Source organism: Microvirga sp. BSC39 (assembly GCF_000739015.1).
In the GTDB taxonomy this organism is placed as follows: domain Bacteria; phylum Pseudomonadota; class Alphaproteobacteria; order Rhizobiales; family Beijerinckiaceae; genus Microvirga.
The window spans coordinates 1-42,561 of the sequence record NZ_JPUG01000005.1; the positions used below are offsets into that span (position 1 = coordinate 1).

Below are 42,561 nucleotides of genomic sequence, written 5' to 3' on the forward strand. Positions count from 1 at the left end.
CGCAGCAGCCGGCGTTGAGCCAGCGCTGGGTCTGCTGGTAGACCTCAGCCCAGGGCGGCAGGTCGTTGGGCATCCAGCGCCAGGGCGCTCCCGTCTTGATGATGTAGCGAAGGCCGTTGAACACCTCACGCAAGGAGTGTTCACGCTGACCTGCCTCTTCAGGCAAAAGCGTCAGATAGGGCGCCACCAGCGCCCATTCTTCATCGGAGACATCGGAGGGGTAAGGCTTGCGAGGTGAGGTCATCTCACCCCAACGGCAATGACCTCAAGCCGGGTCCATAACAGTCTCTAGGCCTTCCGAGGGCACAAGATCCACCAAATCGACGCTTAGGGGTGGAGACTCAACAGAGCCGTCCAAGCCGGATAATGCGGCACGGCTCCCCAGCCATAGCTGCCGGTGCATGAGGCGGCCGGACCAGCAGGGCGTCGGATCGCTCCAGAATGCTCAGCATGGATGAATCCTGCAGCAGATGCGGTGTCGCAACGGGCAGCATCAGCCGCACCGGGCCTTGAGCGAGGCTCAAGGGCACATCCCGAAGCGCAAGCGATGCACGCATATAATCCTGCCGCTCCTTGTTGGGCGGCAAATCCGCTCCCAGGATGGCGTCCTCCGCCGGATCCTCCGCGGCTCGCTGGTCGCCTAGCAGAGCACGGATTGCTGGTACGAGGAACAGAACGGCGCAGACGAGGGATGACACGGGATTGCCCGGGAGGCCCAGGAGCAAGGTCGATCCCAGGCGTCCGTGCATCAGGGGCTTGCCAGGTCGCAAGGCCACACGCCAGAAGCCGAGATCCATGCCCTGGCGGCTCAGGGCCTTCTGCACGAGATCATGCTCGCCTACCGAGGCTCCGCCAAGCGTCACAAGGATGTCGGCCTGGGCGTCCCGCGCTGCTCTGATGTGCTCCTCGAGCGACTGAAGACTGTCGCGAGCAATTCCGAGATCGATGGCCTCCGCCCCAGCCTTTTCCACCATCATGATCGCGGCCGGGAGGCTCGAGGCGGTGATCTGGTCGGGGCCGACGGGCTCGCCCGCCCGCACCAGCTCGTCGCCGGTCGCAAGAATGGCAACTTTGGGCTTGCGGTGGACGGGCAGCGTTCCGTAGCCCATCGCGGCCGCAAGGGCGATATGGCGGGAATCGAGGCGCAGACCTGCCTGCAGAAGGATGTCGCCGGCACCGAAGTCCAAACCCACCCGGCGGATATGGCGACTGGGCTGGGCTGCCTCCTTCACCACCACCTGGTCTCCAGAGCGCTCCGTATCCTCCTGCAGCACCACTGCGTCGGCACCGTCCGGCACGGGAGCGCCCGTAAAAATCCGAACGGCCTCCATCGGGCCGACAGCTCCCGTGAAGCGAGCTCCGGCGGCGCTCGTGCCGATCACCTGGAGGTTTACAGGAACCTGGGCGCAATCGGCACTACGCACCGCATAGCCGTCCATGGCAGAGGCCGGGAAGGGTGGCTGATCCCGCAGGGCGCTGAGATCCTCGGCGAGGGTGCGCCCGGCGCAGGAGGCGAGGGGGACATGCTCGGTTTCGAGCGGTTTGCCTACACTCGCCAATACCCGCGACAGGGCATCCTCGACCGAAATCAGGCTCATGGCGCCTCGTAATCTCCCGATCGTCCGCCGCTCTTGCGGCGCAGGCGGATGTTCCCGATTCGCATGCCCTTATCGGCGGCTTTCACCATGTCGTAGATCGTCAGGCAGGCAACGGAGACCGCCGTCAGAGCCTCCATCTCGACGCCGGTCTGGCCAGACACCTTCACCTCCGCGCTCACCCGCACGCCGGGAAGGCTCTCGTCGAGAGTGCAATCCACCTTCACTTTCGAAATCAGGAGAGGGTGGCAGAGGGGAATGAGCTCGTGCGTGCGCTTGGAGGCCATGATACCGGCAAGCCGCGCGGTCCCCAGCACGTCGCCCTTCTTGGCATCGCCCTGGCGGATCAGGGCCACCGTCTCGGGCAGCATGATCACGCAACCCTCTGCGATTGCAGTGCGGCTCGTAACGTCCTTGTCCGAGACGTCGACCATGTTGGCCTCGCCAGCCGCATCGAGATGCGTGAGCTTCGTCATGCGGCTTTCTCGCCGAACAGGAGCCTGCGGGTGGCGGCCGCTACATCCGGCTGCCGCATCAGGCTCTCGCCCACCAGATAGGTGCGGATGTCGACCTTCGTCAGGCGCTCGATATCCTGGAGCGTGAAGATGCCGCTCTCGCCCACGACGATGCGGTTGGACGGGATCAGGGGTGCCAGTTCCTCGCTGGCCCCGAGCGAAACCTCGAAGGTGCGCAGGCTCCGGTTGTTGATGCCGACCAGCTTCGTGCCGAGGGGCAGGGCGCGCTCCAGCTCCGCCCGGTCATGCACCTCGACCAGCACATCCATGCCGAGATCATGGGCGGTGCCGATCAGGGTGCGGGCCTCATCGTCGGTGACGCTCGCCATGATCACGAGGATGCAGTCGGCGCCCCAGGCGCGGGCCTCGTAGACCTGATAGGGCTCGAACAGGAAGTCCTTGCGAAGGGCCGGGAGGCCGGAAGCGTCTCGCGCTTGGGCCAGGTATTCGGGCTTGCCCTGGAAGGAGGGCTCGTCGGTGAGCACGGACAGGCAGGTGGCGCCGCCCTCGGCATAGGCGCGGGCGAGGCTTGGCGGGTCGAAATCGGCGCGGATCAGACCCTTGGAAGGACTTGCCTTCTTCACCTCGGCGATCAGCGCAGGCCGTCCCTCGGCAAGATGGCGCTCGATGGCCTTGGCAAAGCCGCGCGGCGGCGAGGCCTCACGGGCCCGGCGCTCGATCTCGGCCTGGGGCACGGCGGCCTTCGCGGCTGCGATCTCCCGGCGCTTATAGGCTTCAATCCGACTGAGAACGTCGCTCATGGCTCGCCCGCTCAACCGTTGGAGATTTGGACGAGGCGCTCGAGGGTAGCCCTGGAGGCGCCACTGTCGAGAGCCCGCGAGGCGCGCTCAAGACCATCGCGCAGGTTGGCAGCCTCATCGGCCACCACAAGAGAGGCGGCGGCGTTGAGCAGAGCGACGTCGCGATAAGGCGTGCGGGCGCCATCGAGAACAGCGCGGAGCTGGGATGCATTGTGCTCCGGATCACCGCCGCGCAGATCATCCAGGGATGCGGTCGGCAGGCCGACTTCCTCTGGCGTGACGGTGAAGCGGCGGATCGCGCCGTTCTCCAGCGCCACCACGAAGGTCGGGCCCGTGGTGGTCATCTCGTCGAGCCCGTCGGAGCCGTGCACGGTCCAGACCTTGTGTGAGCCGAGCTCCTTCAGAACCTGGGTGAGAGGCTCAAGCCAAGCCTCCGAGAAAACACCGAGAAGCTGGCGCTTGGCACCGGCCGGGTTGGCGAGAGGGCCAAGCAGATTGAAGATCGTGCGCGTGCCAAGCTCCACGCGCGTCGGCGCCACGTGGCGCATGGCGGCGTGGTGGGTCTGCGCGAACATGAAGCAGAGCTTGGTCTCGGACAGGCAACGCTCAAGGCCTTCGGGGGCGAGCCCGAGCTTCACGCCAAGCGCCGAGAGCACGTCTGCCGTGCCCGACTTGGACGAGGCTGCCCGGTTGCCGTGCTTGGCAACGGGAACGCCGCAGGAGGCCACGATGATCGAGGCCAGCGTCGAGATGTTATAGCTGCCCTTGTGGTCGCCACCGGTGCCGACGATGTCGACGGCGTTCTCGGGGGCAGTGACCCGCAGCATGCGTCCGCGCATGGCGGTCACGGCGCCGATGATCTCATCGAGCGCTTCTCCCCGAACCCTCAGGGCCATGAGGAAGGCGCCGCCTTGCGCCGGCGTCACCTCGCCGGAGAGCAGGTCGTCGAAGGCATCCCGTGCCTCGTCCCGCGTCAGCGACGCGCCGGTGGCCACCTTGGCGAGGTAGGATTTAAAGGATTCCATCGGTTCACTGTCCTGCTGGCGCGGCAGTGCCGCCGGTCGCGCGGTGCTTGGCGTTCCAATCCGCCGCGAGTTCGAAGAAATTGCGCATGATCGTCACCCCATGCTCCGACAGGATGCTCTCGGGGTGGAACTGCACGCCGTGGACCGGCAAGGAGCGATGGGACAGGCCCATCACGAGGCCGTCTGCCGTCTCTGCCGTGACGAGGAGGTCGTCCGGGCAGGTCTCCCGATCCACGATAAGGGAGTGATAGCGGGTGGCCTTGAAGGGGCCGTTGATGCCTCGGAACACCGCCTGCCCGTTATGCTCCACTTCCGACACCTTGCCGTGCATCGGCAGCGGTGCCCGCGAGACGGTGCCGCCGAAGACCTGTCCGATGGTCTGAAGACCCAAACACACGCCGAAGGTCGGGATCTCGGACGAGGCGCGCGTCACGAGATCGAGGCAAACCCCCGCCTCGTTCGGAGTGCAGGGCCCGGGAGACAGCACGATGGCATCCGGCCGATGGCTGAGCACCTCGTCGGCCGTGATGGCGTCGTTGCGCACCACGTCGACGGACGTGGCGAGAGGACCGAGCAGATGCACCAGATTCCAGGTGAAGCTGTCGTAATTGTCGATGACGAGAACGCGGGTCATGGCGCGCCGACGTTCGCGTATGCGACGCCCCCGGTCAAGGGACGCATTGGGCGGAGCTCATTGCCCGACCCTCGCCTGGCTGGCGAAGCGCACGGCTTCTTCGGCGGCCCGGAACAAGGCTTTCGACTTGTTGATGCATTCCTGCTGCTCGGAGGCCGGATCGGAGTCATAGACGATGCCGGCGCCCGCCTGGACGGCCATGCGGCCATCCTTCACCACGGCCGTGCGAAGCACGATGCAGGTGTCCATCTCGCCGTTGGCGCCGAAATAGCCGATGCAGCCGGCATAGGGGCCGCGCTTGTCCTTTTCCAGCTCGTCGATGATCTGCATGGCGCGCACCTTCGGCGCGCCGGAGACCGTGCCGGCCGGGAAGCCGGCGATGAGCGCATCGAGGGCGTCGAAGCTCGGGTCGAGGCGACCTTCCACGTTCGACACGATGTGCATCACTTGGCTGTAATATTCGAGGAAGAAGGAATCCGTGACCTGCACGGAGCCCATCTCGGCAACGCGACCCACATCGTTGCGGCCGAGATCGAGCAGCATCAGGTGCTCGGCGCGCTCCTTCTGGTCGGCCAGCAGGCTCTCCGCATGGGCTTGATCCTCGGCGGCCGTGGCTCCGCGCGGACGGGTGCCGGCGATAGGGCGGATCGTGACCTTGCCGTCGCGGACCCGCACCAGGATCTCCGGGCTTGAGCAGACGATCTGAAAATCCTCGAAATCCAGGTAGCACAGGAACGGCGCCGGATTGACCCGGCGCAAGGAACGGTAGAGCGCGAAGGCGGGGAGCGGGAAGGCCGACTCGAATCGCTGGGACAGCACCACCTGGAAGATGTCGCCGGCGCGGATGTAGTCCTTCGCCCTGACCACCATGGCCTCGAATTCTTCCGGCGTGGTGTTGGAAACCGGCGGCTCGAAGGGAATGTGCGTCGGGTCGGTGCGGTCGTCCATAGGCAGCGGACGCTCCAGCGCCGCCGTCACCTCGTCGAGGCGCGTCAGCGCCGTTTCATAAGCGGCTTTCGCGGAGGTGCCCGACTGAGGGCGCACAGGCGTGATCAGCGAGATCTCGTCCCGCACCCCATCGAACACCACCATCACGGTGGGGCGGATCAGGATGGCGTCCGGCACTTTCAGCACATCCGGGTTTGGCTCGGGAAGACGCTCCATGAGCCGGACCATGTCGTAGCCCAGATAGCCGAAGAGCCCGGCCGCCATGGGCGGCAGGTCGTCGGAGAGGGGCAGGGCGCTTTCCCTGATCAGAGCCCGCAGGCTTTCCAGAGGCGGACGCTCCTCCACCCGGAACTCCTGCATCCGGCTCAGCGCCTGACGGTCGATGGACGCGACGCCGTCCTGGCAGCGCCAGACGAGATCCGGATCGAGCCCGATCATGGAAAAGCGGCCGCGGGTTGCGCCGCCTTCGACCGATTCCAGCAGGAAGGCCGAGCCCTTGCGCCCGTGCCGCAGCTTCAGGAAGGCTGCGACCGGGGTCAGCAGATCGCCCACAAGGGTAGCGCGCAGGACGCCCGCCTCGCCGGCTTCATAGGCCGCGGCGAACGTGTCAAAGTCGGGCGTGAGCGTCATGACTTACAGTTCGCCGCCCGTGGCCTGACGCAACGCCTGCTGGTTGATGGTGACGCCGAGATCCTGCCGGACCTGGGCGATGTACTGGTTGATCAGGTCGTCGCTGGTAGCGGTGCGAAGCTGGTTCTCGGTGTTCTGTGCCTGCTGGGTGGAGGTGACCAGGGGCGGCACCGTGGCGGAGGTGACCTTGAACACGGCCCGTGCATCCGGTCCGTTGGCTGCATGGCCCGCCTTGCCGACAGGAACGGCGAAGATGCGGTTCACCGCCTCGGCGGTCAGATCGTCCTTGGCGGCATTTCGGGCAAGGTCAGTGGCGGTTTTCACCGTCGTGCCGGCCTCCTGGGCCACGGCCTCGATGGCCTCGCCCTTCTCCAGGCGCTCCGTCAGCCCGCGTGCTCTCTCGGTTAGACGCTGGGCGATCTGGTCCTCGCGCCATTGGGCCGCGACCTGATCGCGGACTTCGTCGAGGGCCTTCTCGCGAGAGGCCTCGATGCCGGTCACGTCATACCAGACATAGCCGGTGCCTGTGCCCAGGGCCTCGTTATCGACGCCGATGTCCGACGCGAAGGCTGCCTTCACGACGGCATCCTTCGCAGGAATGTCGACCGGGTTGCCGGCCTTGTCGAGGCCGTTGGCGTCGACCGCCGGAGCTTGAACCAGGGTCAGGCCCTTCTCCTTGGCAATGTCCGTCAGAGGCTTGGCGCCGGCGCGCAGATCCTCGATCTGGTCATGGATCCGCTCGATCTGCCCCTGGGCCCGCTCCGTTGCGACCTCCTGCCGGAGTTCCGCGGCGACCTCTTCGAACGGCCGCACGGCTTCGGGCTGGATCTGCGTCACCCTCAGGAGCACGGGGCCGAAGCGGCCCGCGACCGGAGCGCTTGCCGCACCCTGCTCCAGGCTGAAGGCGGCGTCCGCCACAGCCTGATCGAGCATCTCGGCCTTGGTGAAAGTGCCGAGTTCCAGATCCTGTGGGGAGACGTTGCGTTCCGCCGCGATGGACTCGAAAGTTGCGCCTTCCTTGATCTTGGTGGCGGCGGCCTCGGCTTCGCCCTGTGATGGGAAGGTGATCTGCTGGATCGTCCGACGCTCGGGGCTGCCGTATTTCGCCTTCTGCTGCTCGTAGCGTGCGCGGGCATCCGCCTCCGACACAGCATCGGGCTTGGCCAGGGCGGCGGCATCGAGGGCCATCGCCGTCACGGCGCGGTACTCAGGAGCCCGGAACGTGCTTTTGCGCTCGTTGAAAAAGCTCTGGAGCTGTTCAGCCGTGGGAGCCGGGATATCGCCCGCCATCGCGGCCGTCAGGAGAAGGTAGGCGCTCGCGCGGCGCTCGCTGGCGTAGCGATGCAGAGCCTCCTTGGCGGCCAAGGGCACATTGATATCCCCGGCGATGGCCTCGGCGAGGTGGAGGCGCGCCATGGCGGAGCGCTGCTCCTGCACGAAGCCGGCTTCCGAGAGATTGATGTTGCGAAGCGCCTGATCGAAGAGGGCCCGGTTGAACTGGCCGTCCGCCCCCTTGAAGGCAGGATTGTTGACGATCGAGGCGGCCACGAGCTGGTCGGAGACCGACAGCCCCATGTCCCTGGCCTTCTCGGCCAGCACGGCATCGGTCACAAGGTTGTTGATCACCTGCTGGTCGAGGCCGAAGGCACGGGCCTGCTCGGGGCTGATGACCGTCCGGAACTGGCGTCCGAGCCGCTGCAGTTCGTTGGTATAGGCATTGCGCGTCTGGTCGACCGTGATGGTAGTGTTGCCGACCTCGGCCACCGTGGAAGCGGGCGTTGCACGGAAGATGTCGCCGATGCCCCAGATGGCGAAGCTGAGGATGAGAGCGCCGAAAAAGATGGTGGCGATGACTTTGCCGACGATTGTCTGCCCAGCCTTGCGCATGTTCCGAAGCATCGTGAACCCGTTTCCCAAAAACTCGTTAATCCTGCCGATAAACGATCAGGGGCTCCACGAAAAGGGCAAGTCTGGTTGAAAGAGGGTCTAAGCCTCTGCTAGTGCCAAGTTATCAAGCGCGACAGGAGTGCCTTACATGAGCGTCGATAGGCCGCGCCCGCTGGTTGCGGGCAACTGGAAGATGAACGGGTTGAGGACCTCGGCCAGAGTGCTGGAGGAGATCCACGCGGGCTATACACCGGGCCTCAAGGCCAAGGTCGAGCTGGCAGTCTGCCCGCCCGCCACCCTGATCGGTCATTGCGCGCAGCTCTCGGTCGGCTCCCGGGTCGCGATCGGCGGGCAGGATTGCCATGCCAAGGAATCGGGCGCCTTCACCGGAGATCTGTCGGCCGAGATGCTGGCCGATGCCGGTGCGACTTACGTGATCGTCGGTCATTCGGAGCGCCGCCAGTATCACAGAGAAAAGGACCAGGATGTCTGCGCCAAGGCAGTGGCGGCACACCGGGCCGGCCTCACGGCCATTGTTTGCGTCGGTGAAACCCGGGAAGAGCGCGAGGCCGGCAAAGCCCTCGCGGTGGTCAAGAAGCAGTTGCGCGGCTCGATCCCGGTCGATTCGAACAGCCAGAACCTTGTCGTCGCTTACGAGCCCGTCTGGGCCATCGGCACGGGCCTGACACCGACGGCTGCCGACGTGGCAGAGGTCCATGCCGCCGTCCGTGACGAGCTGCGCCGACTCGTGGGCAAAGCGGATGCGCCCAGGGTCCGCATCCTTTATGGCGGCTCCGTGAAGCCCTCCAATGCTGCCGAGCTGATGGCGGTGGAGAACGTCAACGGCGCCCTGGTCGGCGGGGCCAGCCTCGTGGCGGCCGATTTCCTGGGCATTGCAGGGGCTTATCTGGGGTAAGTGCGAAAAGGCGGGTTGCGGGCCTTTGATCCTGAGCCCACCTATGCTACAGGCCGCCGCAACGAACGGATTGCGAGCGGCTGTCGCCCTGTGCGCAGCCGCTTGAGGTTTTTGAAAACGATGCAAACAGTTCTCATCATCATCCACCTGATCATCGTGCTCGCCCTGATCGGCGTGGTTCTCCTGCAGCGCTCCGAGGGCGGCGGCATGGGTCTCGGCGGTGGCGGCGGTGGCGGCGGTGTGTCTGGTTTCATGACCGGCCGCGGCCAGGCCAATGCGCTCACCCGTGCGACGGCGATTCTGGCAGGCTTGTTCTTCGTGACGAGCATTGCGCTCACCGTCATGGCGACCTCGACTCGGGCTCCGCGCTCGATTCTCGACGGCGCCGCGCCGGCGGCTCCGGGCCAGCAGGCTCCGGCCGGGCAGGGCGGCGGCAACGTGCTCGAGCAATTGCAGCGTCTCCAGGGCGATCAGCCGGCGGCACCGGGCGCTCCGGCGCCGGCGCCCGCAGCGCCTCAGCAGTAAACGAACCCAGGGCCGGTGCTTCCGGCCCTCTCTTTTTGTGGATGGCTTTCAGGTGGTCCGGTTCGCGATTGCGAATCGGCGCCTGATGTTTATGGATAGGGGTCCATGACGCGGTACGTATTCATCACCGGCGGCGTGGTGTCTTCGCTCGGCAAAGGGCTGGCTTCGGCGGCTCTGGGAGCGCTTCTCCAAGCACGCGGTTACAAGGTCCGGCTTCGCAAGCTCGACCCATATCTCAACGTCGATCCGGGGACGATGAGTCCCTACCAGCACGGCGAGGTCTTCGTGACCGACGACGGCGCTGAGACCGACCTGGATCTCGGCCATTACGAGCGATTCACCGGCGTGCCGGCCACGAAGGCCGACAACATCACGACCGGGCGCATCTACCTCGACATCATCACCAAGGAGCGCCGCGGCGATTATCTCGGCGCGACCATCCAGGTCATTCCGCACGTCACCAACGCTATCAAGGACTTCGTGCTCACCGGCAACGAAGGCTTCGACTTCGTGCTCGTCGAGATCGGCGGCACGGTGGGCGATATCGAGGGTCTGCCGTTCTTCGAGGCCATCCGCCAGCTCGGCAACGATCTGCCGCGAGGCCAGGCGATCTATGTCCACCTGACCCTGCTGCCTTTCATCCCGTCCGCCGGCGAGCTGAAGACCAAGCCGACCCAGCACTCGGTGGCGGAGCTGCGCTCCATCGGCATCCAGCCCGACATCCTCCTGTGCCGCACCGACCGCGAGATTCCGAAGGACGAGCGCCGCAAGCTCGCCCTGTTCTGCAACGTGCGCGAGACCGCCGTCATCGAGGCGCGGGACGCCCGTTCCATCTACGACGTGCCCTTGGCCTATCACGAGGCGGGGCTCGACAGCGAGGTTCTGGCGGCTTTCGGTCTCGACACGGCCAAGACCCCGAACCTGTCCCGGTGGACCACCATCTCCGAGCGCGTCCACAATCCGGAGGGCGAGGTCACCATTGCGGTCGTGGGCAAGTACACCGGCCTTAAGGATGCCTACAAGTCGCTGATCGAGGCGCTTCACCATGGCGGAATCGCCAACCAGGTGAAGGTGAATCTCGAGTGGATCGAGAGCGAGGTCTTCGAGAGCGAAGATCCAGCCCCCTTCCTTGAGGGCATCCACGGCATCATGGTGCCCGGCGGCTTCGGACAGCGCGGCGCCGAGGGCAAGATCCGGGCGGCCCGCTTCGCCCGCGAGCGCAAGGTGCCGTATTTCGGCATCTGCTTCGGGATGCAGATGGCCGTCATCGAGGCGGCCCGCTCTCTGGCGGGCATCCAGGACGCCAGCTCCACGGAGTTCGGCCCCACCGCCCAGCCGGTCGTCGGCCTCATGACCGAGTGGCTGCGCGGCAACGAGCTCGAAAAGCGCACGGCCAGCGGCGATCTGGGCGGCACCATGCGGCTCGGCGCCTATCAGGCCTCTCTCAAGCCGGGCAGCAAGGTGGCGGAGATCTATGGCGGCACGGAAATCTCCGAGCGCCACCGGCACCGCTACGAAGTGAACATGTCCTATCGCGACCAGCTCGAGACGAAGGGGCTGCGCTTCTCGGGCGTCTCGCCGGACGGAATCCTGCCCGAGATCGTCGAGTACGAGGACCATCCCTGGTTCATCGGCGTGCAGTACCACCCCGAGCTGAAGTCGCGCCCGTTCGAGCCGCACCCGCTCTTCAAGAGCTTCATCCACGCGGCCGTGGAGCAAAGCCGGCTGGTTTGATGTTAACCTGAACCGTCGCGCCCGAACGTCTCACGGGCGCGACCAGCAGGAAAGAGCATGATGACCCGCCGGATCGACCACCTCGTTGTTGCCGTCCAGGACCTTGATCAAGCCGGACTTTTCTATCAGCGCCTGGGATTTCAGGTCGGTTCCCGCAACCGGCACCCCTGGGGCACCGCGAACCGGATCATTCAGTTCCCCGGCTCCTTCATCGAGCTGATTACCGTAGGCGAAGGCGCCGCCATCGCGCCCCACCGGGCGAGCGCCTTCAGCTTCGGCGCCTTCGTGCAGGATTACCTGCAGGCCCGCGAGGGCCTGGCCATGCTGGTCCTCGACAGTCAGGACGCCAAGGCCGATGCTGCTCTTTTCTCAGAGAATGGGATCGGCTCCTTCGAACCCTTCCACTTCGAGCGTGCCGGACGCCGGCCGGACGGCAGCGAGACCAGGGTCGCCTTCACGTTGGCTTTCACATCGGCGGAACGCTCTCCCAAGGCAGGCTTCTTCGTCTGTCAGCAGCACTATCCTGAAAATTTCTGGAACCCGGAGTTCCAGCGCCACGACAATCAGGCGACCCGGATCTCGTCCGTCACCCTGGCGGCTCCCGAGCCGGAGCAGCTTCGTGGTTTTCTCAATGCATTTACGGGCGTGCAGCCCGGAAGCCCGGATGGGGACGATCTGTCATTCCGCCTGGACGGGAGCCACATCGACGTGCTGACGCCCGACGATGCCGCGGACATATACGGTTCAATTGAGGCCGAGCTCGATCAGCCGTCCTTCGTGGCCTTCGCCATCCGGGTCGAGGACATTCAGCGGCAGGCGAGATGGCTCGACGCGGCGGAGATTCCGTATCAGCACATCGGCAGCAGGCTCATCGTTCCGGCCAGTGCCGCCTCCGGCGTCGCAATCGCGTTCGAGCCAACGTAATGTTAACCATGTTCCCTTAATCGGTTGAAAGGTAACCAACCGGTGGGGAACTTAAACCCGTGGCTAATTCTCTCGCGGGCTTGCCCGATTTCCTGATCTTCTTCGTGCTCGCCGTCGCTCTGGTGGGGCTTTATCTCGCCATCTACACGCTTGCGACCATGCACAACGAGTTCGCCCTGATCCGCGAGAACGTAATCTCCGCGGCGACAGCACTGGGCTTCAGCCTCGTCGGATTCGCCCTGCCGCTTGCAAGCGCGATCGTTCATGCGCAGACCATCGTCGATTGCCTGGTCTGGGGTCTTGTTGCCCTGTCTGTGCAGATCGTCGTTTATTGGCTCGTGCGGATCGTCATGCCCAACCTCTCGCAGCGCATCGCCGCCGGCGAAATGGCCGCGGCCCTGTTCCTTGGCGCCTCATCGCTGTCGGCCGGGATCATCAACGCCGCCGCAATGACGTTCTAAGGTTCAGCGAGACCGCTCGTGGGGAGGGCCTGTTGCTCAGGCTTCCATCTCCACGAGTCGGGCGAACTGCAGGACTTCGGCCCGCATGGAGGGCGGTACCAGCATCGGGTTCCTGTGACGGACCGCGTAAAGCATCGCGATCCGCTCGATGGCCCTGAGATAGAGATCCGGAATCTCGGCTTCGCCCCACTCGAAGGCCTGATAATCCCGCAGGTTCATGTCGATCTCGTGCGCCATCCTGCTCTGGGTGAAGCCAAGGGCTGTTCGGATCGCAACGAGTTCCTGCATCTTTCCTTGTTCTGACATCAAAGCGCCTCCCAAGCGCCATCGGGTAAATTTTCTCAAGTAAGTGCAGTGACTTCAATACTCTTAGCCAATTAACCTAAGGGAAGGTTACCGATTGTGATGCTGAGGGTAAAAATCGGTGTTTCCGGGTCGAATCGCCATTGTCTCCCCGTGCAACCTCCGCGCTCGGTCGCCTATGGCACATCGCCGCTTTGCCTTTCGGAGCAAAAAGGCTAGTGACAGCCCATGACCGATACCAAACAGCCCCAGAACGCCGTCCAGATCGGCTCCGTCCGCTTCGGAAACCACCTGCCGCTGAGCATCATCGCCGGGCCCTGCGCCATGGAAAGCCGCGACCACGCGCTGGAAATGGCCGCTGCCCTCAGTGAGATGGCCGGGAGGCTCGGCTTGGGGCTTGTCTACAAGTCCTCCTTCGACAAGGCGAACCGGACCTCGATTTCCAGCGCCCGCGGCATCGGGATCGACAAGGCCCTCGCCATCTTCGCCGAGGTCAAGGAGCGATATGGTCTGCCTGTGCTCACCGACGTGCATGAGAACGATCAATGCGCCGCCGTTGCGGAGGTTGTCGATGTTCTCCAGATTCCGGCCTTCCTCTGCCGTCAGACGGATCTCCTGATCGCCGCGGCCAAGACCGGCCGGGTGGTCAACGTGAAGAAGGGCCAGTTCTTGGCTCCGTGGGACATGGCGAATGCCGCCGAGAAGGTGAAGGCGGCGGGCAACCCGAACGTCATGCTCACCGAGCGCGGCGCATCCTTTGGCTACAACACCCTTGTGTCCGACATGCGCAGCCTGCCGATCATGGCCGAGACGGGCGCTCCGGTGATCTTCGATGCCACGCATTCCGTGCAGCAGCCCGGCGGCAAGGGTGCAACCTCGGGCGGTCAGCGGGAATACGTCCCGGTTCTCTCCCGCGCAGCCGTTGCGGTGGGCGTTGCCGGTGTCTTCATCGAGACCCACCAGGATCCGGACAAGGCGCCGTCCGACGGCCCCAACATGGTGCCGCTCAAGGAACTCGAGGCGCTGCTCGCCCAGCTCAAGGCCTTCGACGCGCTGGCGAAGAACCGGCAGGCTTGAGGTCTGATCCGTTCCATGTGCCATGGCGAGGGCAGGTCTGCGTTCCTGCCGCTCGCCTAACTGCGCAGGCGTGATAGGAAGCAAAGGCTTTCTCCACGGTTCCTTCGCCAGGCACTCATGTCGCCCCGCAATCTGATCCTTATTCTCGCCACCAGCGGCTTTGCCAGCACCTTCTCCGGCCGTGCCGTCGAGCCGATGGTTGGGGTCATCGCACGGGACCTGAGCTCCACGCCGCAGACCATCGCGCTCCTCTCGGCCGCCTTCGCGCTGCCTTATGCCTTCATCCAGCCTATCCTGGGGCCGGTCGGTGACGCCCTCGGCAAGGAGCGGGTGATGAAGGTGGCACTTACGGTGCTCTTCCTAGCCCTGGCCTGCTCGATCTTCGCGCCCGATCCTTCGACACTCTTCACCCTTCGCATCATCGCCGGTGCTGCTGCCGGGGGATCCATTCCGCTTTCACTGGCGCTGATCGGCGACCGGGTGGAGCTGGCGCAGCGACAGGTGGCCTTGAGCCGCTACATGGTCGCCGTCATCATCGGCCAACTGGCTGGGTCGTCCCTTGCTGGGCTCCTCGCCGAATTGATCGGCTGGCGCGGCGTTTTCACGCTCTCTACCCTCATGGTGGCTTTGGCCCTTGCCGCCACTGTCGCGGGTTTCAGGGGGGCGCTACCGGGCGGACAGTTCGATCTAAGGAGCGCACTCCTGCGCTACCGGGGTATCCTCTCCAACCCGCGCGCGCTCACCCTGTTTAGCCTAGTTTTCATTGAGGCCATCGCCATCTTCGGCATCTTCCCCTATGTGGCGCCGCTGCTCGAAGAGCGGGGCGGGGGCGGGGCTGCTGAGGCGGGCTTTGCCCTTGGCGGATTCGCCATTGGCGGACTCGTGTTTTCCGTGCTCATAGGCTGGATGCTGAAGCGGCTCGGCATCGGGCGCATTCTCGTGGGCGGCGGTTTTTCCGCAGGCGTCGCTCTGGCCCTGCTTGGACTGGGCGGAGACTGGAAGCTCGACGCCGCCGCCATGCTCTTCCTGGGGCTCGGCTTCTACATGCTGCACAACACCTTCCAGGCCCAGGTGACCGAGGTGGCGCCGGGCGCCCGCGCCTCGGCCGTGGCGCTTCATGCGTTCTCGTTCTTCTGCGGTCAGGCGCTCGGCGTCGTGCTGATGGGCTTCGGCCTGCGCACCATCGGGCTGACCGGGACGACATCCGTTGCCGCCCTGATCATCCTCGGCGTTGGCTTCACCGCCTCCTTCGTCCTGACGCGGCCGGCCGCTCAGCGGGCCCGATAAGGGGCCACGCCCTGGTCGGGCAGCCAGAGGTTCTTCGGCAACTCCCCGGTCTGCCAGAACACGTCGATGGGAATGCCGCCGCGCGGATACCAGTAGCCGCCGATGCGCAGATACCGGGGCTCGAGCAGGTCGGCGAGGCGCTTGCCGATGGCCACGGTGCAATCCTCATGGAAGGCGCCATGGTTGCGGAAGCTGTGCATGTAGAGCTTCAGCGACTTGGACTCGACCAGCCAGGGGCCTGGCGCGTAGTCGATTACGATAATCGCGAAGTCCGGCTGGCCCGTCACCGGGCAGAGCGAGGTGAATTCCGGCACGGTGAACCGCGCCAGGTAGTCGGTATCGGGGTGCGGGTTGGGCACCCGGTCGAGCTGTGCCGCTTCGGCGGAATCGGGGAGGGCGCTCGACTGCCCGAGCTGAAGGGTATTGTCTGTCACGCTATTTCACCTTGGATCAATGACTTGAGGGCTCTTGCCGTCCTTGCCCGTCTGCTCATTTCGGTCAATAAGCCAACCCATGACTTGAGGCCGCACCCGCTCCCCGGGATGCGCCGGCCGCACTTCAGCCAGCAGGAGCCTGCTTTATGACAGCGATCATCGACGTTTTCGCCCGCCAGATCCTCGACAGCCGAGGCAACCCCACCGTCGAGGTGGATGTCACCCTGGAAGACGGCTCCATGGGCCGCGCCGCCGTGCCCTCAGGTGCCTCGACCGGTGCTCATGAGGCGGTGGAGCTGCGCGACGGCGACAAGAAGGTCTATCTCGGCAAAGGCGTGCTCAAGGCCATCGATGCGGTCAACAATGAAATCCTGGACGCCATCGGCGGCATGGACGCCGAAGAGCAGGTCGCCATCGACGAGACGATGATCGAGCTCGACGGCACCCCGAACAAGGCCCGCCTCGGCGCCAATGCCATCCTGGGCGTCTCGCTGGCGGTCGCCAAGGCTGCAGCGGAAGCTTCGACCTTGCCCCTTTACCGTTACGTGGGCGGTACGCAGGCTCGCGTTCTTCCCGTGCCGATGATGAACATCATCAATGGCGGCGCGCATGCGGACAACCCCATCGACTTCCAGGAATTCATGGTCATGCCGGTCGGCGCGCCGACCCTGGCGGAGGCCGTGCGCATGGGCGCCGAGGTGTTCCACACCCTCAAGAGGGCCCTGAAGGATGCCGGGCACAACACCAATGTGGGCGACGAGGGCGGCTTCGCCCCGAACCTGCCCTCCGCGGAAGCCGCCCTCGACTTCATCATGAAGTCCATTGAGCAGGCCGGCTACAAGCCGGGCACCGACATGGTGATCGGCCTCGACTGCGCCGCCACCGAGTTCTTCAAGAGCGGCGCCTACCATTATGAAGGCACCGGCCAGAAGCTCTCCCCGCAGCAGCAGGCCGAATACCTCGCGAAGCTCGTCTCCGCCTATCCCATCGCCACCATCGAGGACGGCATGTCCGAGGACGATTGGGAGGGCTGGAAGGCCGTGACCGACCTGATCGGCAACAAGTGCCAGCTCGTGGGCGACGATCTCTTCGTCACCAACGTGAACCGCCTCTCGCAGGGCATCAAGCAGGGCGTTGCCAACTCGCTCCTGGTGAAGGTGAATCAGATCGGCTCGCTCACCGAGACCCTGGCGGCCGTCGACATGGCCCACCGCGCCGGCTACACCGCCGTCATGTCCCACCGCTCCGGCGAGACGGAGGATTCCACCATCGCGGACCTTGCGGTGGCCACGAATTGCGGACAGATCAAGACCGGCTCGCTGGCCCGATCGGACAGACTGGCGAAGTACAACCAGCTCATCCGCATCGAGGAGGAGCTGGGCTCCCAGGCGCAGTACGCAGGACGTGCGGCGCTCAAGGCGCTGGCCTGATTTCGCGTTGTAACGGTAAGTCGATGAAGCCGCCTTAGGGCGGCTTTTTCTTCGCTATTCTCGCCCGTCATGGCCGGGCTCGTCCCGGCCATCTACGTCTTGGGCCGGGTTGAAGACGTGGATCCCCGGAACAAGTCCGGGGATGACGGCGACGGTCGGTGGGATAACGAGTGTGCAACCTCTAACACCTCCTTAACCATGATGCTGTAAGACTCAGTCCCATGGTAATCCGCAGACGCGCACGACGATTCCTCATCCCGCTGGTGCTTTATAGCATTTCAGCGGCTGTGGCCGGTTACTTCGTGCACCACGCCCATAGCGGTGCGCGCGGCATCGAGGCCCGCCAGAAATATGAAGCTCAGGTGGCTGAACTTTCCAGCGAGCTGACGGGTTTGAAAACTCAGCGTTCCGATTGGGAGCGCCGCATCGCCCTGCTGCGCAGCGATCAGATCGACCGGGATCTCCTCGAAGAACGAGCACGCGTAATGTTAGGACGTGTGCATAAGAACGATCTCGTCATCATCACAGGCCCATGATTAAGCATAGCCCGAAAGTTCTGCTTAACTGAAATTAAGTTAATTTTAAATTCCTTGTATTGCTCAATAGCTTGCGCGTTTCATTGTGCAATGCAAAACGGCTTTTAGCCCACTCGATTTCCCCTTCCGTCTGCGCTACAACTTTCGTCGAGGAAACCCTTCGGAGGACCCGATGGCTGTTGCTGCCCGCAAGGCGGGCCGTGCTGGTGCAGGCGCGGCTAACAAGACCACTTCCACAAAAGGCTCCACACGCGGAGCCGCGTTCAATTCCCCACAATTCGACAAGAACCAGGACCTGTCCGCCTATAACGAGATGCTTCTGATCCGGCGCTTCGAGGAGAAGTCCGGCCAGATGTACGGCATGGGCCTGATCGGCGGTTTCTGCCATCTTTATATCGGCCAGGAAGCTGTCGTCGTCGGCATGCAGATGGCGACGAAAGAGGGCGACCAGGTGATCACCGGCTATCGGGATCACGGTCACATGCTGGCCTGCGGCATGGACGCGAAGGGCGTCATGGCCGAGTTGACGGGACGCCGCGGCGGACTGTCGAAAGGCAAGGGCGGCTCCATGCACATGTTCTCCAAGGAGAAGCATTTCTATGGCGGCCACGGCATCGTCGGCGCGCAGGTGTCGCTCGGCACCGGCATCGCCTTCGCCAATCATTACCGTGAGAACGGCAATGTCTGCCTGACCTATTTCGGCGACGGCGCGGCCAATCAGGGCCAGGTCTACGAGAGCTTCAACATGGCGCAGCTCTGGAAGCTGCCCGTGGTCTACGTGATCGAGAACAACCGCTACGCTATGGGCACGTCGGTGAGCCGCGCCTCGGCTCAGACCGACTTTTCCAAGCGCGGCGTGTCCTTCGGCATCCCGGGCGAGCAGGTGGACGGCATGGACATCCGCGCGGTCTACGCCGCCGGCCAGCGCGCCATCGAGCACGCCCGTTCCGGCAAGGGGCCGTACATCCTCGAGATGCAGACCTACCGCTACCGCGGTCACTCCATGTCCGATCCGGCGAAGTACCGCACGAAGGACGAGGTGACCCGCATGCGCGAGGAGCACGACCCGATCGAGCAGGTGCGCCGCCGTCTCCTGGAGAGCTGGAAGCTGTCCGAGGACGAGCTGAAGGCCATCGACAGCCGGGTGCGCGAGATCGTCAACGAGGCGGCTGAGTTCGCCACGCATGATCCGGAGCCCGATCCGTCCGAGCTCTACACGGACATCCTTCTCTAGAGCATGGGTCAGAAAAGTGGGAACCGGTTTTCTGATCAGCCCATGCTCCATCAAACAAATGGCTTCGATCATCTGATCGAAGCTTAGGCGGCGCGCTCGCGCCGCTCCCCACATCTCGCCGCTGCGACAATCGAAACAGGTCTTTTAATGGCGATCGATATTCTCATGCCTGCCCTCTCGCCCACCATGGAGCAGGGCAAACTGGCCAAGTGGCTGAAAAAAGAGGGCGATCAGGTCAAGCCCGGCGACGTGCTGGCCGAGATCGAGACCGATAAGGCGACCATGGAGGTCGAGGCCATCGACGAGGGCGTCCTGGCCAAGATCCTGGTCTCCGACGGCACCGACAATGTGGCCGTGAACACCCCCATCGCGATCCTCGCGGGCGAGGGTGAGGACGTATCGGCAGCCGCCTCTTCAGCAAAGGCTCCAGCCGCTTCGGCACCGGAGGCCCAGCCCGCACCGACGCCCGACATGCAGGCCGAAGGGCTGACGGACCGCCCGGCTCCGGCAGAGCGTCCGCAGCAGACGGATCTCTCGACCCCGGCGGCTCCGTCGGTGATCACGAACCGCAGCAGCTATAATGCCATGGCGGAAATCCCTGAGGGCACCGAGCTAGTCAACATGACCGTGCGCGAGGCGCTTCGCGACGCCATGGCCGAGGAGATGCGCAAGGACGGCTCCGTTTTCGTCATGGGCGAAGAGGTGGCCGAATACCAGGGCGCCTACAAGGTCACGCAGGGCCTGCTGCAGGAATTCGGCGCCAAGCGCGTCATCGACACCCCGATCACCGAGCACGGCTTTGCCGGCGTCGGCGTCGGCGCGGCTTTCACCGGGCTTCGTCCCATCGTCGAGTTCATGACCTTCAACTTCGCCATGCAGGCGATCGACCACATCATCAACTCGGCGGCCAAGACCCTCTACATGTCCGGCGGCCAGCTCGGCGCTCCCATCGTGTTCCGCGGCCCCAACGGCGCTGCGGCCCGCGTGGGCGCTCAGCACAGCCACGATTACTCGGCATGGTACTCCAACGTGCCGGGTCTCAAGGTCGTCTCTCCCTACACGGCCGCCGACGCGAAGGGCCTTCTCAAGAGCGCCATCCGCGATCCGAACCCGATCATCTTCCTGGAGAACGAGATCCTCTACGGTCAGTCCTTCCCGGTGCCGAAGCTCGACGACTTCACGGTGCCGATCGGCAAGGCGCGCATTCATCGCGAGGGAAAGGACGTAACCATCGTGTCCTTCTCCATCGGCATGACCTATGCGCTCAAGGCGGCTCAGGAACTGGAGAAGGAAGGCATCGACGCGGAGGTCATCGATCTTCGGACGCTCCGTCCGATGGACACCGACACCATCGTCGCCTCGGTCATGAAGACGGGCCGCTGCGTCACGGTGGAAGAGGGCTTCCCGCAATCGGGCATCGGCGCCGAAATCGCCATGCGCATCATGGAGAATGCGTTCGACTACCTCGACGCCCCCGTGGCCCGCGTGACCGGCAAGGACGTGCCCATGCCGTACGCGGCCAACCTCGAGAAGCTCGCGCTGCCGAACGTGGCCGAAGTGGTGCAGGCGGCGAAGGCCGTTTGCTACAGGTGAGCTCATGACTGAACGGAAATTCGAGGCCCTCAACGTTCCGCCTGACGTCCTCGAAAAGGGCGGCGTCGAGATCCTGAGGGCTTCGGTGGTCGATGGCGAGGTGAGCATCGCGCTTCGCCGCGCCTTCGACGATCCGTTCACCTGGGGCGTGCTCCTGGTGGACCTCGCCCGTCACGCTGCGCGCGTCTATGCCATGGAAACGGAGTTCTCCGAGGAGGAGGCTCTGGCCGAGATCGCAGCCGGCATTCAGGCCGAGCTGGACGATCCGAGCGATCCCGGCTCGACGCAGGCGATCAACTAAACCTTTCAAGTCAGGATCCATAAACGCCATGCCCATCAATATCCTGATGCCCGCCCTGTCTCCCACCATGGAAAAGGGCAACCTTGCCAAGTGGCTGAAGAAGGAAGGCGACACGGTGAAATCCGGCGACGTCATCGCTGAGATCGAGACCGACAAGGCCACCATGGAAGTGGAAGCGGTGGATGAAGGCATCCTCGCCAAGATCGTGGTGCCCGAGGGAACGGCTGATGTTCCCGTCAACCAGCTCATCGCGCTGATCGCCGGCGAAGGCGAGGATCCGAAGAGCGTCACGGCTCCCGCATCCGGCGGCGGTGCCGCAGCGCCTGCCCCCAAGGCGGAAGCCGCTCCGGCTCCGGCGGCTCCTGCAGCTGCGCCCCAGCCGCAGGCCAACACCATTCAGGGCGATCCCAACGCCCATATGTCCTACGCCCGCGTCGATCAGGCTCCCGAAGGTCCTGCAACGGCCGCAAAGCCCAACGGGGCAGGGCAGCCGCAGGCATCCGGCAACCGCGTCTTCGCCTCGCCGCTTGCCAAGCGCATCGCCCGCGAAGCCGGGATCGATATCGGATCGGTTCAGGGCTCCGGTCCCCATGGCCGCATCGTCGAGAAAGATGTGCGCGCGGCGCTCCAGGGCGGCGGCACGAAGCCTGCTTCGGCTCCTGCCGCCGCAGCAGCTCCCGCACCGGCTGCCAAGCCGGCAGCGCCCCAGCTCGCCCAGAGCATGGGCGCCGATCAGGTGAAAGCCATGTTCGAGGCCGGCACCTATGAGGAAGTACCTCTCGACGGCATGCGCAAGACTATCGCCAAGCGCCTCGTCGAATCGAAGCAGACGGTGCCGCACTTCTACCTATCGCTGGATTGCGAGCTCGATGCGCTCATGGCCCTGCGCGAGCAGATCAACGCGGCCGCCGGCAAGGACAAGGACGGCAAGCCGGCCTACAAGCTCTCGGTCAACGACTTCGTCATCAAGGCACTGGCCATCGCGCTCCAGCGTGTGCCCGCCGCCAACGCGGTCTGGGCCGAGGACCGCATCCTGAAGATGAAGCATTCGGATGTGGGCGTGGCGGTTGCCATCGAGGGCGGCCTGTTCACGCCGGTGGTGCGCAAGGCTGAACAGAAGACGCTCACGGCCATTTCGGCCGAGGTCAAGGACATGGCAGGCCGCGCGCGCACCCGCCGCCTCAAGCCGGAGGAATACCAGGGCGGCTCCACGGCCGTCTCCAACCTCGGCATGTTCGGCATCAAGAACTTCCAGGCGGTCATCAATCCGCCCCAGGGCACGATTCTGGCGGTCGGCGCCGGCGAGAGCCGGGTTGTGGTGAAGAACGGCGCTCCCGCCGTGGTGCAGGCCATGACGGTGACGCTCTCCTGCGATCACCGGGTCGTGGATGGCGCTCTCGGCGCGGAACTGCTGGCGGCCTTCAAGCAGCTCATCGAGAGCCCGATGGGGATGCTGGTTTAATTGACGTCATGGCCGGGCACGTCCCGGCCATTCACTGTTGGCCGATAGGGAGGCTTCATGCCGCTCATCCGCGTCTCGCTACGAAAGGGAAAGCCATCTGCCTATCGCAAGGCGCTGGCCGACGGAATCTATCTCGCTCTCCGTGAGACTTTCAACGTTCCTGAGGACGATCTCTTCGTCACCATCACCGAGCATGAGGAAGACAACTTCTTCTATGGTGCAAACTACCTCGGCATTGAGCGAAGCGACGATCTCGTCATCGTTCAGATCACCGTCAGCAACACACGGACGGTCGATCAAAAGAAGGCGCTCTTCCAACGGATCACCGAAAGATTGGGCACCGAGCCCGGCCTCCGCCCCGAAGATGTGTTCATCAACCTGATCGAAGTCGAAAAGGAAAACTGGTCCTTCGGTCACGGCATCGCGCAGTACGCGCAAGGGAATTAACACCATGGCAAACCAATACGACATCATCGTCATCGGCGGCGGGCCGGGGGGCTATGTGGCGGCGATCCGCGCGGCGCAACTCGGGTTCAAGACTGCGGTGGTGGAGCGCGAGCATCTGGGCGGCATCTGCCTCAACTGGGGCTGCATCCCGACCAAGGCGCTGCTGCGCTCGGCCGAGATCTACCACTACATGGAGCATGCCAAGGATTATGGCCTCTCCGCGCAGGGCATCGGCTTCGATGCGGCCGCCATCGTCCAGCGCTCGCGCGGCGTCTCGGGCCGTCTCAACGGCGGCGTCGGCATGCTGCTCAAGAAGAACAAGGTCGACGTGATCTGGGGCGAGGCTGCCATCTCCAAGCCCGGCGAGGTCGTGGTCACGGCGCCGAAGAAGCCGGCCATGCAGCCGCAGAACCCGGTGCCCAAGGGCGTGCTGGAGCCCGGCACCTACGCCGCCAAGCACATCATCGTGGCCACCGGTGCGCGCCCGCGCGCACTGCCGGGTATCGAGCCGGACGGCAAGCTGATCTGGACCTATTTCGAGGCCATGGTGCCGCCCGCCATGCCGAAGTCTCTGATCGTCATGGGCTCGGGCGCCATCGGCATCGAGTTCGCCTCCTTCTACCGCACCATGGGCGTGGAGGTGACTGTGGTCGAGGTGATGCCGCAGATCCTGCCCGTCGAGGACGCGGAGATCGCAGCATTGGCCCGCAAGCGCTTCGAAAAGCAGGGGATGAAGATCCTCACCGGTGCCAAGGTCACGAAGGTGGAGAAGGGCGCGAACTCCATCACGGCCACCATCGACGACGGCAAGACCACGCAGACGATCACGGCCGATCGCATGATCTCGGCGGTCGGCGTCGTCGGCAACATCGAGAATCTCGGCCTCGAGAAGCTCGGGGTGAAGATCGAGCGCGGCGTCGTCGTGACCGATGGTCTGGGACGCACGAGCGTGCCCGGCATCTACGCCATCGGCGACGTGGCCGGTCCCCCCATGCTGGCGCACAAGGCCGAGCACGAGGGCGTGATCTGCGTCGAGACCATCAAGGGCATGCACACCCACGCCATGGACAAGGCGAAGATCCCGGGCTGCACCTATTGCAACCCGCAGATTGCGTCGGTGGGCCTCACCGAGGCCAAGGCGAAGGAACAGGGCTTCGACATCCGTGTCGGCCGCTTCCCGTTCATCGGCAACGGCAAGGCGATCGCGCTGGGCGAGCCCGACGGCCTCGTGAAGACGATCTTCGACAAGAAGACCGGCCAGCTGCTCGGGGCGCATATGGTCGGGGCCGAAGTGACCGAGCTGATCCAGGGCTACGTGATCGCCATGAACCTGGAAACCACGGAAGAGGAACTGATCCACGCGGTCTTCCCGCATCCGACTCTGTCCGAGACCATGCACGAGAGCGTCATGGATGCGTATGGACGGGTGATCCACATCTGAAGTCAGATCGGCCCTGACGGCTCATTCTTGCTGGAGCGTTCGGACCACGTCAGCCATGGAGGACGCGATGTCGGATCGGGAGCAGGTACATAATGGCGAGTGCCGGTGCGGGCAGGTGCGATTCCACGTCCGCGGCGCTCCCATTCTCACGATGGCCTGCCACTGCACGGGCTGCCAGCGCATGACCTCCAGTGCGTTCTCGTTGAGCTCCCTGTATGCAAGCGCAGATGTCGAGGTGACACAGGGAGAGCCGGTGATCGGCGGTCTTCACGGCGCCACCCGGCACTTCTTCTGCCCCCATTGCATGAGCTGGCTGTTCACCCGGCCCGAGGGGCTGGACGAGTTCGTGAATGTCCGTGCGACGATGCTCGATAATGCGAGGGACTTCACGCCTTTCATCGAGACCTACACATGCGAGGCGCTGCCCTGGGCCAGGACGCAGGCGGTCCATAGCTTCGAAAAATTTCCCCCGATGGAGCGCTACGCTCAGCTGGTAGAGGACTTTTCGCGGGGCACAGGCTGATCGAGCGCTTCGGCTACGAAGTCAATATTCGGGCACGAGCCGGTGCGTGATCAGAGGCACATGGATCTCGCACTGCAGCCCCGTCGGATCGAAACTCAGATGCGCCGTTGCGTGACACTGGGTCGGCAGAACGCGTTCGAGCAGGAATGACCCGAAGCCGCTGCGCTCCGGCTCCTCGACAGGCGGGCCATTCTGCTCCACCCATCTGAGGTGAAGTTCCCTCTGGCCCTCTGCGACGACCAGCTCCCATTGGACGGCGACGCACCCTTTGCGCACGGACAGGGCACCATACTGCGCCGCATTCGCCGTCAACTCATGAAAAGCCATGCTCAACGGAACGGCAATATCGGCCGAGAGATTCACCTCCGGTCCTTCCAGTCTGAAGCGCTCATGCTTGTTCGCCGAGAACGGCTGAAGCTCGCATTGCAGCATCTCCCTCAAGGGTGCCGTCTGCCAGTAATCCTCCGTCAGGAGGGTCTGCGTCTTGGCAAGGGCGGCAATCCGCGACGAGAAGGACCGGTTGAACTCCCGAGTGCTGGTTGTCGTGCGGGCCGTCGCGCCGGCCAGAGCCTGGACGACCGCAAGGGTGTTGCGCACCCGGTGATGGAGCTCCCGGACCAGCAGCGCCTGACGTTGCTCGGACCGCTTCCTCTCGTCGACATCCTGGATGACCCGCACACTGTATTGAAAGCGACCCTGCTCATCGAAGACCGCCGTCGACGAGACATTCATCCAGAGACTTGAGCCGTCCTTGCGGACCGAGCGCTTCTCGATCGAGTACGTTCTCAGCTCGCCGGCAACCTGCCGTTCGTAGAGCGCCCGCTCGGCTCCGGAATCATCCGAGTGGGTGAGATCGAAGATGCTCAGGTTCAGAAGCTCGCTGCGGGAATAGCCGGTGATGGCGGACAGCCCTCTGTTGACGGTCAGAAAGTGACCGGCTGCATCGGTTTCGGCGATGCCGACTCCGGCATGTTCATGGGTCGCCCAGAGCCGTTCACGACTTTCCCGCTCGGCTCTCGTCTGCACGGCGCTCTCGACGGAGACCGACACGATCTGGGCGAGTTGGACGAGGATGGCTTCATCGTCGGCGGTGAACTCACCGCTCTGCTTGTCCAGCAGCATGAGCACGCCCAGCGTGCCGCCTTGCGGCCCGGTGATCGGAACAGCAAGCACACCCGGCATCGTCGGGGAGGCGCCCTCCCCAACATGGGTATCCTGCAGCTCCGGGTAGGAATTGAGTTCGGTTGCGGTCAACCGAAGCGGGTGCCCGAGTTGAACCACATGGGAGTATAAGCCGGCACTGCTCTGGGCCAGGGAAGCCGCAGGATGGCTGCGGTACTTGTCCGAGACCGAGACGATGACAGGATCGCTCGGCCACAAGGCATAGGGACGGGTGTGGGTCGCGGCCCAATGGGTGCCGATGATGAGGCGCGCCTGCTCCGTGATCTCGTGAAAGATCGCCTCGGGGGCATCCGTCGCGGCTATCCTGGTGGATACGGCCGCCAGGGCCTTCAGCTGCTCCTGGTAGCGATGCCCCTTCGCCAGGAGGCCTTGCCGCTCCTGCTCGATCAATATGCGGTTGGTAATGTCGTTGTGCGCCACGACGGCGTAGGCATGGCCGTCATGGTCCAGGTGGGAAGCACGAAGGTGGAACCACCGCTTCTCTGTCGGGGAATGGCATGGATACTCGAGGGAGAAGGCTGGTTGACCCGCCAGCACGGATCGGATGCCGGCAGCGGCGGCCTTTGCACAGGCCGCTTCGACCCCGACCGTGCGATCACAGATATCGAGGTAGTTCGTTCCCACGTGCCGAACGTCCTTGCCGCTGTTGGCTATGCCGAAATCACGCCAGGCCTGGTTGACGGCAATAATGGTGCCGGACTGGTCGAGCACGGCAATCGGACCAGCCAGAGCATCCAGGACATGTTCAGCAGGCGGAACCTCCACGAATCCGTTCCGCTTCGATGTCCGGTTCATACGCCTTTATCCCAACGCCTTAGGGTGAACAGGCTGGTAACGGGTATCCGGGGCTTCGGTTCAGGCAGAAGCTCAGAAGTTGCAGGTTGCGATGCTCTTCCGGATGCTTGGCGGGCTGGAGGAAACGGAGTTCAGCGGGCAGAACGCCTGGAAGGAAAGCCTGCCCCGCAATCTGAGCATTTGCGGTTGAGCGCTGAAAGCCTTAAATCAGGCCCATGTCAGGAAGGGCAGGATCCCTTCGCCCCAAAGGTTTAGCTTCATGGCTGTCGTTCTCGACCTTCTGAACAAGGATCAGCGCCCTCGTCACCCGGAAAAGGCGCACCGGCCGGACCAGCCGGTTCAGCAGCGCAAGCCCGACTGGATCCGCGTGAAGGCGCCGGGCTCGCCCAAATGGGCCGAGACCAACCGCATCGTGCGCGAGAACAAGCTCGTGACGGTGTGCGAAGAGGCCGGCTGCCCCAATATCGGCGAGTGCTGGGAGAAGAAGCACGCCACCTTCATGATCATGGGGGATACCTGCACCCGGGCCTGCGCCTTCTGCAACGTGAAGACCGGCCTGCCGCAGGCGCTCGATCCCAACGAGCCCGAGAGCGTGGCCAAGGCGGTGGAAAAGCTCGGCCTCGAGCACGTGGTTATCACCTCCGTGGACCGGGACGACTTGGCCGATGGAGGCGCGCAGCATTTCGCCGACGTGATCCATGCCATCCGCGCCCGCTCGCCGAAGACCACCATCGAGATTCTCACCCCCGATTTCCTCAGGAAGCCGGGCGCGCTGGAGATCGTCGTCGCGGCCAAGCCCGACGTGTTCAACCACAACCTCGAAACGGTGCCGTCGAAATACCTGAAGGTCCGCCCCGGCGCCCGCTATTTCCACTCCATCCGCCTGCTGCAGCAGGTCAAGGAACTGGACCCGACCATCTTCACCAAGTCCGGCATCATGGTGGGTCTTGGGGAGGAGCGGAACGAAGTGCTCCAGCTCATGGACGACCTGCGCTCGGCCGAGGTGGATTTCATGACCATCGGCCAGTACCTCCAGCCGACGAAGAAGCACCACCCGGTGATCCGCTTCGTCACGCCGGACGAGTTCAAGGCCTATGAAACCACAGCCTATGCCAAGGGTTTCCTCCTAGTCTCCTCCACCCCGCTGACGCGTTCCTCGCATCACGCAGGCGAGGATTTTGCCAAGCTCAAGGCGGCCCGTCTCGCGAAGCTCGGCTAACGAACCGGACGAGGCATGCAGCGCATTCTGGTCATCGGCAGCCCGGGCGCGGGCAAGAGCACCCTGGCGAGCCGCCTCGCTGAACGTTTGGGGCTGCCGCTGATCCATCTCGACCGGGAATACTTTGGCCCTGGCTGGACCACGCCGACCAAGCCCGGATGGCGCGAGCACGTGAAGGCGCTCGTCGCTCGCCCGGCTTGGGTCATGGAGGGAAATTACGCCAGCACCTTCGACATCCGGGTGCCCCGCGCGACAGTGATCGTCTGGCTCGACCTGCCCCGTTGGCAGTGCCTGGGCAGCGCCCTGTGGCGGGTCGCCAGGAACTACGGGCGCACACGGCCGGACCTGGGGCCCGGCTGCATCGAGCGCTTCGACTTCTCCTTCATGCGCTGGATCTGGTCCTATCCCGGCAAGATGCGACCGAAGACCGCCCGCATGCTGGAGCGCCTGCGCCCGGACCAGCGCGTTTATATCCTGCGCTCCCGATCCGACATCCCGGCCCTGGAGGCCGAGCTAGCAACATTTAGTGAGGCCGCCTGAGCCATGCCGACCTTCCGCACCATCCGGACCGTGAAGCATACGCCCGCTCAGATGTTCGCCCTCGTGGCCGATGTGGAGCGCTATCCGGAGTTCCTGCCCCTGTGCGAGGACCTGCGGATCATGCGGCGGGTCCAGAGCGGGGAGGGCATCGAGACCCTCGTGGCCACCATGTCGGTGGGTTACAAGGCCATCAAGGAGAGCTTCACCACCCGCGTGACCCTGGACGATCCCCGCCGGAAGATCACGGTCGAGTATGTGGACGGGCCGTTCAAGTATCTGGAGAACCGCTGGACCTTCCGCGATGCTCCCGGCGGCTCCGAAGTCGAGTTCTACATCAACTACGAGTTCAAGAGCTTCGCCCTCGGGCTCCTCATGGGCAGCGTCTTCGACAAGGCCTTCCGCAAATTCACCGAGGCCTTCGAGGAACGGGCGGACGAGATCTACGGCGTGCCCTCCCGGGCACAGGCCTGATCAGCCGATCGCCTGCTCCAGAAGCGAGAGCGCATCCTCTACGGCCCGGCGGCGCACGTTCTCCCGCCCGAGATCGCCATAGCGGCGCTCCAGGTGGATCGTCGGAGCCCCTTTGCGGGCGAAGCCGAAATGGACGAGACCGACGGGCTTCGTGGCCGTTCCGCCGGTCGGGCCCGCAACGCCCGTGATCCCCACCGCCACATCGGCCCGCGAACGAGCGAGCGCCCCCTCGGCCATGGCACGGGCCACTGGCTCGCTCACCGCCCCATGGGCGGTGATCAGGTCGGCAGGCACGCCGATCAACTCGGTCTTGGCCTCGTTGGAGTAGGTGACGAAGCCGCGCTCCACCACGGCCGAGGAACCGGAAATCTCGGTCAGCAGGGCAGCGACCAGCCCTCCGGTGCAGGATTCGGCCGTGGCGATCTTCAGCCCTTTCTCGCGATAGGCGTTGAGAAGGGCGGCGGCACGGTCTCTCAAGTCCGGGATCATGGATTCACCTCCGGCAGGCGGATGGTGGCTGCCGCCTGGGCGGCGATGCCCTCGCTGCGGCCGGTGAACCCGAGCTTCTCGGTGGTGGTCGCCTTGAGCGAGACCTGTTCGAGGCGAAGCCCAGCGATCTCGGCGATGCGCTGGCGCATGGCCTCGCGGTGCGGGCCAAGTCGCGGCTTCTCGCAGAGGAGGGTGGTGTCGAGATGATCGACGAGGCCGCCGCGCTCCCGCACCAGGCCGACCGCATGAGCGAGGAACCGGTCTGAGGAGGCGCCGCGCCATTGCGGATCGCTCGGCGGAAAGTGCGTGCCGATGTCTCCGTCGGCAAGAGCGCCCAGGATGGCGTCGGTGAGGGCATGCAGGATCACGTCGCCGTCCGAGTGAGCGATCACGCCCCGGTCGTGGGGAACCTTGATTCCACCGAGCCAGATATGGTCTCCATCCCCAAAGGCATGGACGTCGAACCCTGTGCCAAGTTTAGTGACAAGAGCTACCAATGAACCTCCAATTCGCCGCTCGGCCTCCAAGAAATCGGCCGGGTGTGTGAGTTTGATGTTGCCGCTCTCACCCTCGAACACATGAACCGGCAATCCGGCCCATTCGGCAAGAGCGCCGTCATCGGTAAAGGCATGGATCCCCGCGTCTGCTGCCTTGCGGTGTGCGTCGAGCAGCGTTGGGAACCGGAAGGCCTGGGGGGTTTGCACGGCCCTGAGGCGGGCCCTGTCAGGAGTCGAGACAACCTCCGACTGGCTGCCGATCACCTTGATGGTGTCTGTCACTGAGGTTCCGGGAACGGCCGCATCCCAGCGTCGGGCTGCCTCAATTGCTCTGTCGATGAGTTCCGGGCTCGCAAGGGGGCGAGCTGCGTCATGGACGAGGACGATCTCGGGGGCTGAACAGGCCAGAGCCTCCAAACCGTTCCGCACCGAATCCTGCCGCGTGTCACCACCATGAACGCATGGCAGAAGTGCCGATTGGAGGGGTGCAAGGGCCGCGATGCTTGCCTCATAGAGGTCCCGGTCGTCGGGGTGAATCACAACAAGGGTACGGCCGATTCCGGGATGCTTGAGGAAGCGGGTGAGGGTCCGCGTCAGGACCTGTTGCCCGCTGAGGTCTCGATACTGCTTCGGGATCCCTTCTCCCGCTCGTGATCCACGTCCTGCGGCAACGATGAGGGCGGCAACTGACATATCGAGAAGGCTCTCCGCAACAGGCGATCTCCTTACAGCGCCGGCGGAAGAAGGCAAATCCCGGCGAGTAAGAGCTTGCGCCACGAACTAAAATGGCTATCAATTAGGCACAATGGAATGTGATCAAAAAATAGGCGGATCGGTCTTCAGCATCGGACCCTTGCAGGTTGCGTGCGGAGCCGTCCTGGCCCCGCTGTCCGGCGTGACCGATGTTGCCTTCCGCCGCATCGCCAAGCGTCTTGGGGCCGGTCTCGTCGTGTCCGAGATGGTGGCCTCCGATGAGCTGGTTCAAGGCTCCGAGGAGGCGCAGTTGCGCGCCGAGGGCGCGGGGATCGAGCCGCACGTCGTCCAGCTCGCCGGTTGCGAACCCCGCTGGATGGCGGAAGCTGCTCGCGTGGCCGAAGGGGCAGGGGCCCGCATCATCGACATCAACATGGGCTGCCCGGCCAAGCGGGTCATCGGCGGCTTTGCAGGGTCCGCGCTCATGCGCGACCTCGATCACGCGGCTCGTCTGATCGAGGCTACGGTGCAGGCGGCCAGCGTTCCGGTGACTGTGAAGATGCGACTCGGCTGGGACCACCAGAGCATTAACGCGCCGGACCTCGCCCGCAGGGCCGAAGCCCTCGGCGTGAAAGCGGTGACGGTCCACGGCCGCACTCGCCAGCAATTCTACAAGGGTCAGGCCGAGTGGAGCGCCATAGCACCCGTCGTGGAGGCGGTGAGCATTCCGGTGATCGCCAACGGCGATGTCGGTTCCTTGGAGGAGGCACGGCGTTGTCTGGCCGCTTCCGGAGCCGCCGCCGTCATGATCGGGCGTTCGGCCGTGGGACGGCCTTGGCTCGTCGGCCAGATCGGCGCAGCCCTGCAGGGCCGCACCATTTCCGACCCGTCGCCGGAAGAGATGACCGCCATCGCCGTCGAGCATTACGAAGGGCTGCTCTCCCTATACGGGGAAAGGACCGGCATTCGCCATGCCCGCAAGCACCTGGCGGCCTACGCGGATGTGGCGATGGCCTCCGGGTTCCAGGTGGCTCCAGACGTCCGCATGGGGCTCGTCACGTCGGAGGAGCCGAGAGCCGTGATCGCGACGCTGCGCTCGCTTTACAGTCACCTGGAGCGAGAGGCTGCATGACGGCTCTTCCCATCAACGACCTGATCATGAATGCCCTGCCGATCCCGGTCCTCACGGTGGGGCCGGAGCATCGGATTGCGCACGCCAATGCGGCGGCCGAGTCGTTCTTCGAGATGAGCCTGCGCATGATGCAGCGCCAGAAGCTCAGCGACCTGCTGCCCTTCGGCTCGCCCGTGATGGCGTTGGTCGAGGATGTTCGGCAGAGGGGCTCCAGCGTCAGCGAGCACCGGGTCGATATCGGCAGCCCGCGCCTGGGCGCCGAGCGCATCGTGGATGTCTCCGCATGCCCCCTTGGTGACGACAGCGACAGCGTGATCGTCATGCTCCAGGAGCGAACGATCGCCGACAAGATGAACCGCCAGCTCACACATCGCGGCGCCGCCCGGTCCATCACGGCTCTGGGTGCCCTGTTGGCCCACGAGATCAAGAACCCGCTCTCCGGCATCCGCGGCGCCGCCCAGCTTCTCGAGCAATCGGCGAACGAGGACGACCGGTTGCTGACACGGCTCATCTGCGACGAAACCGACCGCATCGTGAAACTCGTGGAGCGCATGGAGGTGTTCGGCGAGGAGCGGCCCGTGGAGCGGGGACCCGTCAACATCCACGGGGTCCTCGATCACGTGAAGCGTCTGGCGCAGTCGGGGTTTGCCCGGCACATCCGCTTTTCTGAAAACTATGATCCGTCGCTCCCACCCGTGCTCGGCAACCGGGACCAGCTGGTTCAGGTCATCCTGAACCTCGTCAAGAACGCCGCCGAGGCCATCGGCATCGACGCGTCCGATGGAGAGATTATTCTCTCAACGGCGTTCCGCACCGGGGTCAGGCTCCAGGTGCCCGGCTCGCAGGAGCGGGTGAGCCTGCCGATCGAGCTCAGCGTCATGGACAACGGTCCCGGCATTCCACCCGAACTGATGAGCGATCTCTTCGACCCCTTCGTGACCACCAAGGTCCAGGGCAGCGGCCTTGGACTTGCGCTCGTCGCCAAGATCGTGGGTGACCACGGCGGCATCGTCGAATGCGAGCCGGCGCCCCGGCGGACCACCTTCCGGGTTCTCCTCCCCATGCACCGCGCCGGAGACGGTCGCGGGGCCGATTCATAAGGCCGACCTATGCCGAGCGGACAGATTCTCCTCGCCGATGACGATGCAGCCATCCGGACCGTCCTGAACCAGGCACTCTCGCGGGCAGGCTACGAGGTCCGTTCGTCGAGCAATGCCGCCACCCTCTGGCGCTGGGTGTCTCAAGGGGAGGGCGACCTCGTCATCACCGACGTCATGATGCCCGACGAGAACGCCTTCGATCTCCTGCCTCGCATCAAGAAGATACGGCCGGAGCTTCCGATCATCGTCATGAGCGCCCAGAACACGTTCATGACGGCCATCAAGGCCTCGGAGCGCGGCGCCTACGAGTATCTGCCCAAGCCCTTCGATCTCAAGGAACTGGTGGCAGTCGTAGGACGGGCGCTCTCCCGTCCGCGCAGCGCGCCCACGGGGGCTCATCCGGCGCCGGAAAACGAGGACATTCCGCTCGTCGGACGCTCCCAGGCGATGCAGGAGATCTACCGGGCGCTCGCCCGCCTCATGCCCACGGATCTCACCGTGATGATCACGGGCGAGTCCGGCACAGGCAAGGAGCTGGTTGCCAAGGCGCTCCACGATTACGGCAAGCGCCGGCAGGGTCCTTTCGTGGCCGTGAACATGGCGGCGATCCCGCGCGAGCTCATCGAGTCCGAATTGTTCGGCCATGAGAAGGGAGCCTTCACCGGTGCGACGGCCCGCAGCACGGGCCGCTTCGAGCAGGCCGAGGGCGGAACGCTCTTCCTCGACGAGATCGGCGACATGCCCATGGAGGCGCAGACCCGCCTTCTACGCGTCCTTCAGCAGGGTGAGTACACCACCGTCGGTGGCCGCGTGCCGATCAAGACCAATGTCCGCATCGTGGCTGCCACGAATAAGGATCTGCGCGTCTTGATCCAGCAGGGTCTCTTCCGCGAGGACCTGTACTTCCGGCTGAACGTGGTTCCGCTGCGGCTTCCGCCCCTTCGCGAACGTGTGGAGGACATCCCGGATCTCGTTCGCCACTTCTTCGTGCTCGTGGAGAAGGAGGGACTCGGCCGCAAGCAGCTGGACGTGGAGGCGATGGACCGGCTGAAGCGCTATCGCTGGCCGGGAAACGTCCGCGAGTTGGAGAACTTGGTGCGGCGCTTGGCTGCACTCTACCCCCAGGACACGATCACGGGCGCCATCGTCGATGCGGAGCTCGACTCCCAGCCGCTCCTGCCGCCGCAGCCTGCCGGAAAATCCGGCCAGCCTGTGCTGCAAGCCTCGGAAGGCTTGTCGGATGCCGTCGAGAGGCACCTGAGCGAATACTTCTCCGGTTTCAGGGACACGCTTCCGCCTCCAGGGCTCTACCATCGGGTCCTGCGCGAGATCGAGGGACCGCTGATCGGAGCTGCTCTGGCAGCAACCCGGGGCAATCAGATCCGGGCGGCGGAACTCCTCGGGGTCAATCGCAACACCCTGCGCAAGAAGGTGCGGGACCTGGACCTCATGGTTGTACGCTCGAACAGAGGCTGATCGGCCTGGGCTGTAATAATTTGACCACAGTGTTGTGTTGGTGCATCACCCACGACAGGGTGCTGTTCCCAGGGCACCCGATCTCGCGGGGCTTCAGTCTTGATCAACCAGGACACCATTGCACAGCGTCAGGTGGCTGAGCCGTCCCAGACCGGCCTCGGCTGGCTAGGCTACGGAGCCGTTCTGTCGGCTCTGGCGTCGGCTCTCGCCACGTTCCTGATCCTTGCAGGCGCCACGCCCATCCTGCCGACCCACAATGTGGTCGTGTGGGTGTTCACGCTCAACGGCGTTCTGATTGCCGTGCTCCTTGGGATCGTGGCTTTGCAGACCCGAAAGCTGGTGCGGGAGCGCAGGGCAGGGGCCGCGGCCGCGGGCCTGCATGTGCGAATCGTCGGGCTCTTCAGCCTGGTCGCCGTCCTGCCTGCCATCCTCGTCGCCGGTGTTGCCACGGTTACGCTGGAGCGCGGTCTTGATCCCTGGTTCACCGGGGCGCTCAAGGACCTCATGAACAACACGGTGTCCATCGCCCGCGCCTATCGGGAGATGCAGTGCCGGACGCTGGCGCGAGAAACCCAGCTGATGGCGGCTGATCTCAATCGCGCGAAGGTGCTCTTCGACGCCGACCGCAATCTGTTCCGGGAGTTCATGAACTCTCGCGCGGTCTTCCTCGGTCTCCCGCTGGCCATGATCGTCGATATGGACGGCACGGTCGTCGAGCGGATCGAGGTGAAGAAGGTCGACAACATTCCTCAGCCCTCTCAGGCGGATCTTCAGGAGGCGAGTTCCCAGGAGGCCCTCTGCCTTTTCACCCGAGGGACCGGCAGTATTTTCCGGTCCGCCTTGAAGCTCGATGCCCATGGCGGGCGCGTCCTCTACGTGGCGCGCGAAGTGGATCCCCGCGCCATCGAGTTCCCCCAGGTGGCCGAGACCGGAGTGGCTTTTTATGAGGCGCTCGACCAGAAGAAGGCAGGCATTCAGATCGCCTTCGCGTCCATGTTCACGCTTATCGCCTTGATCGTTCTGCTCTCCGCAGTCTGGTTCGGGCTGAACTTCGCAAACCGCCTCGTGGCGCCGATCAGGCGCCTCATCCATGCGACGGATCAGGTGGCTACGGGAAACTTCTATGTGCAGGTTCCCGTCAAGCGCGGCGAGGGGGATCTCGGCCATCTGGGCGAGACCTTCAACAAGATGACCTCGGAGCTGCGCCGCCAGCATGACGGCCTCACCACGGCCAGCGAGCTCATGGATCGTCGACGCCGGTTCACCGAAGCGGTTCTCGCCGGTGTTTCGGCCGGCGTGATCGGCGTGAATGCCCGCGGTGTCATCACCATCGTCAATCCGTCGACGGAGGCCCTGCTCGGGGCCTCACGGGAGGAGCTGCTCGGCAAGCCGATCACCATGATGCTGCCGGAGGTCACTGCGCTGGTGGAAGAGATGAGCCATGGCCGCCAGCGGCTGATGCAGCAGCAGATCCATATCGCGCGCGGGGGCAAGGAGCGCACGATCAATGTGCGCGTCACCAGCGAGCAGACCCGTAGTGAAAAGCGGGATCTCGTGATCACCCTCGACGACATCACGGATCTCGTCCTGGCGCAGCGGACCTCCGCCTGGGCGGACGTGGCGCGTCGGATCGCCCACGAGATCAAGAATCCCCTGACGCCGATTCAGCTCTCGGCCGAGCGCATCCGCCGGAAATACGGCAAGGTGATCACCACCGACAGGGAGGTGTTCGACCAATGCACGGACACCATCGTGCGGCAGGTCGATGATATCAAACGCATGGTGGACGAGTTCGCATCCTTCGCCCGCATGCCCAAGCCGACCATCGGCAACGAGGATCTCGCTGAGACGATTCGGCAGGTGGTCTTCATGATGAAGATCGCCCATCCCGATATCGAGTTTGTCGATCAGCTGCCGCAAGGCCCTCTCGTGGCGCCGTTCGACCGCCGGCTCGTGTCTCAGGCTGTGACCAACATCGTCAAGAACGCGACGGAAGCCGTTGCGGCAGTGCCGGACCCAGAAAGAGGGCAGGGGCGGATCGCCGTCCTGCTGGACGACACGCATCCGGACTATCTGATCCTGGCCGTCACCGACAACGGCAAGGGCTTCCCGGTCGAAGGGCGGCAGCGCCTTCTGGAGCCCTACATGACGACCCGCGAGGGTGGAACCGGCCTGGGGCTGCCGATCGTCGCAAAGATTTTGGAAGACCATGGGGGTGGCATGGAACTGGCCGACAATCCCGCCGGACGGGGTGGGCAGGTCCGCATGTGGATCCCGAAGACGAAACAGATTTCATCGGAAGAGACATCTGCCGCTTCCAGCCGAAACGACTCTCGCAGGGCAAGCTTATGAGCGCTGACATTCTCGTTGTCGACGACGAAGTCGACATCCGCGAACTCGTGGCCGGCATCCTTGAGGATGAGGGCCACCGCACACGCACGGCAGGGACGTCCGACGACGCCCTGGCGGCCATCGAGACGCGGCGTCCCCACCTCGTCTTCCTGGACATCTGGCTGCAGGGAAGCCGGCTCGACGGTCTCCAGGTGCTCGAGATCATCAAGAGCCAGCATCCGGACCTGCCCGTGGTGATGATCTCGGGCCACGGCAACATCGAGACCGCAGTCTCGGCCATCAAGGCTGGCGCTTACGATTTCATCGAGAAGCCGTTCAAGGCGGACCGGCTTGTGCTGGTCGCCGAGCGAGCCCTCGAGGCATCGCGGTTGAAGCGCGAGGTGCGCGACCTGCGCTCCCGTTCGGTTCAGGCGAGCCGCATCGCCGGCAAATCCATCGTAATCAACCAGTTGCGCCAAGCGGTCGAGCGGGCGGCTCCGACGAATGCCCGCATCCTGATCACCGGCGCGCCAGGGTCCGGCAAGGAACTGACCGCCAGGACTCTTCACGGCCTCTCCACCCGCACCAACGGGCCCTTCGTGGTGCTCTCGGCCGCGACCATCACGCCGGACACCATGGAGGCCGAACTCTTCGGCACGGAAGGCGGCACGGGCGGGGGGCGTCGCGTCGGCGCGCTCGAAGAGGCCCATGGCGGCACCCTGTATATCGATGAGATCGCCGATATGCCGCGGGAGACGCAGAACCGGATTCTGCGCGTGCTCGTGGACCAGAACTTCCAGCGCGTCGGTGGAACGACGCGGGTGCATGTGGACGTCCGCATCGTCTCCTCGTCGAGCCGCGATCTGCCGGCGGAAATCGCTGCCGGCCGGTTCCGCGAAGATCTGTTCCACCGCCTTGGGGTGATTCCGATCCGGGTGCCGTCCCTGGCCGAGCGCCGCGAGGATGTGCCGGAGCTCATCGAGTTCTTCATGGAGCAGATCTCATCGACCACGGGCCTGCCGAAGCGCCGTATCGCCGACGACGCCATGGCGGTGCTGCAGTCGCACGACTGGCCCGGCAACGTGCGTCAGCTGAGGAACAACGTCGAGCGCCTGATGATCCTCACCTCCGGTGATCCCGACGCGGAGGTCACGGCCGACATGCTGCCGTCCGAGATCGGCGCCCTCGTTCCGAGCACGCCAGGCGGGGCAGGGGGCGAAAAGCTCATGAGCCTGCCGCTCCGCGACGCCCGCGAAATCTTCGAACGGGAATATCTCCTGGCGCAGATTGCCCGCTTTAGCGGCAACATCTCCAGGACGGCGGAGTTCATCGGCATGGAGCGTTCGGCCCTGCACCGGAAGCTGAAATCCTTAGGGATCGGCGGCTGACGATTCTCCGCGACGTTCCGTTGGGCTAGGTGAAGTCGCGGACTCCGGAACTAAAACCTACAAATCCACGGGAAAATGCGCTCCGATGGGGTAGAACCGTTGCGTCCCCCTTGCCGAACGCGGCTGTTCGCCCTGTAATAAGCAGGCCGGTCACCGACCGCACGAAAGCGGACAATCATATTCAGGCGGCCCCATAGCCAAGACCGGCGGCGATGGGCTGGCGAGGCAACTTCAATGGCGGGCGATCGCGCGCAGAACCTTCAGGACACGTTCCTCAACTACGTCCGGAAGCAGAAAATACCCTTGACGATCTTTCTCGTGAATGGAGTGAAACTCCAAGGGGTCGTTACGTGGTTCGACAATTTCTGCGTCCTGTTGCGCAGGGATGGTCACTCTCAGCTGGTTTACAAACACGCCATTTCCACCATCATGCCGGGACAGCCCGTTCAGTTGTTCGACCAGATCGACGAGGCTGGTGAGAAGGCTTGAGGTGACGGAACCACGTACGCCGGGGGAAGAACGTCTCTTACAGCTTGCCGAACCTGAGAAAGAGGTTGCGGCGGGAACAAGGACGCTCGTTGTCGGACCATACCTGACGCGTAAGCGGCGCGTTTCCGCGGATGCCGAAGGCGAGGGGGCCAATCCTCGCCCTCCGGAGGCACGCCTCGACGAGATCACGGGTTTGTCCCTCGCCATCGACCTGACCATCGTCCGCTCGCTCACCGCCCCCCTGTCCTCGCCCCGGCCCGCCACCTTTATCGGGAGCGGCAAGGTTGAGGAATTGGCGGGAATGGTCCGGGCCGAGGAGATCGGGCTCGTCGTGATGGACTGTGCCCTGAGTCCCGTGCAGCAGCGCAATCTGGAAAAGGCATGGGGTGCCAAGGTCATCGACCGGACCGGCCTGATCCTTGAGATCTTCGGCCGTCGTGCCCGGACCAAGGAGGGCACCCTCCAGGTCGAGCTGGCTCATCTGTCCTATCAGAAGGGCCGTCTGGTCCGCTCCTGGACCCACCTCGAGCGTCAGCGCGGCGGCTTCGGCTTCCTGGGTGGTCCGGGCGAGACGCAGATCGAAGCCGACCGGCGCATGATCCAGGAACGGATGAACCGGATCGAGCGGGATCTCGAGAGTGTCGTGAAGACCCGTTCCCTGCATCGGACGAGCCGCCGACGGGTGCCCTATCCGATCATCGCGCTTGTCGGCTATACCAACGCGGGCAAATCCACGCTCTTCAACCGCATGACCCAGGCCGACGTGTTGGCCGAGAACATGCTGTTTGCGACCCTCGACCCCACCTCGCGTGCCATCGATCTGCCCCACGGCGAGAAGGCAATCCTGTCGGACACCGTCGGCTTCATCTCGGATCTGCCGACCATGCTCGTGGCGGCCTTCCGGGCCACCCTGGAGGACGTCGTCGAAGCCGACGTGCTGCTGCATGTCCGCGACGTGTCCCATGGAGAAACGGAGGCCCAGGCTGGCGACGTGGCTGTGGTTCTGCGGGAGCTCGGGATCGATCCGGACGACACCCGGCGCATCATCGAGGTCTGGAACAAGGCCGATCTTCTCTCGGCGGAGGATCGGGAGCGGCTCGCCACCACATCGCAGCGTACCGGCGAGGAGAGGCGGCCGATCCTCATCTCGGCCCTGACCGGAGACGGGATCCCCGAACTGCTCGCCACCATCGAGCAGCACCTGGCCTTGGGGCGGCTGACCTATGAGGTCGATGTTGCGGCCGAGGACGGGCAGGGGCTCGCATGGCTTCATGAGAACACGGAGATCCTCGACCGCCAGACAAGGGAGAACGGGCACACCGTGCTTCAGGTGCGTCTCGTGGCCGGCAAGGAACCGCGGTTCCTCAACCGATTCCCTGAAGCCCGCGTCCTATGAGGACGCGCCGGGCTCCCGCTCGGCCATCTTCGCCGCAACCCAGTGTCGTTCCATCTCCTCAAGCGACGCATCGTCAAGGCTCCGATCCTGCTCCGAGAGGGCCTGTTCGACGGACCTGAAGCGGCGCTCGAACTTGGCGTTCGTCCGTCTCAAAGCCCGCTCCGGATCGATGCCGAAATGACGGGCGAGATTGGTCACGGAGAAGAGCAGGTCGCCGATCTCATCCTCGATCTTGTCTCTGTCTCCGGATGAAGAGGCTTCCTTAACCTCCTCCAGTTCCTCGTGAATCTTATCGATGACCTGAGCGGCGTCAGGCCAGTCGAAGCCGACCTTGGCGGCCTTCGTCGTCAGCTTATGGGCTCGCGTCAGAGCGGGCAGGGCCGTCGGAATTCCGCCGAGAAAACCGGCCTCATGCGCCTCCGGGGCTAAGCCCATCCTGGCGCGCCCTGCCTTTCGTTCCGCCTTCTCCTCGGCTTTGATCGAGTCCCAAAGGCGCTTCACCTCCTCGGGCGACAGGTCCCTGGTGTTCCCGAAGACGTGGGGATGGCGACGGATGAGCTTCTTGGTGATCGCCTCGACCACGTCGCCGAACGCGAAGGCACCCTGTTCCTCGGCCATGCGGGCATGGAAAACCACCTGAAGCAGCAGATCGCCGAGTTCGTCCCGGAGATCCGCCAAGTCGCCGCGCTCGATGGCATCCACGACTTCGTAGGCTTCCTCAATCGTGTAAGGTGTGATCGACGTGAAGTCCTGATCGAGATCCCAGGGGCAGCCTGTTCCTGGCGTGCGCAGGGCAGCCATGATCTCCAGAAGGCGTGTGATGTCGGTCGAAGGCTTCATGATTAATTTCCGCTCGCTATGTCTGTCTCATAGCCTGAGGACAAAACCCGCCGCTAGCAGGATTTGCGCCATGCTAATGGCGTAGCGGTGTATGAATTGGGCCCAACTTTTTGAGATTTGTTGAGGAAGAGCACGATGAAAGCGCGGGTTAAGCTGGTCGATGGGATGATGTTCGTGGGCGAATCCGGCAGCGGACATGCGGTCGTGATGGATGGCGCACCTGAATATGGCGGGCGCAATCTCGGGATCCGCCCCATGGAGATGCTGCTGATCGGCCTTGGCGGCTGCACGGCTTTCGATGTGGTGCAGATCCTCAGAAAGGGCCGGGAGCAGGTTTCGGATTGCCAGATCGAGGTCGTCGCAGAGCGTGCCGAGACCGATCCGAAGGTGTTCACGAAGATTCACCTGGAATACCGTGTCGCCGGTAAGGATCTGGCGCCGGCCAAGGTGGAGCGGGCGATCCAGCTATCCAAAGAGAAGTACTGCTCAGCCTCGATCATGCTCGGTGCTGTGGCCGAGATCACCCATAGCTGGACGGCCGTGGACGAAGCGGCGGAGCCGGAGGTCGCATCTTAGGCCTTGAGCTTGGGCCGCCTGGGATCCAGAGCTGCGCTCCATTGAACATGCTCAGGCTGACGCCGTGTGATGATCGGCAACCACGGGCCGGTCATCGCCAATTGCAAATTCCTCGCCAAAAGCTCCAGACGGAGTGCCTCAGCTCCGAGGGGAGAGGCTGACAGCCTGTGGAATCAAGCCGAGGTGCGACGGTTGGCGGGTCATCGGTCTCGGGTCGGTCAGGGGCTGCCGGGGCGGAGTTGGTTAGGGTTGCGCAGCCCCGGCAGCCTCGGATCCAGAGAGCTCATCAGGACCTCTTCAGGTGTGCGATAGCCCAGGCATTTGCGTGGGGTCGCGTTGAGCCGATCACAGATCTCAAGCAGAGCCTCCTCAGGCAAAGCGGCAATGTCCGTGTCCCGTGACAGGAAGCGCCGGACCCGGCCATTGGTGTTCTCGACCGAACCCTTCTGCCACGGGGCCTGCGGCTTGCAGAAGTAGCTGTCCATGCCGAGCTTCTGCTTGAGCAACGGGTAAGAGGCAAACTCCGTCCCGCGGTCGAACGTGATCGATAGACGCGCCGTCTCCGGCAGGACCTTCAGCTTCTCGATCATGCCGGTCATGACCCCGGTTGAGTTGCGATCCGGGTTGCGGGTCAGGATCGTGTACCGGCTTTGGCGCTCGACGAGCGAGGTCAAGTTGCGCTTTCCCAGATCCTTACGGAACATCATCAGATCGCCTTCCCAGTGACCAAAGCTCGTGTGGTCTGCGATCTCCGCCGGGCGCTGCTCGATGGTGTTGCCCGCCGGAATGAAGAGACCGCGAGGCTTCCGCTGGTAACGGGCCCGCCGCCGGCGCCGTGCCATGGGCAGATCCTGGTACAGTCCGAGCTGTTGCCCTTGAGAGCTGTAGACGAACCGGTAGATCGTCTCGTGCGACAGCCGTTCAGGCGCCCCGGATGCCCGCAGGCGGCCAGCGATCTGCTCTGGCGACCATCCAGCTTTCAGACGGTCCATGACGTAGACTGCGAGCACCGGTGTGCGGGAGAGTTTGCCCAGACGCTGACGCCGGGCGCGGGCTTGCATGTCGGCCGCCACATGGAAATAGCCGCGATACAACGGCTCTTCATCGTGAACCCAGTTCCGTTTGATCTCGCGGTAGATGGTCGAACGGTGCCGCTGCAGGCGTTCAGCGATCACATTGATCGGGATCTTAGCCGCGTGCATGCGGGCGATCTCACGCCGCTCAGCCAGGCTCAGGTGGATGTAGGGCAGGGTCATTCGGCCTCCGAGTGCAAATCCTTTGTTTGTAACGGAATTCGCACCTCAGAATAGAATCCACCGCCCCT

At 64.3% G+C, this 42,561-nt stretch carries 42 protein-coding genes; 27 read left to right on the forward strand and 15 right to left on the reverse strand.

Annotated elements, in window-relative coordinates:
• The 8 genes from MA07_RS00505 to MA07_RS00540 form a co-directional block, all read right to left on the reverse strand.
• Positions 1-244: IS5 family transposase (locus MA07_RS00505; RefSeq protein ID WP_036345597.1), on the reverse strand; the 244-nt coding region annotated here is incomplete at its 3' end.
• Between the two features lie 97 nt (positions 245-341).
• Positions 342-1,598 carry a gephyrin-like molybdotransferase Glp gene (gene glp, locus MA07_RS00510; protein WP_036345600.1) on the reverse strand — a complete coding sequence of 419 codons (1,257 nt, stop codon included), beginning with the start codon at positions 1,596-1,598 and terminating at the stop codon, positions 342-344.
• Complete coding sequence (gene moaC, locus MA07_RS00515) at positions 1,595-2,071, reverse strand: cyclic pyranopterin monophosphate synthase MoaC (RefSeq protein ID WP_036345602.1); 477 nt, start codon at positions 2,069-2,071, stop codon at positions 1,595-1,597. The genes glp and moaC overlap by 4 nt, the downstream gene beginning before the upstream one ends.
• Positions 2,068-2,871 (reverse strand): indole-3-glycerol phosphate synthase TrpC, encoded by an 804-nt coding sequence (gene trpC / locus MA07_RS00520; RefSeq protein ID WP_036345605.1) that lies wholly within the window; start codon positions 2,869-2,871, stop codon positions 2,068-2,070. Before trpC ends, moaC begins: the two co-directional genes overlap by 4 nt.
• Positions 2,872-2,882: 11 nt before the next feature.
• Positions 2,883-3,896 carry an anthranilate phosphoribosyltransferase gene (trpD, locus tag MA07_RS00525; protein WP_036345607.1) on the reverse strand — a complete coding sequence of 338 codons (1,014 nt, stop codon included), beginning with the start codon at positions 3,894-3,896 and terminating at the stop codon, positions 2,883-2,885.
• 4 nt (positions 3,897-3,900) lie between these two features.
• Positions 3,901-4,530, reverse strand: a complete 630-nt coding sequence (locus MA07_RS00530; RefSeq protein ID WP_036345609.1) for an aminodeoxychorismate/anthranilate synthase component II — start codon at positions 4,528-4,530, stop codon at positions 3,901-3,903.
• A 57-nt stretch (positions 4,531-4,587) separates the two neighbouring features.
• Entirely contained in the window at positions 4,588-6,108 is a 1,521-nt protein-coding gene (gene trpE, locus MA07_RS00535) for an anthranilate synthase component I (RefSeq protein WP_036345611.1), read from the reverse strand.
• Positions 6,109-6,111: 3 nt separating this feature from the next.
• Positions 6,112-8,007 carry a SurA N-terminal domain-containing protein gene (locus tag MA07_RS00540; protein ID WP_036345613.1) on the reverse strand — a complete coding sequence of 632 codons (1,896 nt, stop codon included), beginning with the start codon at positions 8,005-8,007 and terminating at the stop codon, positions 6,112-6,114.
• A gap of 136 nt (positions 8,008-8,143) precedes the next feature.
• Between MA07_RS00540 and tpiA the strand changes: the two genes are divergently transcribed.
• The 5 genes from tpiA (at position 8,144) to MA07_RS00565 (ending at position 12,555) form a co-directional block, all read left to right on the forward strand.
• Positions 8,144-8,911 (forward strand): triose-phosphate isomerase, encoded by a 768-nt coding sequence (tpiA, locus tag MA07_RS00545; RefSeq protein ID WP_036345614.1) that lies wholly within the window; start codon positions 8,144-8,146, stop codon positions 8,909-8,911.
• Between the two features lie 120 nt (positions 8,912-9,031).
• Positions 9,032-9,436 carry a preprotein translocase subunit SecG gene (secG, locus tag MA07_RS00550; protein ID WP_036345616.1) on the forward strand — a complete coding sequence of 135 codons (405 nt, stop codon included), beginning with the start codon at positions 9,032-9,034 and terminating at the stop codon, positions 9,434-9,436.
• Positions 9,437-9,541: 105 nt separating this feature from the next.
• Entirely contained in the window at positions 9,542-11,170 is a 1,629-nt protein-coding gene (locus MA07_RS00555) for a CTP synthase (RefSeq protein ID WP_036345618.1), read from the forward strand.
• 57 nt (positions 11,171-11,227) lie between these two features.
• A complete protein-coding gene (locus MA07_RS00560) occupies positions 11,228-12,094 on the forward strand; it encodes a VOC family protein (protein WP_244445111.1) in 867 nt (288 codons plus the stop codon).
• Between the two features lie 59 nt (positions 12,095-12,153).
• On the forward strand, positions 12,154-12,555 hold the full coding sequence (locus MA07_RS00565; protein WP_036345620.1) for a DUF350 domain-containing protein: 402 nt from the start codon (positions 12,154-12,156) through the stop codon (positions 12,553-12,555).
• A gap of 36 nt (positions 12,556-12,591) precedes the next feature.
• Here the strand turns inward: MA07_RS00565 and MA07_RS00570 are convergent, their stop codons facing one another.
• Positions 12,592-12,861 carry a transcriptional regulator gene (locus MA07_RS00570; RefSeq protein ID WP_081928686.1) on the reverse strand — a complete coding sequence of 90 codons (270 nt, stop codon included), beginning with the start codon at positions 12,859-12,861 and terminating at the stop codon, positions 12,592-12,594.
• Positions 12,862-13,086: 225 nt separating this feature from the next.
• Between MA07_RS00570 and kdsA the strand changes: the two genes are divergently transcribed.
• Positions 13,087-13,935 (forward strand): 3-deoxy-8-phosphooctulonate synthase, encoded by an 849-nt coding sequence (gene kdsA, locus MA07_RS00575; protein ID WP_036345625.1) that lies wholly within the window; start codon positions 13,087-13,089, stop codon positions 13,933-13,935.
• Positions 13,936-14,052: 117 nt separating this feature from the next.
• Positions 14,053-15,222 (forward strand): MFS transporter, encoded by a 1,170-nt coding sequence (locus MA07_RS00580; RefSeq protein WP_036345626.1) that lies wholly within the window; start codon positions 14,053-14,055, stop codon positions 15,220-15,222.
• On the opposite strand, the gene queF is transcribed toward MA07_RS00580, so the two are convergent.
• Complete coding sequence (gene queF / locus MA07_RS00585) at positions 15,207-15,656, reverse strand: preQ(1) synthase (RefSeq protein ID WP_036345627.1); 450 nt, start codon at positions 15,654-15,656, stop codon at positions 15,207-15,209. The genes MA07_RS00580 and queF overlap by 16 nt on opposite strands.
• A 146-nt stretch (positions 15,657-15,802) precedes the next feature.
• Here queF and eno point away from each other — a divergent pair, with 146 nt between their 5' ends.
• The 9 genes from eno (at position 15,803) to MA07_RS00630 (ending at position 24,623) form a co-directional block, all read left to right on the forward strand.
• Positions 15,803-17,086: a phosphopyruvate hydratase gene (gene eno / locus MA07_RS00590; RefSeq protein WP_036345629.1), complete on the forward strand. Its 1,284-nt coding sequence runs from the start codon at positions 15,803-15,805 to the stop codon at positions 17,084-17,086.
• Between the two features lie 221 nt (positions 17,087-17,307).
• The gene (locus tag MA07_RS00595; RefSeq protein ID WP_036345630.1) at positions 17,308-17,622 is read left to right on the forward strand and encodes a septum formation initiator family protein; all 315 of its coding nucleotides are present in this window, start codon (positions 17,308-17,310) and stop codon (positions 17,620-17,622) included.
• Positions 17,623-17,794: 172 nt separating this feature from the next.
• Positions 17,795-18,856, forward strand: coding sequence for a pyruvate dehydrogenase (acetyl-transferring) E1 component subunit alpha (gene pdhA, locus MA07_RS00600; protein ID WP_036345632.1), 1,062 nt, complete (start codon positions 17,795-17,797; stop codon positions 18,854-18,856).
• Between the two features lie 147 nt (positions 18,857-19,003).
• Positions 19,004-20,449, forward strand: a complete 1,446-nt coding sequence (locus tag MA07_RS00605; RefSeq protein ID WP_036345633.1) for a pyruvate dehydrogenase complex E1 component subunit beta — start codon at positions 19,004-19,006, stop codon at positions 20,447-20,449.
• Between the two features lie 4 nt (positions 20,450-20,453).
• Positions 20,454-20,750, forward strand: coding sequence for a DUF5076 domain-containing protein (locus MA07_RS00610; protein WP_036345636.1), 297 nt, complete (start codon positions 20,454-20,456; stop codon positions 20,748-20,750).
• 28 nt (positions 20,751-20,778) lie between these two features.
• Positions 20,779-22,212 carry a pyruvate dehydrogenase complex dihydrolipoamide acetyltransferase gene (locus tag MA07_RS00615; RefSeq protein WP_036345639.1) on the forward strand — a complete coding sequence of 478 codons (1,434 nt, stop codon included), beginning with the start codon at positions 20,779-20,781 and terminating at the stop codon, positions 22,210-22,212.
• A 57-nt stretch (positions 22,213-22,269) separates the two neighbouring features.
• Positions 22,270-22,659 carry a tautomerase family protein gene (locus tag MA07_RS00620; protein ID WP_036345642.1) on the forward strand — a complete coding sequence of 130 codons (390 nt, stop codon included), beginning with the start codon at positions 22,270-22,272 and terminating at the stop codon, positions 22,657-22,659.
• Between the two features lie 4 nt (positions 22,660-22,663).
• Positions 22,664-24,100 (forward strand): dihydrolipoyl dehydrogenase, encoded by a 1,437-nt coding sequence (lpdA, locus tag MA07_RS00625; protein WP_036345645.1) that lies wholly within the window; start codon positions 22,664-22,666, stop codon positions 24,098-24,100.
• A gap of 67 nt (positions 24,101-24,167) precedes the next feature.
• Positions 24,168-24,623, forward strand: coding sequence for a GFA family protein (locus tag MA07_RS00630; RefSeq protein ID WP_036345684.1), 456 nt, complete (start codon positions 24,168-24,170; stop codon positions 24,621-24,623).
• Positions 24,624-24,644: 21 nt separating this feature from the next.
• On the opposite strand, the gene MA07_RS27365 is transcribed toward MA07_RS00630, so the two are convergent.
• A complete protein-coding gene (locus tag MA07_RS27365; RefSeq protein WP_052002656.1) occupies positions 24,645-26,600 on the reverse strand; it encodes a PAS domain S-box protein in 1,956 nt (651 codons plus the stop codon).
• A gap of 259 nt (positions 26,601-26,859) precedes the next feature.
• Between MA07_RS27365 and lipA the strand changes: the two genes are divergently transcribed.
• The 3 genes from lipA to MA07_RS00650 are packed head-to-tail and all read left to right on the forward strand — an operon-like array spanning position 26,860 to position 28,830.
• Positions 26,860-27,819: a lipoyl synthase gene (gene lipA / locus MA07_RS00640; RefSeq protein ID WP_036345648.1), complete on the forward strand. Its 960-nt coding sequence runs from the start codon at positions 26,860-26,862 to the stop codon at positions 27,817-27,819.
• A 15-nt stretch (positions 27,820-27,834) separates the two neighbouring features.
• On the forward strand, positions 27,835-28,359 hold the full coding sequence (locus MA07_RS00645; RefSeq protein ID WP_036345651.1) for a hypothetical protein: 525 nt from the start codon (positions 27,835-27,837) through the stop codon (positions 28,357-28,359).
• Between the two features lie 3 nt (positions 28,360-28,362).
• On the forward strand, positions 28,363-28,830 hold the full coding sequence (locus MA07_RS00650; protein WP_036345654.1) for a type II toxin-antitoxin system RatA family toxin: 468 nt from the start codon (positions 28,363-28,365) through the stop codon (positions 28,828-28,830).
• Here MA07_RS00650 and MA07_RS00655 read toward each other — a convergent pair whose 3' ends face one another.
• Positions 28,831-29,319 carry a CinA family protein gene (locus tag MA07_RS00655; RefSeq protein ID WP_036345658.1) on the reverse strand — a complete coding sequence of 163 codons (489 nt, stop codon included), beginning with the start codon at positions 29,317-29,319 and terminating at the stop codon, positions 28,831-28,833.
• Complete coding sequence (locus MA07_RS00660; RefSeq protein ID WP_036345661.1) at positions 29,316-30,509, reverse strand: bifunctional 2-C-methyl-D-erythritol 4-phosphate cytidylyltransferase/2-C-methyl-D-erythritol 2,4-cyclodiphosphate synthase; 1,194 nt, start codon at positions 30,507-30,509, stop codon at positions 29,316-29,318. The genes MA07_RS00655 and MA07_RS00660 overlap by 4 nt, the downstream gene beginning before the upstream one ends.
• A gap of 112 nt (positions 30,510-30,621) precedes the next feature.
• Between MA07_RS00660 and dusB the strand changes: the two genes are divergently transcribed.
• The 7 genes from dusB to hflX all read left to right on the forward strand — a co-directional run bounded on the left by dusB (position 30,622) and on the right by hflX (position 39,821).
• The gene (gene dusB / locus MA07_RS00665) at positions 30,622-31,641 is read left to right on the forward strand and encodes a tRNA dihydrouridine synthase DusB (RefSeq protein ID WP_052002659.1); all 1,020 of its coding nucleotides are present in this window, start codon (positions 30,622-30,624) and stop codon (positions 31,639-31,641) included.
• On the forward strand, positions 31,638-32,741 hold the full coding sequence (locus tag MA07_RS00670) for an ATP-binding protein (protein ID WP_036345664.1): 1,104 nt from the start codon (positions 31,638-31,640) through the stop codon (positions 32,739-32,741). The genes dusB and MA07_RS00670 overlap by 4 nt, the downstream gene beginning before the upstream one ends.
• A 9-nt stretch (positions 32,742-32,750) precedes the next feature.
• The gene (ntrC, locus tag MA07_RS00675) at positions 32,751-34,217 is read left to right on the forward strand and encodes a nitrogen regulation protein NR(I) (RefSeq protein ID WP_036345666.1); all 1,467 of its coding nucleotides are present in this window, start codon (positions 32,751-32,753) and stop codon (positions 34,215-34,217) included.
• Between the two features lie 99 nt (positions 34,218-34,316).
• Positions 34,317-36,569, forward strand: coding sequence for a PAS domain-containing sensor histidine kinase (locus tag MA07_RS00680; RefSeq protein ID WP_036345667.1), 2,253 nt, complete (start codon positions 34,317-34,319; stop codon positions 36,567-36,569).
• Positions 36,566-37,936 carry a sigma-54 dependent transcriptional regulator gene (locus MA07_RS00685; RefSeq protein WP_036345669.1) on the forward strand — a complete coding sequence of 457 codons (1,371 nt, stop codon included), beginning with the start codon at positions 36,566-36,568 and terminating at the stop codon, positions 37,934-37,936. The genes MA07_RS00680 and MA07_RS00685 overlap by 4 nt, the downstream gene beginning before the upstream one ends.
• Before the next feature lie 234 nt (positions 37,937-38,170).
• The gene (gene hfq / locus MA07_RS00690; protein WP_009491222.1) at positions 38,171-38,425 is read left to right on the forward strand and encodes an RNA chaperone Hfq; all 255 of its coding nucleotides are present in this window, start codon (positions 38,171-38,173) and stop codon (positions 38,423-38,425) included.
• A gap of 1 nt (position 38,426) precedes the next feature.
• Complete coding sequence (hflX, locus tag MA07_RS00695) at positions 38,427-39,821, forward strand: GTPase HflX (protein ID WP_036345673.1); 1,395 nt, start codon at positions 38,427-38,429, stop codon at positions 39,819-39,821.
• Here the strand turns inward: hflX and mazG are convergent.
• Complete coding sequence (mazG, locus tag MA07_RS00700; RefSeq protein WP_036345675.1) at positions 39,816-40,661, reverse strand: nucleoside triphosphate pyrophosphohydrolase; 846 nt, start codon at positions 40,659-40,661, stop codon at positions 39,816-39,818. The genes hflX and mazG overlap by 6 nt on opposite strands.
• Before the next feature lie 135 nt (positions 40,662-40,796).
• Here mazG and MA07_RS00705 point away from each other — a divergent pair, with 135 nt between their 5' ends.
• Positions 40,797-41,237 (forward strand): OsmC family protein, encoded by a 441-nt coding sequence (locus MA07_RS00705; RefSeq protein WP_036345677.1) that lies wholly within the window; start codon positions 40,797-40,799, stop codon positions 41,235-41,237.
• A 218-nt stretch (positions 41,238-41,455) separates the two neighbouring features.
• On the opposite strand, the gene MA07_RS00710 is transcribed toward MA07_RS00705, so the two are convergent.
• Entirely contained in the window at positions 41,456-42,493 is a 1,038-nt protein-coding gene (locus MA07_RS00710; protein WP_036345680.1) for an IS30 family transposase, read from the reverse strand.
• Positions 42,494-42,561 lie beyond the last annotated feature (68 nt).

What these genes read in the sequence shown, in the direction of transcription:
- ntrC (WP_036345666.1), top strand. Translation starts at nt 32,751, where the DNA reads ATGCCGAGCGGACAGATTCTCCTCGCCGATGACGATGCAGCCATCCGG.
- MA07_RS00540 (WP_036345613.1), bottom strand. Translation starts at nt 8,007, where the DNA reads ATGCTTCGGAACATGCGCAAGGCTGGGCAGACAATCGTCGGCAAAGTC.
- eno (WP_036345629.1), top strand. Translation starts at nt 15,803, where the DNA reads ATGACAGCGATCATCGACGTTTTCGCCCGCCAGATCCTCGACAGCCGA.
- MA07_RS00555 (WP_036345618.1), top strand. Translation starts at nt 9,542, where the DNA reads ATGACGCGGTACGTATTCATCACCGGCGGCGTGGTGTCTTCGCTCGGC.
- MA07_RS00530 (WP_036345609.1), bottom strand. Translation starts at nt 4,530, where the DNA reads ATGACCCGCGTTCTCGTCATCGACAATTACGACAGCTTCACCTGGAAT.
- trpE (WP_036345611.1), bottom strand. Translation starts at nt 6,108, where the DNA reads ATGACGCTCACGCCCGACTTTGACACGTTCGCCGCGGCCTATGAAGCC.
- hfq (WP_009491222.1), top strand. Translation starts at nt 38,171, where the DNA reads ATGGCGGGCGATCGCGCGCAGAACCTTCAGGACACGTTCCTCAACTAC.
- secG (WP_036345616.1), top strand. Translation starts at nt 9,032, where the DNA reads ATGCAAACAGTTCTCATCATCATCCACCTGATCATCGTGCTCGCCCTG.
- MA07_RS27365 (WP_052002656.1), bottom strand. Translation starts at nt 26,600, where the DNA reads ATGAACCGGACATCGAAGCGGAACGGATTCGTGGAGGTTCCGCCTGCT.
- MA07_RS00615 (WP_036345639.1), top strand. Translation starts at nt 20,779, where the DNA reads ATGCCCATCAATATCCTGATGCCCGCCCTGTCTCCCACCATGGAAAAG.
- lipA (WP_036345648.1), top strand. Translation starts at nt 26,860, where the DNA reads ATGGCTGTCGTTCTCGACCTTCTGAACAAGGATCAGCGCCCTCGTCAC.
- MA07_RS00670 (WP_036345664.1), top strand. Translation starts at nt 31,638, where the DNA reads ATGACGGCTCTTCCCATCAACGACCTGATCATGAATGCCCTGCCGATC.
- lpdA (WP_036345645.1), top strand. Translation starts at nt 22,664, where the DNA reads ATGGCAAACCAATACGACATCATCGTCATCGGCGGCGGGCCGGGGGGC.
- MA07_RS00645 (WP_036345651.1), top strand. Translation starts at nt 27,835, where the DNA reads ATGCAGCGCATTCTGGTCATCGGCAGCCCGGGCGCGGGCAAGAGCACC.
- trpD (WP_036345607.1), bottom strand. Translation starts at nt 3,896, where the DNA reads ATGGAATCCTTTAAATCCTACCTCGCCAAGGTGGCCACCGGCGCGTCG.
- glp (WP_036345600.1), bottom strand. Translation starts at nt 1,598, where the DNA reads ATGAGCCTGATTTCGGTCGAGGATGCCCTGTCGCGGGTATTGGCGAGT.
- kdsA (WP_036345625.1), top strand. Translation starts at nt 13,087, where the DNA reads ATGACCGATACCAAACAGCCCCAGAACGCCGTCCAGATCGGCTCCGTC.
- MA07_RS00685 (WP_036345669.1), top strand. Translation starts at nt 36,566, where the DNA reads ATGAGCGCTGACATTCTCGTTGTCGACGACGAAGTCGACATCCGCGAA.
- MA07_RS00620 (WP_036345642.1), top strand. Translation starts at nt 22,270, where the DNA reads ATGCCGCTCATCCGCGTCTCGCTACGAAAGGGAAAGCCATCTGCCTAT.
- MA07_RS00660 (WP_036345661.1), bottom strand. Translation starts at nt 30,509, where the DNA reads ATGTCAGTTGCCGCCCTCATCGTTGCCGCAGGACGTGGATCACGAGCG.
- tpiA (WP_036345614.1), top strand. Translation starts at nt 8,144, where the DNA reads ATGAGCGTCGATAGGCCGCGCCCGCTGGTTGCGGGCAACTGGAAGATG.
- MA07_RS00710 (WP_036345680.1), bottom strand. Translation starts at nt 42,493, where the DNA reads ATGACCCTGCCCTACATCCACCTGAGCCTGGCTGAGCGGCGTGAGATC.
- MA07_RS00595 (WP_036345630.1), top strand. Translation starts at nt 17,308, where the DNA reads ATGGTAATCCGCAGACGCGCACGACGATTCCTCATCCCGCTGGTGCTT.
- MA07_RS00580 (WP_036345626.1), top strand. Translation starts at nt 14,053, where the DNA reads ATGTCGCCCCGCAATCTGATCCTTATTCTCGCCACCAGCGGCTTTGCC.
- MA07_RS00560 (WP_244445111.1), top strand. Translation starts at nt 11,228, where the DNA reads ATGATGACCCGCCGGATCGACCACCTCGTTGTTGCCGTCCAGGACCTT.
- pdhA (WP_036345632.1), top strand. Translation starts at nt 17,795, where the DNA reads ATGGCTGTTGCTGCCCGCAAGGCGGGCCGTGCTGGTGCAGGCGCGGCT.
- MA07_RS00605 (WP_036345633.1), top strand. Translation starts at nt 19,004, where the DNA reads ATGGCGATCGATATTCTCATGCCTGCCCTCTCGCCCACCATGGAGCAG.
- trpC (WP_036345605.1), bottom strand. Translation starts at nt 2,871, where the DNA reads ATGAGCGACGTTCTCAGTCGGATTGAAGCCTATAAGCGCCGGGAGATC.
- MA07_RS00570 (WP_081928686.1), bottom strand. Translation starts at nt 12,861, where the DNA reads ATGTCAGAACAAGGAAAGATGCAGGAACTCGTTGCGATCCGAACAGCC.
- moaC (WP_036345602.1), bottom strand. Translation starts at nt 2,071, where the DNA reads ATGACGAAGCTCACGCATCTCGATGCGGCTGGCGAGGCCAACATGGTC.
- mazG (WP_036345675.1), bottom strand. Translation starts at nt 40,661, where the DNA reads ATGAAGCCTTCGACCGACATCACACGCCTTCTGGAGATCATGGCTGCC.
- dusB (WP_052002659.1), top strand. Translation starts at nt 30,622, where the DNA reads ATGGAATGTGATCAAAAAATAGGCGGATCGGTCTTCAGCATCGGACCC.
- MA07_RS00655 (WP_036345658.1), bottom strand. Translation starts at nt 29,319, where the DNA reads ATGATCCCGGACTTGAGAGACCGTGCCGCCGCCCTTCTCAACGCCTAT.
- MA07_RS00610 (WP_036345636.1), top strand. Translation starts at nt 20,454, where the DNA reads ATGACTGAACGGAAATTCGAGGCCCTCAACGTTCCGCCTGACGTCCTC.
- MA07_RS00650 (WP_036345654.1), top strand. Translation starts at nt 28,363, where the DNA reads ATGCCGACCTTCCGCACCATCCGGACCGTGAAGCATACGCCCGCTCAG.
- MA07_RS00705 (WP_036345677.1), top strand. Translation starts at nt 40,797, where the DNA reads ATGAAAGCGCGGGTTAAGCTGGTCGATGGGATGATGTTCGTGGGCGAA.
- MA07_RS00630 (WP_036345684.1), top strand. Translation starts at nt 24,168, where the DNA reads ATGTCGGATCGGGAGCAGGTACATAATGGCGAGTGCCGGTGCGGGCAG.